General features: G+C 62.0%; 52 protein-coding genes (1 of these 52 running past the window's edge). 36 read left to right on the forward strand and 16 right to left on the reverse strand.

From position 1 onward, the window contains the following. The 3 genes from ACFWVD_RS26310 to ACFWVD_RS26320 all read left to right on the forward strand — a co-directional run. Positions 1–916 (forward strand): tetratricopeptide repeat protein (locus tag ACFWVD_RS26310; protein WP_379247209.1); only part of this gene is annotated, 916 nt, incomplete at its 5' end. Between the two features lie 559 nt (positions 917–1,475). After that, entirely contained in the window at positions 1,476–3,020 is a 1,545-nt protein-coding gene (locus ACFWVD_RS26315) for a DUF6119 family protein (RefSeq protein WP_379247211.1), read from the forward strand. Between the two features lie 460 nt (positions 3,021–3,480). Then, entirely contained in the window at positions 3,481–3,954 is a 474-nt protein-coding gene (locus ACFWVD_RS26320) for a DUF6083 domain-containing protein (RefSeq protein ID WP_379247307.1), read from the forward strand. Positions 3,955–4,003: 49 nt separating this feature from the next. On the opposite strand, the gene ACFWVD_RS26325 is transcribed toward ACFWVD_RS26320, so the two are convergent. From ACFWVD_RS26325 to ACFWVD_RS26370, 10 genes are all read right to left on the reverse strand, one after another. Then, entirely contained in the window at positions 4,004–4,648 is a 645-nt protein-coding gene (locus ACFWVD_RS26325; RefSeq protein WP_379247213.1) for an NUDIX hydrolase N-terminal domain-containing protein, read from the reverse strand. A 41-nt stretch (positions 4,649–4,689) separates the two neighbouring features. Continuing rightward, positions 4,690–5,136 (reverse strand): GNAT family N-acetyltransferase, encoded by a 447-nt coding sequence (locus ACFWVD_RS26330; protein ID WP_379247215.1) that lies wholly within the window; start codon positions 5,134–5,136, stop codon positions 4,690–4,692. A 208-nt stretch (positions 5,137–5,344) separates the two neighbouring features. Further along, positions 5,345–6,028 (reverse strand): ribulose-phosphate 3-epimerase, encoded by a 684-nt coding sequence (locus ACFWVD_RS26335; protein ID WP_379247217.1) that lies wholly within the window; start codon positions 6,026–6,028, stop codon positions 5,345–5,347. Then, a complete protein-coding gene (locus ACFWVD_RS26340; RefSeq protein ID WP_379247219.1) occupies positions 6,025–7,143 on the reverse strand; it encodes a DegT/DnrJ/EryC1/StrS family aminotransferase in 1,119 nt (372 codons plus the stop codon). The genes ACFWVD_RS26335 and ACFWVD_RS26340 overlap by 4 nt, the downstream gene beginning before the upstream one ends. Further along, on the reverse strand, positions 7,140–8,216 hold the full coding sequence (locus tag ACFWVD_RS26345) for a hypothetical protein (RefSeq protein WP_379247221.1): 1,077 nt from the start codon (positions 8,214–8,216) through the stop codon (positions 7,140–7,142). The genes ACFWVD_RS26340 and ACFWVD_RS26345 overlap by 4 nt, the downstream gene beginning before the upstream one ends. Next, entirely contained in the window at positions 8,213–9,319 is a 1,107-nt protein-coding gene (locus tag ACFWVD_RS26350) for a hypothetical protein (protein ID WP_379247223.1), read from the reverse strand. Before ACFWVD_RS26350 ends, ACFWVD_RS26345 begins: the two co-directional genes overlap by 4 nt. Then, positions 9,316–10,443 (reverse strand): sedoheptulose 7-phosphate cyclase, encoded by a 1,128-nt coding sequence (locus ACFWVD_RS26355; RefSeq protein WP_379247225.1) that lies wholly within the window; start codon positions 10,441–10,443, stop codon positions 9,316–9,318. The genes ACFWVD_RS26350 and ACFWVD_RS26355 overlap by 4 nt, the downstream gene beginning before the upstream one ends. A 1-nt stretch (position 10,444) precedes the next feature. Next, entirely contained in the window at positions 10,445–11,518 is a 1,074-nt protein-coding gene (locus ACFWVD_RS26360) for an ROK family protein (protein WP_379247227.1), read from the reverse strand. A gap of 1 nt (position 11,519) precedes the next feature. Further along, the gene (gene pgl, locus ACFWVD_RS26365; protein WP_379247229.1) at positions 11,520–12,218 is read right to left on the reverse strand and encodes a 6-phosphogluconolactonase; all 699 of its coding nucleotides are present in this window, start codon (positions 12,216–12,218) and stop codon (positions 11,520–11,522) included. Between the two features lie 18 nt (positions 12,219–12,236). Beyond that, positions 12,237–12,845 (reverse strand): DUF5753 domain-containing protein, encoded by a 609-nt coding sequence (locus ACFWVD_RS26370; RefSeq protein ID WP_379247231.1) that lies wholly within the window; start codon positions 12,843–12,845, stop codon positions 12,237–12,239. Between the two features lie 950 nt (positions 12,846–13,795). On the opposite strand from ACFWVD_RS26370, the gene ACFWVD_RS26375 reads away from it, so the two are divergent. Next, the gene (locus ACFWVD_RS26375; protein WP_379247233.1) at positions 13,796–14,791 is read left to right on the forward strand and encodes a hypothetical protein; all 996 of its coding nucleotides are present in this window, start codon (positions 13,796–13,798) and stop codon (positions 14,789–14,791) included. 39 nt (positions 14,792–14,830) lie between these two features. Continuing rightward, positions 14,831–15,340 carry a flavoprotein gene (locus ACFWVD_RS26380; protein ID WP_379247235.1) on the forward strand — a complete coding sequence of 170 codons (510 nt, stop codon included), beginning with the start codon at positions 14,831–14,833 and terminating at the stop codon, positions 15,338–15,340. Between the two features lie 34 nt (positions 15,341–15,374). Here ACFWVD_RS26380 and ACFWVD_RS26385 read toward each other — a convergent pair whose 3' ends face one another. Further along, on the reverse strand, positions 15,375–16,211 hold the full coding sequence (locus tag ACFWVD_RS26385) for a helix-turn-helix domain-containing protein (RefSeq protein WP_379247237.1): 837 nt from the start codon (positions 16,209–16,211) through the stop codon (positions 15,375–15,377). Further along, positions 16,208–16,630, reverse strand: a complete 423-nt coding sequence (locus ACFWVD_RS26390; protein ID WP_379247239.1) for a hypothetical protein — start codon at positions 16,628–16,630, stop codon at positions 16,208–16,210. Before ACFWVD_RS26390 ends, ACFWVD_RS26385 begins: the two co-directional genes overlap by 4 nt. A 150-nt stretch (positions 16,631–16,780) precedes the next feature. Here ACFWVD_RS26390 and ACFWVD_RS26395 point away from each other — a divergent pair, with 150 nt between their 5' ends. The 3 genes from ACFWVD_RS26395 (at position 16,781) to ACFWVD_RS26405 (ending at position 18,726) form a co-directional block, all read left to right on the forward strand. After that, entirely contained in the window at positions 16,781–17,176 is a 396-nt protein-coding gene (locus tag ACFWVD_RS26395) for a hypothetical protein (RefSeq protein ID WP_379247241.1), read from the forward strand. Between the two features lie 322 nt (positions 17,177–17,498). Continuing rightward, a complete protein-coding gene (locus ACFWVD_RS26400) occupies positions 17,499–17,837 on the forward strand; it encodes a hypothetical protein (protein WP_379247243.1) in 339 nt (112 codons plus the stop codon). A 43-nt stretch (positions 17,838–17,880) separates the two neighbouring features. Further along, complete coding sequence (locus ACFWVD_RS26405) at positions 17,881–18,726, forward strand: helix-turn-helix domain-containing protein (protein WP_379247245.1); 846 nt, start codon at positions 17,881–17,883, stop codon at positions 18,724–18,726. Between the two features lie 76 nt (positions 18,727–18,802). Here the strand turns inward: ACFWVD_RS26405 and ACFWVD_RS26410 are convergent, their stop codons facing one another. After that, positions 18,803–19,153: an Lsr2 family protein gene (locus ACFWVD_RS26410; RefSeq protein WP_379247246.1), complete on the reverse strand. Its 351-nt coding sequence runs from the start codon at positions 19,151–19,153 to the stop codon at positions 18,803–18,805. A 235-nt stretch (positions 19,154–19,388) separates the two neighbouring features. On the opposite strand from ACFWVD_RS26410, the gene ACFWVD_RS26415 reads away from it, so the two are divergent. Together ACFWVD_RS26415 and ACFWVD_RS26420 are read left to right on the forward strand one after the other, a co-directional pair. Then, complete coding sequence (locus ACFWVD_RS26415) at positions 19,389–20,033, forward strand: hypothetical protein (protein ID WP_379247248.1); 645 nt, start codon at positions 19,389–19,391, stop codon at positions 20,031–20,033. A 50-nt stretch (positions 20,034–20,083) separates the two neighbouring features. Then, entirely contained in the window at positions 20,084–20,731 is a 648-nt protein-coding gene (locus ACFWVD_RS26420) for an HAD family hydrolase (protein WP_379247250.1), read from the forward strand. On the opposite strand, the gene ACFWVD_RS26425 is transcribed toward ACFWVD_RS26420, so the two are convergent. Then, positions 20,728–21,783 carry a hypothetical protein gene (locus ACFWVD_RS26425; RefSeq protein WP_379247252.1) on the reverse strand — a complete coding sequence of 352 codons (1,056 nt, stop codon included), beginning with the start codon at positions 21,781–21,783 and terminating at the stop codon, positions 20,728–20,730. The two genes, ACFWVD_RS26420 and ACFWVD_RS26425, sit on opposite strands and share 4 nt — an antisense overlap. Positions 21,784–22,438: 655 nt before the next feature. Here ACFWVD_RS26425 and ACFWVD_RS26430 point away from each other — a divergent pair. Further along, positions 22,439–22,921: a DNA-directed RNA polymerase subunit beta gene (locus ACFWVD_RS26430; RefSeq protein ID WP_379247254.1), complete on the forward strand. Its 483-nt coding sequence runs from the start codon at positions 22,439–22,441 to the stop codon at positions 22,919–22,921. A gap of 3 nt (positions 22,922–22,924) precedes the next feature. Further along, the gene (locus tag ACFWVD_RS26435; RefSeq protein ID WP_379247255.1) at positions 22,925–24,850 is read left to right on the forward strand and encodes an AAA family ATPase; all 1,926 of its coding nucleotides are present in this window, start codon (positions 22,925–22,927) and stop codon (positions 24,848–24,850) included. A 30-nt stretch (positions 24,851–24,880) separates the two neighbouring features. Here the strand turns inward: ACFWVD_RS26435 and ACFWVD_RS26440 are convergent, their stop codons facing one another. After that, positions 24,881–34,894 (reverse strand): amino acid adenylation domain-containing protein, encoded by a 10,014-nt coding sequence (locus tag ACFWVD_RS26440; RefSeq protein WP_379247257.1) that lies wholly within the window; start codon positions 34,892–34,894, stop codon positions 24,881–24,883. Positions 34,895–35,147: 253 nt separating this feature from the next. Here ACFWVD_RS26440 and ACFWVD_RS26445 point away from each other — a divergent pair, with 253 nt between their 5' ends. Continuing rightward, positions 35,148–35,960, forward strand: a complete 813-nt coding sequence (locus ACFWVD_RS26445; protein WP_379247259.1) for a hypothetical protein — start codon at positions 35,148–35,150, stop codon at positions 35,958–35,960. Between the two features lie 237 nt (positions 35,961–36,197). Continuing rightward, complete coding sequence (locus ACFWVD_RS26450; protein WP_379247261.1) at positions 36,198–36,962, forward strand: helix-turn-helix domain-containing protein; 765 nt, start codon at positions 36,198–36,200, stop codon at positions 36,960–36,962. Positions 36,963–37,167: 205 nt separating this feature from the next. Here the strand turns inward: ACFWVD_RS26450 and ACFWVD_RS26455 are convergent, their stop codons facing one another. Beyond that, positions 37,168–37,428, reverse strand: coding sequence for a hypothetical protein (locus ACFWVD_RS26455; RefSeq protein WP_379247263.1), 261 nt, complete (start codon positions 37,426–37,428; stop codon positions 37,168–37,170). Positions 37,429–37,658: 230 nt separating this feature from the next. Between ACFWVD_RS26455 and ACFWVD_RS26460 the strand changes: the two genes are divergently transcribed. The 22 genes from ACFWVD_RS26460 to ACFWVD_RS26565 all read left to right on the forward strand — a co-directional run. Further along, entirely contained in the window at positions 37,659–38,408 is a 750-nt protein-coding gene (locus tag ACFWVD_RS26460) for a BTAD domain-containing putative transcriptional regulator (protein ID WP_379247308.1), read from the forward strand. Positions 38,409–38,496: 88 nt separating this feature from the next. Then, on the forward strand, positions 38,497–38,730 hold the full coding sequence (locus ACFWVD_RS26465; RefSeq protein ID WP_379247265.1) for an acyl carrier protein: 234 nt from the start codon (positions 38,497–38,499) through the stop codon (positions 38,728–38,730). Positions 38,731–38,763: 33 nt separating this feature from the next. After that, positions 38,764–40,386 (forward strand): fatty acyl-AMP ligase, encoded by a 1,623-nt coding sequence (locus ACFWVD_RS26470; protein WP_379247267.1) that lies wholly within the window; start codon positions 38,764–38,766, stop codon positions 40,384–40,386. A 406-nt stretch (positions 40,387–40,792) separates the two neighbouring features. After that, positions 40,793–41,053, forward strand: coding sequence for a hypothetical protein (locus ACFWVD_RS26475; RefSeq protein ID WP_379247269.1), 261 nt, complete (start codon positions 40,793–40,795; stop codon positions 41,051–41,053). Positions 41,054–41,153: 100 nt separating this feature from the next. Further along, positions 41,154–41,654 (forward strand): DUF6301 family protein, encoded by a 501-nt coding sequence (locus ACFWVD_RS26480; RefSeq protein WP_379247271.1) that lies wholly within the window; start codon positions 41,154–41,156, stop codon positions 41,652–41,654. An 855-nt stretch (positions 41,655–42,509) separates the two neighbouring features. Next, positions 42,510–42,632 carry a hypothetical protein gene (locus ACFWVD_RS26485; RefSeq protein ID WP_379247272.1) on the forward strand — a complete coding sequence of 41 codons (123 nt, stop codon included), beginning with the start codon at positions 42,510–42,512 and terminating at the stop codon, positions 42,630–42,632. 334 nt (positions 42,633–42,966) lie between these two features. Continuing rightward, positions 42,967–45,015, forward strand: a complete 2,049-nt coding sequence (locus ACFWVD_RS26490; RefSeq protein ID WP_379247274.1) for a hypothetical protein — start codon at positions 42,967–42,969, stop codon at positions 45,013–45,015. Positions 45,016–45,067: 52 nt separating this feature from the next. Beyond that, the gene (locus ACFWVD_RS26495; RefSeq protein WP_379247276.1) at positions 45,068–45,214 is read left to right on the forward strand and encodes a hypothetical protein; all 147 of its coding nucleotides are present in this window, start codon (positions 45,068–45,070) and stop codon (positions 45,212–45,214) included. 630 nt (positions 45,215–45,844) lie between these two features. Further along, positions 45,845–46,627, forward strand: a complete 783-nt coding sequence (locus tag ACFWVD_RS26500) for an N-acetylmuramoyl-L-alanine amidase (RefSeq protein WP_379247278.1) — start codon at positions 45,845–45,847, stop codon at positions 46,625–46,627. Positions 46,628–47,145: 518 nt separating this feature from the next. Further along, a complete protein-coding gene (locus tag ACFWVD_RS26505; protein WP_379247280.1) occupies positions 47,146–47,853 on the forward strand; it encodes a PE-PPE domain-containing protein in 708 nt (235 codons plus the stop codon). A gap of 34 nt (positions 47,854–47,887) precedes the next feature. Beyond that, the gene (locus ACFWVD_RS26510; protein ID WP_379247282.1) at positions 47,888–48,118 is read left to right on the forward strand and encodes a hypothetical protein; all 231 of its coding nucleotides are present in this window, start codon (positions 47,888–47,890) and stop codon (positions 48,116–48,118) included. After that, entirely contained in the window at positions 48,096–48,392 is a 297-nt protein-coding gene (locus ACFWVD_RS26515) for a hypothetical protein (RefSeq protein WP_379247284.1), read from the forward strand. Before ACFWVD_RS26510 ends, ACFWVD_RS26515 begins: the two co-directional genes overlap by 23 nt. 431 nt (positions 48,393–48,823) lie before the next feature. Continuing rightward, on the forward strand, positions 48,824–48,955 hold the full coding sequence (locus ACFWVD_RS26520) for a hypothetical protein (protein WP_379247286.1): 132 nt from the start codon (positions 48,824–48,826) through the stop codon (positions 48,953–48,955). 41 nt (positions 48,956–48,996) lie between these two features. After that, positions 48,997–49,392 (forward strand): hypothetical protein, encoded by a 396-nt coding sequence (locus ACFWVD_RS26525; RefSeq protein WP_379247287.1) that lies wholly within the window; start codon positions 48,997–48,999, stop codon positions 49,390–49,392. Positions 49,393–49,486: 94 nt separating this feature from the next. Then, positions 49,487–50,428 (forward strand): hypothetical protein, encoded by a 942-nt coding sequence (locus ACFWVD_RS26530; RefSeq protein WP_379247289.1) that lies wholly within the window; start codon positions 49,487–49,489, stop codon positions 50,426–50,428. A gap of 95 nt (positions 50,429–50,523) precedes the next feature. After that, on the forward strand, positions 50,524–50,682 hold the full coding sequence (locus ACFWVD_RS26535; RefSeq protein ID WP_379247291.1) for a hypothetical protein: 159 nt from the start codon (positions 50,524–50,526) through the stop codon (positions 50,680–50,682). Positions 50,683–50,717: 35 nt separating this feature from the next. Continuing rightward, a complete protein-coding gene (locus tag ACFWVD_RS26540) occupies positions 50,718–51,062 on the forward strand; it encodes a hypothetical protein (RefSeq protein WP_379232429.1) in 345 nt (114 codons plus the stop codon). A 161-nt stretch (positions 51,063–51,223) separates the two neighbouring features. Beyond that, positions 51,224–51,520, forward strand: coding sequence for a hypothetical protein (locus ACFWVD_RS26545; protein ID WP_379247293.1), 297 nt, complete (start codon positions 51,224–51,226; stop codon positions 51,518–51,520). Positions 51,521–51,611: 91 nt separating this feature from the next. Then, positions 51,612–52,691, forward strand: coding sequence for a DUF6301 family protein (locus ACFWVD_RS26550; protein WP_379247295.1), 1,080 nt, complete (start codon positions 51,612–51,614; stop codon positions 52,689–52,691). Positions 52,692–53,164: 473 nt separating this feature from the next. After that, a complete protein-coding gene (locus tag ACFWVD_RS26555; RefSeq protein ID WP_379247297.1) occupies positions 53,165–55,264 on the forward strand; it encodes a hypothetical protein in 2,100 nt (699 codons plus the stop codon). 623 nt (positions 55,265–55,887) lie between these two features. Then, the gene (locus tag ACFWVD_RS26560) at positions 55,888–56,820 is read left to right on the forward strand and encodes a hypothetical protein (protein WP_379247299.1); all 933 of its coding nucleotides are present in this window, start codon (positions 55,888–55,890) and stop codon (positions 56,818–56,820) included. A gap of 37 nt (positions 56,821–56,857) precedes the next feature. Continuing rightward, positions 56,858–57,671, forward strand: the 5' portion of a protein-coding gene (locus ACFWVD_RS26565) for a hypothetical protein (protein ID WP_379247301.1). 782 nt of this gene lie beyond the right edge of the window; only the first 814 of its 1,596 coding nucleotides appear in the window; it begins with the start codon at positions 56,858–56,860; the stop codon falls past the right edge of the window.

The following is a 57,671-nucleotide window of genomic DNA, read 5'->3' on the forward strand; positions in this document are numbered from 1 at the left end:
ACCACCTCCGTTGGGCAGCATCACCGGTCACCGGCCACGGATCAACCCGCCACCCCGAGCGGTTACCGCATCAACCTTTCCGGACGCGGCACTAGATGCAGCAGAATCCCTGTATCGCACCGCAGCCGCACAGGGATTTGTACAAGCGATGTCCGGGTTGGGGAACGTCATGTTCGAAAAAGGGCGGTTAGATGAAGCGAAACAATGGTACACAAAAGGTGCGACCGCCGGGGATTTCGCCGCTATGAACAACTTGGGATCCGTGCTCTCAAAACAGGGAGATCGGGCCACCGCCCAATCGTGGTATCGCAAGGCTGCGGAAGCTGGATATGTCCTCGCGCAGGAGAATCTCGCAAGCCAGCTCCAAAGCGAGGGAGAGCTGGCAGGAGCTAAGTACTGGTACTCGACCGCCGCTGAATCCGGCAGCCCTCACGCGATGAACAGCCTCGGTCGCCTGTCCTTGGAGGACTTCGATTCAACGTCCGCCGAATACTGGTTTCGCCGAGGCTCGGAGCGAGGAGACCAGCGCGCGATGTTCAATCTGGCTCGGCAACTGGACAGCCGTGGTGAATCAGATGAAGCAATGCGGTGGTTCGTCACCGCTGCAGACGCCGGGCACCCTGAATCGAACCTCGCGGTCGGAACGCGACTCCTTCAGTCCGGCCAGCATGCGAGCGCCGAGGCATACCTAATAGCGGCACTAAACGCGGGTATGACGTTGGCGACAAGACCGCTGACAGTGTGTTACATCTTTCAGCAAAAGCTCGACAGTGCTGAGAAGGTTCTGTTACCAGGTGCGTCGAAAGGGGATGCTGGTGCGATGTACGGCCTCGGGATCGTCCACGAGGTCCGCGGCCAACATGAGCTGGCCGCATTGTGGTACGGCAAAGCCGTCGCCGCAGGATACCCGGAATAGTCGTAGAGGCCGGTCAGGGGTCTATCGTATCGAATTATTCGAGTAGGATTATTCAAAAGTTTCCGACGGCTATTCAATCGGATGCAGTCAAGGATCTCCTGATTCCCTCCATCGACACAAGCCCATGCACTCCGGGATCGTGGTTGCGTAGGAACCTCGACTGTGACCGTGTCAATGCGACGATGGCGGTGGATGACAACGTGCCGCCGCAAACTCTACCGACAAGGTAGCAGCCGAGTTGTCCTGCTGCACTGCGGACCACATCGAGTGCAGTCAAGGCCGGTAACCATACGGGCAGCCCGAGGGCATGCGATCGGGGATTCGAAGGGGGTCGTTCATCATCGCCCCGAAAGCCGACTCGCGACATCCCGGCTCATGGCGTCGACCCGTCCCCTCGACCGACTGGCTCAGGCTGGACTGTGCCCGTCGCTGATTCCGTTGAGATGCGGTACCTTTCGAGGCGGGGTACCGCCCGGGTAGCGGATCGCGGTGGTGTGCACCGTGGCTTGCCGTGACGGCGCTCGACGTTCGACTACGAGCAACGGCCGGGAGCCACGGGATGGAACTGAACATCTTCAAGATTCCACGAAATTCGCTGGATGCACTTCGCGCGCTTCTCCAAGACAACGGCTATACGTTGATCCTCGCGTACACCGACATCGGCTGGCACTCGGAATTCTGGTTCGAAGAGGGCGAGGATGCCGTCGCGGGATGGGTGAAGCGGTACGCGTCGTTCTTCCAAAACCGGGAGGTTCCCACCAGGAAGGAGCATGCGGGCCTGCACATCTTCTACAACGAGTCCTCGTGCTACGCCGCGTCATATGGATCCGGCCACCACCAGGCCCGGTCGCTGTGTGACTACGAGTTCGGGCTCGACCTGGCCAAACGGATCGCCAACAAGGGCGATGTCAAGCAGACCGGGACGAAGCGGTCCCATAGCATCAGGAAGAGGGAGAGCCGGGTCTATCGGTCGCACACGCATCTTGACATCGAGGGCGGTGAGTCGATCGACCAGATCCGTGCGGCAATCATCGAATCGAAGCAAGAGATGTACGGATCGGCCGGTAGTTTCAGCACATCTGTCGCCCTGTCACCTCCTATCGACATATCAGGAATCCCCGCGTTTCTGTCGTCTATCGAGGCCGAGCTGAAAAGACCGGAACTGTTCCGTCTGCCCCGGGAGAAACCCGTAAAGGACAAGCAACTGCTCGCTGCGCTGGACAACCTCCTCCTCGATGCGATCCTCGGGACCGGCGACCAGGAGGAATTCACCACAAACAGCTTGGATCTGTATGACGCCGACTTCAACTCTCTGTTCGGAAAGCCCGGAAAATTTGACTTGAAAGCCCGCAATAAAAGGTCGATGCTGTTCCCGGAGAAAGGCTTCGACCACGACCTCACCATCGAAGACCTCCGCCTGTACATAAGTTCCCGGAAACTGGCACGTGACGAAATATTTGCCATAAAAATCACAAGGTTCACGGAAGACGGTGACTGGCACAAGCCGCACCTAACCTTGAAACAGGCGCTGGACTACACGGTCGATTTGCACAGGGCGACACTGTCCGGCGGAGTCTGGAAGCAATTTAATCAGGACTATCTGGCTTTCATCGATAAGTACGTGCGGGAAATCAAGGTCGAGCCGACCGAGGAGATGTTCGCCGTGCTCACCGGAACCGAACCGTCATTCAATGATTCCGATCAGGTTGGCGGGGCAGGCTATAAGAAGGCCGACAAGGATTTCAGTCTTGCGGTGATCGCGTCCGGAACGCCGGTCGAAGCATGGGACCTGAGCCTCGAAAAGACCGTGTTCGCCGTGAAGTTCGGCACGGCACAGAAACTCGGCTATGTCTGCGACCAGGCGACAACGGTCCTGGAACTCATCCGGAACAAAGCCACCGTCACCGACCTACCCAAACCTGAACGATACTGCCTGTGGCTCGGCTACCAGGCAAAGAGGCCGCCCGCCAACATTGCCGACACCAAATCGGTGATCCTGAAGCAGAAGATCGCCGACTGGGCAAAGCTGTGCCTCGACGTCGGAGTTGTCCCGGTCATCAAACTGAGCAGGCACGCCGGAAGTGACCCGACGCTAAGCTTCTAGAAATAGGCCGGTCCGGTACCCCGGACGCGGGAGGCGAGATGGAGACGCGCCAATTGTTGGCGATCGAGTTCGCTGGGCGCTGTGGGTACAGGCCGGTCTGGCGGTCCATGACGTCGCAGGTCGTGCTCATTTGCGTGTCGACGTCGTGGAGCTGAGTCATCATCAGGGGCTGGGGCAGGTCACACCGTCACCGGATCCTGCACCAGTCCCGCATCTCAGCGGTTGGCAGGGAGAACGCCTTGACCTGAGGCGGTTAACACCGATCGCGAAAGCGGGGGATTCGCATGGTTGATCGCACCTTCTCGCCGAGTCGCGTCAGGAGCGACGCCGCCCGCGACTGAGCGGGCTCCCTGCCATCGATAGTCCGATGCTCGGCCGTAGGATCGAGTCGGCGCAGAGGAAAGTCATTGGCGCGCAATGTAATCATGAGAGTATCTCCGTTGTGAGCATTCTGGCGTGCATGGTCTGTGGGGTAGGTGAGGGAGCGCAGGAACGACCCGTTCCTCTCCGGACCGTTGCCTGCGATAAGTGTTGGGACGAGGCGGTCAATTTCCCCGACCGCGAACCAGAGAAGATCGACGTCGAGCTAACAGCCGACCAGCTCCGTGTCGCACCAGCCGCCGATATCCGAGAAGGCACGCCAAGCACCTGCAAATACTGCGAGACCGAATGCTTATGGCATCGAACGCTGCATGGGCGCTGGCTTCTACTCGAACCCGGCGCCTACCCGACGTCGAAGATCCCACCGGGCAAACGCTGGCGCGTTGCTGGGGACGGCACAGCGGTTAACTTGGGCGGTGCCAACCCCACGGACGAGTGTCGGATCACCCATTTCGACGTCTGCCCTGCCAAACGAGCTCCGGAAGACGGCGCACTGTTACTCGCTATATGGCGAGGCAATCGCAGGGACTGGATGGTCAGACAGAACCTCTGACACTCCGCGTGGGTGGTCCGTTTGTCTGCCGGGCGGCAGTGTCGAGCGGTCAGTCGAACAGGGTTGGCAGGTCTGGTTTGTTCCAGTGCTCGTGGAGAAGCCGGATTTGGCTGTCGAGTACACGGGTGGTCGACAGTTCGGGCAGGTTGTCGATGTCGAACCAACCGATTTCCATGGTCTCGACGGGGCTGGGTTGGCCGTGGGAGAGGGTCTCGCACAGGAAGAACAGCTTGTACACGTGGTAAGGGAAGGCGGGCTGGTGGCCTTGTACGTCACGGTCGTGCAGGGCCACGAGCTTGCTGGCGCGCACGGTGATTCCGGATTCTTCTTCGACTTCGCGTTCGACGGCGAGTGAGGGTGGTTCGAGGACGTCGCACCAGCCGCCGGGCAGGGTCCATTTTTCGTCGCTGCGGTCGCGGATGAGCAGGATGCGGCCCTGGTCGTCGAAAACACCGCCTCGGACGTCGACTTTGGGTGTCATGTACCCCTTTTCGAGGAACACGTTCTGGGCCAGGTCCTGGGCGGTGCCGTTGCTGATCAGGGCGAGCAGGTCGACGGCGATCTGCTGGGCCTGCTCGTAGCGTTGCCGGTCGAAGACGTCGGTGGCGAAGACCAGGCCGTTGTGCGCGAGGGCGGCCAGGGCAATCGCGTGTTGCCGAATCTGGGCCTCGGCTGTGGGTTGAGCGGTGTCCATTCGGGGTCCTTCGGTCTGGTCGGCGTTGTCGCAGTGGGAGTTCAGGGGGTCATGCGGTAGGTCGTGGATTGGCGTGGGGCGAATCCGAGCCGCTGGTAGAGCTGGTTGGCTGCGGTTTTCGTCGGGGTCGACGTGAGGTCGACTGTGCGGGCTCCATGGTCTTTCGCGATGGCCAGCGCAGCGGTGGTCAGGGCTCGCCCGGCGCCGAGTCCGCGGGCGGCTTGGTCGACGACGACATCTTCGATGCGTGCTCGCAGCCCTGTCGGGATCGTGTACATGACCAGTGTGAGCGCGCCGACGATCTTGCCGTCGACACGCGCGGTGAGCAGCCGCGTCGACGGGCAATCGATGACCGACTCCAGGCGGTCGCGGGTCAAAGGTGCTGCGGTGGTGGACAGTTGGGGCAGCAGGGCTGTCATCGAGGCCAGAGTCTGGTCGTCTACCTGGGTCACGATGTCGATCACCACCACCTCGGGTATCTGCGACAAGGGGGCTCCTTCTGTGCTGGATCACGGAATCGACGTTTCGAACTGGCCGAAAAGTGCAGGGCTGGAACAGGTTTCGACACATCCGCCGGGATTTCTCCAATGCGGCAGCGGCGACGTCGGCACCAGAGTATCCGTGGAGTACCCGGTGGACCTGCACCGGACACGAGCTCGTTGGTCGGCTTGTTCGCGCAACTTCGCGGGTTTCCAGTCAGTGCTCCCGCACGGTGGCGGTGGTCTGGACAGGTCGGGCGAGGCGGTGGACCGCGGTGGTCAGGTCGGTGTCGGTGGAACTGAAGATCGCGCTGCCCGCGACGAGGGTGTCGGCTCCGGCTTCGATTGTCTGCGGTGCGGTGATGGTGGTGATGCCGCCGTCGGCGACGAGTTCCACGGTGTCGAGGTCCAGGTTGTGGAGGGTGGTGCGCAGGGTGCGGATTTTGTCGATGACCGTGGAGTCGAAGGTGCTGGTGCCGGGGCGGCTGGTCATGAGGACGACGAAGTCCAGTCGCGTGAGGTAGGGGTCGAGGAGTTCCAGACCGAGGTCGGGGTTGAGCACCAGCCCTGTGCGAATGTCGGCCTGCTGGAGGGTGTCTAGTGCGGTACCCACGTCGGTGACGGCATCGACGTGGAAGCAGACCCGGTCGGCGCCGATGGTGATGAGGTCGTCGATGTAGCGCTGGGGTTGCAGGGTTTGCAGGTGGACATCGAGGGGCAGAGTTGTGTGCCGGCGGATGGCGGCGACGGTGCGCATGCCGAAACTGATCGCGGGGGTGTAGTGGCCGTCCATGATGTCGAGGTGCAGGTACTTGGCGGTGCTGGCCGTGACACCGTCGATGGCCTCGCGCAAGGCCAGGGGGTCTGCGCCGATCAGTGCCGGTGCGATGGATACGTTCATGCGAGAGCCTTCTGGGGGTGGGTGATTGCGGTGGTCAGGCGGTCACAGACGAAGTCGACCTCTGCCGGTGACAAGTCCGGGCGAATCGGCAAGCACAAGGTGTTGGCTGCCTGGTGTTCGGCATGTGGGTACTGTCCGTCGAACCCGTAGCGTGCGAAGGCGGGTTGGTGGTGGATGGCCACGGGGTAGCGGACGACGGCGTCGATGCCGTGCGAGCGCAGTTGTGCGAGCACGGCATTGCGATGAGGCACGCGGACTTGATACAGGTGGTAGACGTGGTCGCCGGGGCTTTGCGATGGCGGTGGAACCGCGATGTCGGCGTGCGTCAGGGTTTGGGTGTAGCGATCGGCCACGGTGCGGCGTTGGGTGTTCCAGCTGTCGAGAAGGTCGAGTTTGACGTCGAGGACGATGGCTTGGATCGTGTCGAGTTTGGAGTTCGCCCCGAGCGTGACGTGGTTGTGCTGTCCGTCCTGTCCGAGGCCGCGCAGGATCCTGATCTTGTGGGCGATGTCGGGGTTGTCGGTGACGACGGCTCCGGCGTCGCCGGCCGCGGCGAGGTTCTTGCTCGGGTGGAAGCTGAAAGCTGCGGCAGCGCCGAAGGTGCCGACGCGTCGGCCGTTCCAGGTGGCTCCGACGGCTTGGGCGCAGTCCTCGATGAGGGGGATCTGGTGCAGAGCGGCGATGGCGGTGACCCGGTCCATGTCCAGGCTGCGCCCGAACAGGTGGACCGCGAGGATGGCTGTGGTGCGCGGCCCGCACGCTGCGTGGAGCGCGTCGAGATCCATCAGATAGGTATCGGGTTCGCAGTCAACGAGCACGACCTTGGCTCCGACGGCGGCGATGGACGCGGCGGTGGCGTGGAAGGTGTTCGCGACGGTGATGACCTCGCCGCCGGGTCCGACGCCGAGCGCGGTCAGGGCGAAAGTCAGTGCGTCGGTGCCGGTGTTGACACCGATCGCGTGGGCAGTGCCGAGGTAGTCGGCGAATCGTTGTTCGAAGCGGGCAACCGTTTCACCGAGGATGTAATCACCGGTAGCTAACGCGTGCCTGATCTTCTCGGTGGTGGCGGGCAGGTCGGCGAACTGGGCACGGTGGTTGTAGCGGGGGATCTTCATCGCTGCTCCGGGGGAATGGGTGGACGGATCTGCACGATCGTTTTGCCGATGCCGCCGTGGGTCGCGCTGGCGGTGAGATAGGCGGGGGCCGCGGCGAGTCCGAGGACTTGTGTGGTCAGTCGCTTGACACAGATCCATGGTGACCACCCGGCTTCGGGGGCCTGCTGCAACAGATTCAGAGCCGTATGGAAATCGGCACGGCCGGCTCCGTGAGTGCCCGCCAGGTGGTACCGGTCCCGCGAACCGCAGGACTGGGTGGCTTCGGTTCGGCGCAGGTAGTCGATGTCGACGGTGTCGAGCCGGTCACCGGGTTGTGTGCCCGCGAAAAGCAGGAGCAGTCCATCTTCGGCGAGCATGTCCACGCAGGTCGCCAGCACATGCGGTGTGGCGGCGGCAGTGGCCACGACGATGCGCTGAAACGGTGGACGGTGCCGGTGGGTGTCAAAGACCCGCGAGGGCAGGGCGCGTCGACGGCGCAGGAACCCGATACGCGCGTCGCTGGGATTGAGCAGGACACACCGGTGGCCGGTGGCGGTGAGGACAGCGCTGATCAGGATCCCGGCCATCCCCGCACCGAACACCGCGACGACAGTGTCTGGTTTCAGGCCGAGTTCGGCAGTCACGGTATGCATCCGGGTGGCACAGTGCACCGCGCACGCCAGCGGTTCTGCGAACACAGCGACCCGGTCGGTGAGCCCGTCAGGGACCGGGACCAGTGCGGCACGCAGTTGGTGGGGTTCACCGCGGAGTTCGACGAGTTCGCCGAATCCGGATGTCCGATGGGCCAGCGTGGGATGCGGATCGAACACCACCGTGCGCCCCCGCAGGTCGGCCACGGCTGGGCTGCAGTCGAAGACGCTGCCGACGATCTCGTGGCCGAAGTCGCGACGCCCGAACCGGACACCGCTGATCTCCCGCAGATCCGAGCGGCAGACACCGACCACACGAGGTGCCAGAACAACATTGGCGGAGCCGAGCCCGCAGGACGCATCGGCAACGGTGGCGGTGGTGAGAAAGGCAGTGTGATCGCGGTGCTCGATGCGCCGATAGGACTGCACGTCGAGTGCGGTCATCTGAGCGCCTTCAGTTGATCGGCCACGGTGGTCGAGGTGTCAGCGTCGCGCGCGGGCCCGGACATGGTCAGGTCGACGACGACCTTGACGTGCTCGCCGAAAGGTCGTTCGCCTCGGGCCATGCCGGGGATGGCCTCGGCGGCTTCGTCGAGGGAGATCACGTGGCTGATGAGCCGTCCGAATCTGCTGGGAGCGGCGAGGAGATGGCGTTGGGCCTGATCGAGGTGGGCTGGTGACGTTCCGCGGTGCCCGGTCACCCGTACCCGCTTGCCCGAGGTTGTGAACACCTGGACGTAGCGGGTACTGGGGGACTGCCCGCAGACGTTGGCGCGCCGAACCGCCGACAAATCGATGCCGGGCAGTGCCGGGTGCCGCAGTCCCGCGGCGACGCCGCCGAACAGGTCGAGCACGCCCTTGTCGCACAGGCTCGCGGCGGCCGCACCGATGGCGGTGAAGGTCGCCTCGCGGGGCAGGCACACGAATGCGCCTGCGACGCTGGCTGGTTGCACCCGATCGGTGAGCGTGCTCGCGCGCAGCACACCGAGTTCGTCGATGTAGCGCAGGCGCGCGCGGCGCCGGTGAACGAGCTGCATTCGGTACCCGAGGTGCTCGCCCAGCATCGACACCAGAAGCGCCGCGCAACCGCTACCGAAGACCGCGACCGTTGCCTCCGGGCGGAGGTGCTCGACCATCAGCTCCCACCCGTAGAGGGCGGTAGCGACGGGTTCGACCAGCGCCCCGAGATCGACCGGGAGGCCCTCGTGCGCGGGCACAACCCCGCACGGGAGCGCGGCGGGCACATAATCGCGCAGGATGCCGTCGTAGCTGTGGCCCAGGATCACGTCCTGGTTTCTCGGGTCGACAGGATTGAAGATCTCGCAACCTCGTTTGTCCGGGTTCAGGGCGAGACCTTCATGGCCCAGGATCGTCGCTTGGTCAGAGCGTGCACCACGTTGCATCTGCAGGTCGGTGCCACAGACACCGACCCGCAGGACGCGACGGAGTCTGGGTAGTTCGGATGCGCCGGGCACCAGGCTGCGCCGAAGGTGCAGTCGATCTCCGCGGCGGACAAGGACTCGGTTGACAGCGGCGGTGGTGCTCATGCGGCGCACAATTCGGCATGCAGCGGGCGCACCGCATCGGCTGCGACGGCCAGCTCGGTGGGTGTGATGTCCTGGGCGAAGATCGCGGTGCCAATTTTGGTGAGCAGCGGGATGTTCTGGTTGCCGTCGCGGTGCCGTATCGAGTCGGCCAAGCCCGCTCTCAGCATCTCGTCGGTGATGCAGGTATGGCTCAACGGCAGCCCGACGCGAGCCATCAGCGCCAAGATTCTGCCCAAGCAATCATCGTCGATCAGTTGGCGTTGTTGGGCGAGCACGCACGACAGCGCGATGTCGATCGCGACCGCTTCGCCGTGATACAGCTTCGGTCTCGCCGCGAGCTCGAACGAGGGGCTGAACGTGTGGCCGAAGTCGGGCAGTCGGGCGAGATTGTCTTCCCACAGGTTCGGTTCCAGCTCCTCGACGATCGCGGTGATCGCGGCATCGATGATGGGACCACTGATGGTGGTGTCGGCCCCGAAACCGGGCGCGGTGCTCCATTCCCGTTCGATACGTTCGAACAGCCCACTGTCTTTGACCAGCGCGATCTTGAGAATTTCGGCCATCCCGTTGGATATCTGACGGGCCGGCAACGTCGCGAGGAAGCACGGATCGACGAGTGTCTCGCTCGAGGCGTAATAGGTCCCGAGCCGGTTCTTACGGCCGTTGAAATTGATCCCGGTCTTGACTCCCACCGCAGCATCGACCATGCCCAACAGGGTGGTCGGCACCCGGACGTACGGCACTCCGCGGCGATAGATGCTCGAGGCGAACCCGACGACATCGGTCAGGACCCCACCGCCGACAGCAACGACAGCATCGCGACGCCGGCTGAGTCCGAACTTGTCGTACTCGCGCACGATCCGGTTCACGGTCTCGGAGTTCTTGGTGCGCTCGGTCGTTTCGATCGGCACCACGGTGCAGCGTGCGCTGTAGGTGTCGAAGTAGGCCAGGATCTGGTCACCGAAGAAGCTCATGACCGTCGAGTCGACGAAGACCAGGGTGCGGCGATTGCCGATGCCTACCGCGTCGGCCAGGTCGCTGTTGTCGGGGTCCAGGCAGTCTCGTGTTCGTCGGATTCGGTAGCAGATCGTTTGTGTCGCAGCGACACCCCAGACGCGGTCCATGTCAGTGATTCCTTTCCCCGGGCCCGGCGGTTGCCGGTAGCGATCGCGTGCGAGCGAAAAGCCCGGCACCGCGCAGTGGATCGAGCCCGTCGGATTCCAGCCGCGAAATCCGGTCGCGAAAGACAGTGGGCTGGTGAGTGGAGACGAGGTAGAGACCGTCAGCTTCCAGGCAGCGGTACATGCTGTTCATGTAGTGATCGGTGAGCGTGTCGACGACCCCGCCGGACATGAACACGTGATCGATGCGCGGATCGATGGTCAGCAGATACAGCAGTGCTTTCGCCAGTGGTGCGGTCACCGAGTCGAGAAACGTTGTGGCATACGCGTTATCGGCTTCCAAGGCGGTCCGCAGTCGAGCCAGCGGCGTCGGTTCGGTGTTCGCGTCCGCGCCCAGGATGCCGGCCAGCTGCGCCAGACGGCGGTCGATCGCCTTTCCCGCCGCGATTGCGGAGACGTGCCCGACAGCGCCGCAATCACACACTGGCGGATCGGTCGATAGCTGTGCGGTGACAACAGCTGGCAGATGCCCGATTTCGCCTTGAATCCCGTGTACGCGGTCCAAGACCACCGCACCGGATTCCACATCGATCGTGCGCGCGGCGATCCCGCTGCTGACTGTCACCGCCGCAACGGTTTTCACGCCCATCGCACGGACCGCTGGCCGGTGGGCGATGGCCAGCGCGAGACTGGTCACGTCGTTGACCACCCACCACCGGGTTCGTGGTTCGTTCTCCCGTAACGCCGCTCGCAGATCGAAGGGGTCGGCACTGTCGCCCCACAGCGGTGCACTGGCCAGGATCTGTCCGGTGTGTCCGTTGGTCGCGGCACCGATCGAGATCCCCACATCGGAGGCACCGGGATGAATTTCGAGCAGCCGACGGGTCTGAGCGAGAAGAAATTGCACCATCAGCTCGCGCAAAGAGTCGGTATTGCTCCCGGTGCCGGCCTTCGTCACGGCCGGGTGCCGGTCGTGATCGGTGAGCTCTCCGGCGGGGGACACGACCGCGCAACGCCACCACGTCCCGCCGAGATCGAACACGATCACCGGACGGTTCGCGTCAGTTACGTTTCCCATTTCACGCCTGGCCCGGGTGGGCTGCGGCATCGGCCAGGATGTACCCGTCCTGGCCGAGTACCACAGCCGCCGATGTCACCGCAGCCCCCGTTGCGGGCGTGAGGATTTGCGCCAGCGCCGCTCGCTTGCTGCCTCCGGTGGCGAGCAGGATGCGAGTCGGCACGGCCTGTAGATAGTTCAGGCCGAGGCTTACTCGCTGTTCGCCGTGATAGGTCGTGGCCACCACCCGCTGGTACGGGTCTTCGCGGAGAGTGTGATCGAAGATCGAGGCGGTGTGACCGTCGGTTCCCAAGCCGAGCACCGCGATATCGGGAACACCCTCGGCGCGCAGTAGCGACAGCTGTTCGTCATACGCCGCAGCAGTTTCGCGACCGTCGCCGCTCACTGGAATCGGGTGCCAGGTAGCGCGATGGCCCGGGTCGGTCAGGCCAAGGGCGCTCTCGATCAACCCATCCGATCGGTCGGCTAGCTGTGGCGTCACCCGCTCGTCGGTCTGAACGAAAACTACTTTGGCCCAGTCGATATCGCGCCTCGTCAGCTCGCGGTAGGTCGACACTGGTGTCGTTCCGCCGGCGACTGCGATGAGGCATTCGCCCCTGGCGCTGATCGCCGAATGAACGTGTGTGGCAATCAGATCAGCAGCCGCCGAGGCTAGATCGGCGGGTGTGTCGCGGAACATACATGTCAGCGGCATGAACATCTCCTGGCACTGGACGGATCAGATGCCGGTGGCGGTGTGGCTGGCCAGTGCCCGACTCAGGATGGCGTGAGCCTCCTCGCCGTAGACAGCCGTCGCCGCGAGCAGATCGAAGGTCCGCTCGACCAGTTCGATCTCGCCGCTCTCCGTGTACTCGATCGGCCCGGTGATCCCCTCGCTGTCGACAACGATCGTGTCCTTGATGACGAAATTGATCGCAGGCGCGACGAATTCGGCACCGAGGGCGATGATGCCGATCTTGACGTGGTCGCGGGCGGTCAGTATCTCTGTCAGGTGCTGGATCTGGGCGGCCATCACCTCAGGGGTGCCGACTGTGAGTCGCAGCGCGCTCTCGTCGATGAGCATGTGGAACTCGTGCTCGGGCAGGTCGAGTACGGCCTGGCGTTCCATGCGTGCGATCGCGGTTGCCTCGCTGTCGTCGGCCAGGTTCAGCACGGCCGAGCATTTGGTGAGGATGGCGCGAGCGTAGTCGTGGGTCTGCAGTAGCCCGGGGATGATTTTGGGGTTGTAGCTGCGATGATTCTTGGTGTTGGCCTCGATGGGAATCAGGCTGCGCTGCAACGTTTCCAGCCCGCCATCGGTGATGTCGTACCAGCTCTTCTTCGACATGGTCATAACCTTTCCTAGATATTTCGATGGTGATAGAAGATGGAGTGTCCACTGGGTGTGGTCAGGTGAGTCGGGGGCGTTGTCGGGTCGCTGTGCGCGGGTTAGGGCTGGAGGAACAGTCGCTCGTTGGGGAGTCGGGGCAATCCGGTGCAGTGCCCGGGGTAGATGGAAACGGTGCCGGGGCGGCTGCCGGCCACGTCGCAGACGAACACCAGAGCGGCCGTCAGACACGCGGCGAAATGCACTTGCATACCGGCTAATTCGACTGTGAGGCGAATGTCGGGCTCGTCAGGGCGCGGTGACCGACCGCCGTTGTTCATTGTCGGGTCTGCCTCACGATCGATCGCGTGCATTCGATCACCAAGGCCTCCCTGGTTATGCTTCCAAGCAATGAGGGGCACCTGCTGGCAGTTTGCCGCGGATTCCCCAGGACGGGTTCTGGTTTCAATCGTGGTCCGCCAGTAGCATAGGCGGGAACCGCGCAGCGGTGGCCTACCGTAGGCGTACCGTGGGCATTTCCCAGGTCAGGTCCTGAAAAGTAGGGGGCGGCGATGATACGAGGGCGGGAATGGACCGGCTTCGAAGCTGCTGCGCTTCAAGAGGCGATGCGTAAGTCGATCCGGCAGTTCGCCGCACTGCTGGGCGTCGAGACAACCACGGTCAACAATTGGCGCTCGGGGCTCAGTGCGGTCAAACCCCGCTCTGTGACGCAGTCGATCCTGGACACGACCTACGCCCAACGCACAACCTCGGAAGACCGGGCACGATTCGAGGAGATCGTGGCGGAAGGGGAGGTCGCGTGGAAGAACCGACGAGCAATGTCTTCGCGCCATGTCCCACCAACAGCCGCCGGTGCGCTACTGCCGCACGACGGTTTCATCCGTGACCGATTCGGTGTGCCTGACGCGGGCGCAGTGGGGGAAGGTTCGTCGAACGAGGACACGGTGTTGGTGGACGTAGACGACTTCCCCGCCCTGGTTACCGACATCGAGACCGCTTTCTGGGCGGCAGGCAATGTCGCCGATGCCGGGCCGTTGCGCCCGATCCCCGCGCTGATCGCCACAAGCCGAGCTGTCACACGACTCAATATGGCGGGCGAGTACACCGCTCTCGCGGCGATACTGGCGCCATTGATCACCGATCTGTACCGCCACGCCCTCGAAGGCCGCCCTGTCGAACAGCGCAGCGCGTGGGACACGTTGGTGCAGGTAGCTTTCGACACCTCAGTGGTGATGCGAGCCCGCGGTCATCTTGCGCTGGCTTGGTCGGCCGCGCGGGCAGCCCAGGACGCTGCGCGCACCATCGACAGCCTGCCCGGGTTCGCCGCTGCGACGTTCGTCAGCAGCCAAGTGCTGCTGGCTCGACCGGGCTCGATGAAAGCCGCCTTGGATTGTGCGGAAAGCACTGCGGCCATGGTGGGCCCGCGAGCACGGACCGCCAACGATATCCAAACGGTGGGGATGCTGCACCTGCAGGCATCGCTGGCGACGGCCGCTTTCGGCGGGGATCCACACGATCACTTGGATCACGCCGCCGAGTACGCCGCACGGCTGGACCGCCCCGTCGCGACAGATAGCTCATCGATCATCGGAAACACCACGTTTGGCTCGTCGAACGTAGCGCTGTGGAAAATGTCGGTGGCCATGGAGGCGCGCGAGCCAGACACCGTGCTGGCCCTCGCGCAGAACCTGGATCCTCAGACGTTGCCGACCGCGGGCCGGGCCGCGCAGTACTTCGTAGAGGTGGGGCGCGCGGCCGCGTCGCGTGGTGATTACACGGTCGCTCTCGATGCCCTGCTGCGAGCTGAACGCATAGCGCCAGAGCAGGTTCGGAACGTGGATACCGTGCAAGAGGTCGTCGGCTTCATGATGGGCAAAGCCAAGCACGGCCTCACAACTGGCGAGTTGGGCAAGCTTGCTCAGCGTGTAGGCGTAGTGATGGCCTAGGTCGGGCAAACCCTGTGCACGACTGCCATGATGGGGCTCATGAGAGAGCGCACTCGGGTGCTGTACGCGATCGTGACCGGTGCGTCACCGGCCGACACGGTGGGCGAGCTGGTGGCATTGGCGCAAGCCGACGGCTGGGACGTATGTGTCGTCGCCTCGCCCAATGGCGCCCGTTTCATCGACGCTGACGCGTTGGCGGCGCAGACCGGATATCCGGTGCGCTCGGAGTTCAAGAAACCCGGAACTGATGATCTGCTGCCCTCAGCCGATGCCATCATCGCGGCGCCCTTGACCTCGAGTTCGTTGGCGAAATGGGCCACAGGCATCGGTGACACGTTGCCGCTTGCGCTGCTGGTAGAGGCGGTCGGAGCTGGCTTGCCGGTGGTGGCGATCCCACACTCGAAGCGGGAGCAGATGAACTTCCCGGCCGTACGCGAGGCAAAAGCCCGTCTCGCGGAGTGGGGCGTGCGATTCGTGCGCATCAGCGACGATGCCGACACCGGCCCGCTGCCGTGGATGGCTGCGCTGAAGGCTCTCAGCTCGGACTGACACTCAGCTGATGGTCGTGCGGCCGAGTTGATTGTCAGCGGCGTTGGGGATCGATGACGCGGTCCAATGCCCGTTGGATCAGCTTCCGTGCATCAGAATCTGTGACAGCAGCATCGGAAAGTCGCTGAAAAGTCTTCTCGTACAGCGCGATTTCCCCAGGCTGAGTGACCGTGATCGCCGCGGTGGGAGTTTCCAGGTGAACCTCGTCCGCGTCGAGCAGTGTGAATGGCATTGTCGGGCACTGGAACTCGGCGGGCTGAGCAATGATGCCGAGCGTTATGCGGGGTTCGTCCATCGCGGTGAGAAGGAATTCAAGCTGTTCGAGCACTGTCGGGAGGTCGAATCCCCGGGTGTAGAGCGCGTCCTCGTAGACGACGAGTTCGAGTTGCTGTGAGCCGGCTTGCAGTCGGGCTTGCCGATCGAGGCGGGCTTGGACGGCGCTGTTCAAGTCGTCGAAACCACCGACGAACGCAATGCAGCGGTCCAGAACAGTCGTGGCGTATGCGCGCGTCTGTACCAAGCCGGGGACGAGTTGGTTGTCGTAGACGCGGATCTTCTTGGCGGTGGCTTCCCGCTCGGCGAGGTTGTTTTGCAGGCTTTGCGAGCTTCTCCTGCGCCACTCGGTGTAGGAGGTGTTGATGCGTTGAACAGTCGCCAGAAGGCCGGCGACGCTCAGATGGGCGTCGGTGGCTAGGCACCATGCCCTGATGTCGTTCTCGGTGGGGATGTTGGCCCCGTTCTCCAAGCGACTCACCTTGGAGTTCGACCAGTTCACACGGCGCGCCAATTCGCGGCCGGTGAGCTTCGCGTGCTCGCGGAGCTCACGCAGCCGTGCTCCTAGTTGTTCGAGGTCTTGTTGAGCAGTTGTCACGGCCTCAAACGATAGCCGTCACCGCTCGACTCCCGGTCGGTGGTGAACGTTCGACCCTGTGAGGAATCGCCGACGGGCCGGATTTGGGCGCGCATCGCAACCTCGATGCACTGTTCGTGCTCCGGTGGACTGATGATCGCCAGGGTTGCGAGGTCGGCAAGCGGTACCCCCGACAGCAGGAATGTTCCCGATCCGGTGTCTTCGAATTCGACGCTGAAGCAGGTTCCGTGCTCGAGATGCGCGAGCAGGGAATGGGGGATCTCGACGACCCGATCGCCTCGGCCCTCGACCTTCCAGCCTTGAACGATGTAGCTGTCGCGATCGGTGGCGTACAGCGTCGGTGATCCACCGTTGCGGGTGTCTCGTCCGAGGAATCGCAACGCAACCACTGCGTGTCGCACGCTCAAAAGTTCTGTCACAGAAGACAGTCTCGCAGAACAAGCAGGTAGAGGCAATAGGTATGAGTCTATTCAGAACGGCATGGAACGCCCTGAGGTATGGTGGGCCAAACTGATTCAGGCCCCGCGACATCGCAAGGGGCACTGAACAACTCAGCGAGATGGGGCAAAATGGCTGGATACAACACCGATCTCGTAGCCGACATCGCCCTGCATCAGGCGGTGGCCAGACCTCACGCCCATCGGAACGCGCTGGGCTACCTACGGATCGACCTACTCGAAGAACGTGTGTCCGCGGCGACAGACATCATCACCAGATCCGCCGAGGCGCACGGATGCCGATTGCTGCGGATGGTGCACGGCGAACCGCGGGACGACCCGATCGGCCAACTCATTCGACTTGTCCACCAGTACGACGTCGACGTGGTCTTCGCGCCTAGCGCAGCCCATTTCGAGGGGGCGATACCCCCGAACCTTGCCCTGTTGTGTGACGTCGTGCTCGTCCGTTCGCGACGGAGATACCCGCGGTGGCTTCGGGCCATCATCGGCGGCTGCGAGACGGCCTGATTGCTGCTACCCGCTCACAGCACCCGATGGAGGTTGAACATGTATCGAATTCCGCGCGAAGGGATCCAAGCGTTGCGTGCCCTCTTCTGGCCGGACGCGCCAGCTGGCCAGGCACCTACCGAGAACGCCTCGCTTCCAGAGGTTCCATCGTCCGAACAGCCTGCGCGAGACTCACTCGCGCCCAACAGTGAAGCGCGGCGCGACTTTTCGCGACCTGGGCAATTACCAGAAATTGACAGCGAAACACGAAATCTTTGACGTGATGCTGGCCGCTACCTCAAAATCATCGCTGCCACAACGACTTACACAAAGGACTGATGGTATGCGGACTCGATTTCTCGGCAAGAGCACTCGGAACAACGGATCGCCGACGCTCTACGCGACCGAACGTGGAACCTACATCGTTCAGGGCTGGCGGGTTCCGGGCAAGGATCAGCACGTCGAGATTCCATATGAATTGCTGACCTTTCTCGAACGGGGGACCTGCTTCAATGTCAAGCTCGACGACACCGGCAAGGGGACGTTCTTGCTGACGGGTACTCCTGTCGTCGACGCGGAGGTGCTCAACAAATTCGACGTGCCTGACCACGAGCTGTGCATCGAGGTTCCGATGGGGGTTGAAGTCCGGCCGGACGAGCCGTCGGCTGTGCTCGGGTCGTGACCTGCCGGTCACCGGATCAATTGGGGGACTATTGGTTTCAGACGTGAGCAAGGATCAATTCGCTCGGCAGGCATTCGGTGCGCGGCTGCGAGAGTTGCGGATGTCCGCGGATCTCAGCGGTGTCGCTCTCGCGGTTCTCGCCGGATGGAGTGGCGCCAGGGTCACTCGGTATGAACTCGGTCAGCGTTTGCCGTCGCGGTCTGATCTTCATATCTGGTGCCGATTGACAGATTCGGAGGATGATTTCTCGGATCTCCTCGCGTACTCGCAAAATATTGATACTGCCTACATGGAATGGCGGCGGATGAAATCGCGAAATGTCCAGGAACGGACGGGTCAGATCGAAGCGGCAGCCGAGATGATCCGGGGCTACGACCCCACGCTGATTCCCGGGTTACTACAAACGACGGAGTACGCGACAGCAGTACTTCGGACCTGTCTCGAGTTTGTGGAATCCGGCGAGTCGGTTGAGGCGGCAGTCGAGGCGCGGATGAACCGCCAGAATGCGGTGCGCCAGGGGCGTGCACGCATGCACTTCATCATCGCCGAGCAAACTCTCTACACGGCAGTCGGCGGAAACGCCGTGCTGGAGGGTCAACTCGAACATCTGCTCACCTGCACCAACTCGACCCGTGTCACGATCGGTCTCATACCCAAGGACGCGGTATTTCCCGGCCCTGCGCCCGACTTCCTCATGTTCGATCAAGTCGAGGTTGCACTGGAGACGGCTTCGGCGGGGTTGGCGATCAGGCAACCTGGCGAGATCTCGCTGTATGAAAGGATATTCGAGCGTCTCGCTGCTCAGTCCGTGGTCGGGGATCCGGCGCGTGCCCTCATCTGGAATGCGATGGTTCACGTCCGGAAGAAGGGTACTGAACAAGCGGTGTAATGGCCCCGATCGGGGCCTTTTGGCTCACGACGGTCGCGCCGAGGTCAGGTGGGAAGACCTCGGCGCGACTGTTCGCCTATACGGATGCGGCGTCGTACGCGGCGATGACATCGCCGGAGATCCGACCGCGGCTGGAGACGGTGTGGCCGTTGTCGCCGGCCCAAGCGCGAATGGCGGTGAGGTCGTCGCGGCGGGCGGTGACGCCAGCCGGTGACTTCGCTGCGTGGCGACCTGCGGACGTCTTGGCGCGGCCAATTCTGCGGGCGTACGGGAGCCACTGGTCGAACGCTTCGCGCAGCTTGGCTGCGTTCGCGTCGGACAGGTCGATTTCGTACGCGACCCCGTCCACCCCGAACGTAACGGTCTCGTCGGCCTCGGAAGTGCCGTCGAAATCATCGACGAGGCTGACAACGACTTTGCGGGCCATAGGAATCCTTTTCTTTGGGGTACAGGGTGTGACACAGATCGTAGTAGAGCGGGTCGTGCCGAGCACGCCTAGTGTCAGGACCGAGGCGGCGGGTCACTCCCGGAAGGCACTCCAGGAGTGTATCGGATCGACTGCTGCAGAACGGGATTCGGCCACGGGCTAGGATATGTGCTGTTGGCGGGGGCGATGCTGTGCATCTATTAACGGTATTGCCGACAGTCACGATGAATAAACTGTGAGTGCAGCCATCGGTGTCGTGGAGGGAAATATTTTGGGGAACAAGCAGACTCGACAGCTCGCTCACGATCCAGGTTTCGGGGCCCGACGCGCACGTCGCTACACCGCAGCATTCGATTGGGTGATGGAATCGATTGAGACCGGCCACTACCTCGAAGCAGTAGCGGTTCTGGATTCGCTTCTCAGCGATCGTTTGGCGAGCCGATACTGGCGAATTCGCAAGGTGCAACCCACCGGCAGGGATACGGCAAAACGCCTTTGTGGGAAGCTGCTGAACGGTTTTGAGAAGACCGACAACCCGGCGGTCGAAACCGACCCTTCGTTTATCGCGGTCATCGAGGCCATCAGTGACTGGGCGGATGTCCGCAACGACGCGATACACGCGACGGCCAAGATCTTCGGCATCGAGGATCCCATCATCGGGTTCCATCGTGTACTGGCCATCCATCAGTCGACGGCGGTCGAAGGGGTGCGTCTGCTGCAGGCGTTCGATGAACTCGACACTGCGTCCCGGGAACTCGCTGGCCAGATGTCGGGCACATACCCGAATGCCTTCTTCCCTGACCGTCGGCCCCGATTGTCCAGTGAAAGGCGTCCTGTATCAGAACCTCTCGGAGCTGACAGCCCTGCGCCCCTAGACTGATGCTGGCACGTTGGCACCGCATTCTCAGGTGTGTGGAGTAGGAGCTTTTGGTGATCAAGGCAGTGGTGTTCGACGTCGGTGAGACCCTGGTGGACGAGACGCGGGAGTATGGCACTTGGGCCGATTGGTTGGGCGTGCCCCGTCATACGTTCGCTTCGGTGTTCGGGGCGGTGATCGCCCAAGGGCTGGACTATCGGCAAGCGTTCCAGGTGTTCAAGCCTGGGTTCGATCTCGAGAGCGAGCGTGAAGCGCGTGCTGCGGCAGGCAAGCCGGAGTGGTTCGGGGAGGGTGACCTCTATCCCGATGTGCGCCCGGCCCTGGCGAACCTCCGCGAGATGGGGATCTGGGTGGGCATCGTCGGCAACCAAACGGCCCGCGCCGGCGGCATACTGCGCGGGCTCGATCTGCCGACTGATTCCATCGCGACTTCCGATGACTGGGGAGTTCAGAAGCCTGACGTCGCGTTCTTCGAGAAGGTTGTCGAGGTCGCCGGATGCCCCGCGTCGCAGATCATCTACGTCGGCGATCGCATCGACAACGACATCACGCCAGCCGTGAAGGTTGGGATGCGAACCGCCTATATTCAGCGCGGGCCGTGGGGCTGGATCCACCGGGATAGGGACGACGTTCACGACCTGTCGGACTGGAGGATCAACAGCCTTTCCGAACTGCCGGGCATTGTAGAAGCCGAGCGCTAACCGGAAATCGAGTTGACGGTTGTGTGCCAGTCGTAGAGCCGCTCGTCCAGTGCGCGTACCTCGGGGAGCGAGTCCCATTTGCGCAGCCCCTGGCGAACGGCCTTGATGCGGTCGAGAGTCGTTGCGTACCAGTACTCTCCGATCGCGTCCAGTGCATCCTCGAGGTAGCCGCATGCCTGCTCGGGCAGCTTCTCCAACACGCATGCCGCTGCAGCGTCGGCAAGATAGACCGACCGCTGTTTCACCGATTCCGCAGGAAGTTCGTCGAGAACTCGACGCAGGGTGTCCAGCGCTTGGCGACCGTCTCCCGCCGATATCAAGGTGTTCGCTTTGAAGCCGGCGAGCCGAATTGGAGTGAACCAGTCCAACCACTCCGGTGACGGCGATTGCTGCGGATCGTGCAGCGCGTACGACTGTTCGGCGTGATGGATGAGGCTCAGCGCTTGCCGGGTGTTGCCGAAGCGTGTTTCCACTTCGGCCTCGACCGCATCGATCCACGCCGTCAGCTCGTGGTTCCCGTTGGCGCGGCGGGCGAATGCCCGTGCCGCGCGAACGCGCTCCCTTGCTTCCTCAGCTCGTTTCGCTTCTCCAGAGAACGCGGGAATGAACGCCATGTGCGCCAGCACTACGCATCCGAGGAGTGCGTCAGCTGCTTCGTGCGCGGCTTGGAGCGCGAGAACGAAACTGCGCTGCGCGGCCTCGGGCTGCTGAAGGTCGAAGAACTCGAGACGTCCTGCGAGCAGTGCCGATTCGGAAACAGCCTTGGCGAGCGACACTGCCGCCCTGACATCGATCTGCGGGAGGAGGTCGGCCCCCATCCGGGCGTGATCCGCGACGGATCGTTGCAGTTGGTTCGCGGGTAGTGACCAGTACATCCCGCGATGGGCGACCGTGATCGCCGCATAGTTCTTCGCGACAGACGCTGGCAGTTCTGTTCCACCCGCGACCCGGCGATACTGGGACAACTTTCGAGGCCCGGTGGCACCACTTTGTCCTCGAAGTGCTTGCCCCTCTGCATCATTCGGCCACGGTGGGATGAATCCCAGTTCCACCACGGGACGTTTGAACAGCGCCTCCAGCGCGGCTGCGTGCTCTGGATGCGGCCACGGTGGGGATTCGGACTCCCAACGCCGCACTGTGCGGGCCGCGACCTCGATTCGAAGGCCGATCGTGCGTGCGACTTCGGTCAGTGCATCAGCCAGGGCCGCCTGAGATCGGTACCCCAGCCCCTGGCGCGCCGCACGTAGCGCCGCGTTCCCACTGTTTCCCATGCACACGAGAATAGTCCGCTATCAGGACGTTGGCGAGGTCAGTGTTTCCCATCGGACTTCAAATGTCCCCATATTTGTCCTTCTTTCGACCGCCCGATGGGATCAGTCTTGAGCTGCTGGTTACCGAGGTTCCGTGCAGGTGCCAGCTCGAATCACGATTGTCGGCCGAGACGGAGTAAACGATGAACGAGCCCACCCCTTCACTTTCCGAAATGCTCGAGAATCTCGAGCGACTTGGGCTCGTTCGCTGGGGTGCGCTGCCTCGGCGCACCCCAGGCCGATACGCAGCGGCATTCGGGCCGGCGCCGGCCGACTACATCGGTGTCCTGCCCTCGCTCCCGGTCGCCGTCGCTTTGCATCGGTGGGCATCAGGAGAGACCTGGTGTCGGACCGCGAACTTCACTGGCATCGCGACGTCCACGGTTGAAGGGTTGCGATGAACCAGGCCGATGACCCCTTTGCCGTTGCTGATTCGCCACGCTCGCGCAGTCATTACTACCGGCACGTGTGCGGTCTGCCGACTCTTGTCGACCAGGCAACGGGGAGGATCACGATGCGTGCCGGCTCGACCGGGGCTGTGATGATGCCCGCCGATCTGGCGCAGCGAGTGAAGATCGAACTCGATCGCCGCAACGAGGGGCCGTGCCCGATCATCGGCCAGCCTCGCGCTGGAGTGTGGATTTACCTGGTGCGTTCTGATCTACGCCCGATTCTCGATCCCGCCGTGCTGGCACGGCTGTGGCAGGCGCGAGTGGTGGTCATCCGCGACGGAGATATCGCTTTGCCGTCGCCCGCGCCGGACCAGAGAGTTTCCAGGACCTGGATCGCTCCTGCCTCAACCCCTTTTCGGCCCTCCGGGACTACCGTTCTCGACTGCGTGCGCGAGTGCCTGGCAGTGTCGAAGCTTCGACCATCCTGAATCGTGCCCACGCCGCCACCTGGCGCAGGCTCGGCGAGCATTGACAAGCTATGTCCGCCAACGACTCCGGTGGACCTCACGTTTCTCGGAACGCTAGCCTGGTTTTCGCGGGTGGCGGAGATTGACCGAGCTGAGGCCATAAGGGGAGTGGATGTGATGCGGTCGCACAGGCGGACGCCGTCGAGGGAACTGAGTCCCGTGGAGGCATGGTGGCTCGACGGGGTCAACCATCTCGATCATGGTGACCTGGCCCGCGCGGAGGCATCATTCGCGACCGCGGTCCAGCACGATCCCACCGCTGCGGATGTGTGGCTCGGGATGCACGCCGTCGGTCTACGTCGCGACGAGGCGATCAAGGCCATGGCCAGCCATAGCGGTTCCTTCGGAGCCCTCCGGTCGAAGTTCGGCCGTAACCTCTCGTCGCGGTTCGACCTTGGCTTCTACGTCACGTACGGCTTGGAAACGCAAGCGCATCTGTGGTTGGCCGTTGTCGCCAAGCTGCTCCGCGACGGGAAGCTCGACTCGGCAGCGCAGTTCCTCGCGGCGACGACGGTCGACGACGACCCGGTTCGCCTCCTGAGAACTCGGCACGCGTTCATGAGCCAGGACTGGACCGTCGTGCTGACGTCCTCGCACGGTGTCACCGATGAGTTCATTCGCGATGAAGTCGAGTTGTACGCTGCGATGGCGCTGCTGGCCCAACAAATCTTCGACGAGGCGCTCGATGTTCTGAGCAAACTGCCACGGGCGATGCACGCCGAACGCGTATTTCAGGCTGAAATCCGTGTCATACGAGGTCTGTCCAATGAAGCTCTCGGTCGGAAGGAGTTGGCGCAACGCGACTTCCAGGCCGCTTACCGATACGCCCCGGAATTTCCGGGCCTGCTCGACAAGATCGTGCCGACGAACCTGGTTGCGGTGCCTACCCTGAGCCCAGTTCCCGTGACATCGCCAGTGCCCGTCGGTCCAGCACAGGTGCCGTCGATCGCCGCCGAGCCTCACGTACGTGACCGGGAGAAGCTGCTCGCCGACGCGCTGGCACGGCTCGACGCGATGATCGGGTTGGAACCGGTCAAGCAGCAGATCCAGTCGTTGGTCGCGCAAGTGCGTATGGCCCAGGTTCGCCGAAGTCGCGGCATCGCCGCAGATCCCGCACTGCAACACTTCGTCTTCGTCGGCCCTCCAGGCACCGGGAAAACCACCGTCGCGCGGATCCTCGGAGACATCTTCGCGGGCCTGGGACTGCTCGAACGAGGCCATCTGATCGAAGCGCAGCGCCTCGATCTGGTCGGACAGGTGCTCGGTGCCACGGCCGTCAAAGCCACCGCGGTAATCGACTCCGCTCTCGACGGGGTCCTGTTCATCGACGAGGCCTACGCGCTGAACAACAAGGGCTATCTCGGCGGCGACGCGTTCGGGAACGAAGCACTGCAAGTACTGCTGAAACGCGCCGAAGACGACCGCCACCGCCTGGTCGTCATCCTCGCGGGCTACCCGCGTGAAATCGCCGAAATGCTGGCCAGCAACCCCGGACTCGCATCGCGATTCACCACCAAGGTCGACTTCCCCTCGTACTCGCCGACCGATCTCACCGCGATCGCCCAAGCGGTCTTGCACAGCCATGGGAACGTCGCAGGCGATGAGGCGACCAAAGCGCTGCACCGGTGTTTCAAACATGTTGTCGCAGCGGGAGTTGTCGACGATCTCGGCAACGGACGCCTCGCCCGCGAGCTCTGCGCGAAAGCAGCCGCTGTGCGCGACCTTCGACTTTCGCGGTCGTTGGATGGTGGCGAACCTTCGAACGAAGAGATTGTCGCGATCGAGGCGCCCGACATTGAGGCCGCCTACAACGAACTCGTCAGAACCCATGTCGAGACAGGTCCGCCGGACGGCAGCGACCCTTCCCCAATGCCTCCATTCGCTAGCTAGCCTCGATCCTGCGAACTGCTCTGACGCAGGTCAGACCGTCAGTGCGGCGTGTAGTTCGGCGGCGAGGTGGTCCAGATGAGGATCGGTCATCACGGTGAGGTGGTTGCCGGGGACTTCGATTGTGTGGACGGATGGAGTGAAGGCGCGCCAACCGTTGGTAGGGCTGTCGGAGTGGCTACCCAGTGTTCGGTGCACGGCCGCGAGGGTCGCCGGGAGTGGATCGGTGGCTTTGACCAGGACTATCGGGATCGGGGTCGGTTGGATGGTGTAGCGGGCCGCGGCGAGCACATGGGCGCGGAACACCGCATACATGCGCTGAACGATGCGTTCGGCGTCGCGGTCGGGGAGCAGTCCCGCGGTGGTGGCCTCAGCGACGATCGCCGTGAACAGTGCGTCGGGATCGGTGGTCGCGGAGAGATCTTCGCTGTTGAGGAAGTCGCTGGTGGTGGGGTTGGCTCCCCACATGAGGTCCATGAAGAACCAGCGGATGAGTTCGGGCTCGGTGACCGGCAGGTCCGCGGTGGCATCGGCGACGATCGTGTCGATCATGATCAGCTGGCTGACCTCGGGCGCACCCAGCTGGCGTGCCATCTCGTAGACGATGTATCCACCGAACGACCAGCCGCCAAGCAGATAGGGTCCGGACGGCTGCACGGAGCGGATGGCGCGCACATAGTTTTCAGCGAGTGCTTCGACAGTGTCGAGTGGTTGGCTGTCTGGAGTGAAACCAGGCGCTTGGAGGCCATAGACGGGACGCTCGCCGGGCAGTCGTTGTGCCAGGGCAACGTAGGGCATGATGCTTCCGCCGATGGGGTGGACCAGGAACAGAGGATGGCCGGTACCCTCGCGTAACAACGTCGCGCTGACCGAATCAGGTTGCACACCACTGTGTTTGGCGCTGATCAAGGCGGCGATGTGCGCCGGAGTCGGTGCGACCAGGAATTGGTCGAGCCCGATCTCCACGCCGAACTGGCGTTGAACGGAGAGCGCGATATGCAGTGCTGCAATGGAATTGCCGCCGCCGGCGAAGAAGTCGGTGTCGGGCCCGAACTCGCCCACGCCCACCGCGGCGGTGAACGCTTCGGCAACCCGCTTGGTCAGACTGTCGGGCTGGGTGGGCGCTTCGGCGGGAGCAATGTCGGCGGCGGCCAGTTCACGCAGCCGCCGGTCGTCGCGTTTACCGCTTGCGGTGCGTGGCAAAGCGTCGATGACATGGATTCGAGCGGGGACCATGTAGTGCGGCAACTGTGCGCGAAGCGAGGCCTGAATGCTGACGAGGTCGGTCCCGGCTACGGTGCCGGCCAGAAAGGCTTCGAGGATGGTCTGCCCGTCAGGGACGGCTCGCGTCACGACAGCGTGATGTGTAGCGGTGGGCGCGCTGACTGCCAGTGCTGCTTCTACCTCGGCGGTCTCGACGCGGAACCCGCGAATCTTGACTTGGCCATCGACACGGCCGACCATACGGACGTCCCCCTCGGGCGAACGAACCGCGAGGTCACCGGTGCGATACATCACGGTGCCGCGCGGGGCGGCGAGAAACCGCTGCGCGGTCAGGCCGGGCCGGTTGAGGTATCCCCGTGCGACACCTAGTCCGGTCAGATAGATCTCGCCGGTAGCGTTCGCGTGCACGGGCCTGAGCTGATCGTCGAGAATGTGGACATCCAGTCCGGCGATCGGCTGGCCGATAGCCGGTTGTGTGGGGTACTCCGCAGCACATCCGTGGAGCAGATTGCTCAGTGCGACATGGGTTTCCGTCGGGCCGTACTGGTTGTCGAGAGTGACCGCGGGGTTGGCGGCGCATAACTCGCGGATTTCGTCGGTGATCCTGAGCTGTTCGCCTGAGGACACGATCGTCATCAGGCCAACGGGGTAGGTCTGGGTAGCCTTGGCGGCGGCAGCCAGGGACTGCAGCGCCACAAAGGGCAGGAAAACGCGGTCGACCTGTTCGCTCGTCAATACCCGCAGTAGCTGGCGAGGGTCGGTGCGCTGCTGGGTCGACATGAGTCGTAATGTCGCGCCACTGCACAAGGTGGAGAAGATCTCCTGGAACGACACGTCGAACGTCAGCGGCGCGAGTTGCGCTGTGCAGCGGCCAACGCCAGTGGAATTGCGTTGGGTTGATTCAAGATTCGCCAGTCCGTGGTGGTGCATCGCTACGCCCTTGGGCTCGCCCGTTGACCCGGAGGTGAACAGAACGTAGGCCAGGTCGCTGGGCGACAGTGCCGGTGGAAGTGATGAGTCGTGGTGGTCCGTCGTTGGTGTGATGAGGGCGTGGCCGTCGTGGTCGTCGATGATGAACTCGGGTCCGGCGATGGCGAGCATCGCCGTGCTCCGCGACTGCGGGGAATCGGGGTCGATCGGGACTGCGGCCGCGCCCGCTCGAAGTGTGGCTAGCAAGACCGCGATCTGTTCCCGGGAACGACTCATCCTCAGTGCGATGCGGTGCCCGCGCTGCACACCGCGTCGGTGTAGCTGTAGGCGCGCTTGGTCAACGTGTGCGGCCAGGTCCGCATACGTCCAGTTCCCGTGGTCATCAGCCAATGCGACGGCGTCAGGGAAGAGCGCGCACGCATGGTCGAAACGCTCCATCACGTTGGTAGTCGCGAAATTGGTTGGTGCGCAACCTGGTTCCCGCAGAATGGTCCCTAATGCGTGAGTGAAGGCGCGGACGTAGTCGTGGCGTTGCCGCTCGGTCACCCCATTAGGCGCCGCGCCGAGATTGAGCTGAAGTTGGTGACTGGCGGGGTGGACCGCGGCGGTCACCATCAGCGCGAAGCTGGTCTCCTCGTAGGCAGTGAACGCGTCCAACGTGATCGCGTCAGTGTCAAGTAGTTCGCTGACTTGCCGGTAGTTGACGTAGTTGAAGGCAGTGTCGAATAGGTCGCCGTGCTGATCGAGGATCGCCTGCAGCGGGTATCGCCGATGTGGCCGAGCGGTGGCCTCCGCAGTGCGAACCTGGTGGACTGCCTGGTCCCACGTGGTCACCGACCGCGTGAACCGGACGGGAACGGTGTTGAGGAACATTCCCGCGACGGACTCGATCCCCGGCATGGCCGGGCGCGCGTGGGTCACCATGCCGGTGACCAGTTCGTCGGTGCCCGTGAGGTGACCCATGGCCCAGCAGTGCGCGGTCAGCAGCACGCTCTTCGCTGGAATGCCGCGTTGCGCGGTGACTGCGAACAGGCCGTCGGCGAACCAGCGCGGCAAGGTCGCTGTCGTGGTGGTTGTCCCGGTAGCCCGAACGGGCTCATGCGCCAGCGCCGACTCGAGCCTCGACGGGACGGCGCCGGTGAGGTACGAGCGCCAATACCGTTGCGCCGCGCCGTCGGCGATGCAGTCCTGCTGAGCGCGAACGAATTCCGAGAGGGGTGTCGTGGGAGAGGGTGTCAGGTCGGAAGGCGCGGGGACTTGGCCGATTTCGTACAGGTAGGTCTGGAGGAGCTCGGAGATCACGGTGGCCGCGCTCCACCCATCGAGGATCGCGTGGTGGAAGCTGAACGTGATGGATACGGCGTCGCCAGCGCCGGGGCATACACGGAGTCGCCACAGCGGAGCTGCGGTGATGTCGTAGGGGTAGGTCCGCATTGTCTCGGCGTGATCGTCGACGAGCTCATCGACAATCACTAACGGCGTCGGGACTTGTCGACGCACGATCTGCACGGGCTGGCTATAGCTGACCAGATCAAAACTCGATCGCAGCGCCGGATGGCGCGCAGTGATGCTTTCGGTGGCCTCGGCGAAGGCTTCCGGCTTCCATGGCATCGTCAGCTGGTAGCGGAAGACGTCCTTGTACTTGCTCGAATGGCGTTCTTGCAGAGCGTGATACAGCATTCCCAGTTGCATCGACGATGCTGGGAACGCGTCCTCGGAGTGGGCGAGGATCGCGCGATCAGTGATCGGAACGAGGCCAAGTCGCGTCGGCAACGCAGCTGCCGGAGCGGTGACAGTCTGGTGTTCGACGAGACGGGCCCAGTGCCGAATCGTTGGTTGATCAGCGAGTTGCTCGAGATCGATGGACAAGTGACGGCTTTCGATCGCGGCGCGCAGTCGCAAGATCTGAAGTGAATCTCCGCCGGCACCGAAGAAGTCAGTGTCGAGGTCGGAAGGTCGCGCACCCATCACCTCGTGCCAGGCGTCGGCCAGCAGGACCTCGGTCTCGGTGGTGGGCGCGGTCATTTGACGCAGCGGAGGCAGGTCGCGTCGGAGCCGCGATAGTGCTGCACGGTCAGCTTTGCCGTTGTGGGTGACGGGGATAGACGTCACGGGCACCAGAACCGGGATAGCGAACGCGGGAAGACGGTCGCGCAAGAACTGTTCGACCGCAGCAGTATTTGCTGAGCCTCGGTAGTAGCCGACCAGGCCGTTGTCCCCGTTGGCATTCGGTTCGTTGAACACGGCCGCAGCGCTCACGTCTGGCGCTGCGGCGAGTACGGCGCGGACCTCACCCAGGGCGATGCGATTGCCACGAATCTTGACTTGGTCGTCGAACCGGCCGAGATACTCGAGATTTCCGTCAGCGCGCCAGCGAACCCAGTCGCCGGTCCGGTATCGGCGGCCGCCGGCAACGGTGTCGTCGTCAACGAAGGCAGCAGCGGATTCGATGGGGCGCTCGTGGTAGCCGCGCGCCAGACCGACGCCGACGATGTTGAGCTCTCCCGGTGCGCCGAGCGGGGCTCGTCGTCCGGTCCGATCCAGGACGAGGAGTTCGATGTTGTCGATCGGCGTGCCGATCGGAACGACGTCGATCGATGTCGCCATGTCAGCGGTGACCTCGAAGGAGGACACGTCGACGGTGGCCTCGGTAGGTCCGTACAGGTTAGCGAGCAGTGTCTTTCCTAGCCCTAACTGGCTGAACAGCTCACCGAATCTGCGGACTGAGGCAGCTTGCAGCGCCTCGCCGCTGCACACGATCAGGCGTAGCGAACGCAGTATGGGGGTTCGGTGACGTGCTACTTCATCGAGGAAGGCATCGAACATCGATGGCACGAAATGGAGGACGGTGACCCCGTCGCGAGCAATGGTGTCGACAATTTTGCGCGGGTCAGTGTGGGCGTTGTCGGGCAGAATAGACATTTGCGCTCCGGCGTGCAGCGGCCATATCAGCTCCCATACCGACACGTCAAAGGTGAATGGAGTCTTGTGCAAGACAACATCATCGCGGGTCAGCTGGTATCGGCGTTGCATCCACTGCAGCCGGTTGACGGCGGCTCGGTGTTCGACCATGACGCCTTTGGGGCGTCCGGTCGTTCCCGAGGTGTAGATCATGTAGGCGAGGTCGTCGGGTTCGACCGCAACTGATGGGAGATGCGCCCGGTCTCGGGTGGGCGAGGGTGAGACCACCTCAGCTATTTCATTCACGTCGGTGACGAGGGCAGCGTCGGTGATGACGAATCGTGCACCGCTGTCAGTGATCAATTGCTTGATTCGTGCGACGGGATAGTCGGGTGAGATCGGCACGTAGGCACAGCCCGCGGCCTGTACCGCGTGGACGGCGACGACGAGCTCCGCAGTTCGACGCAGCACGACCACAACGAATTCTCCTGCTGCTACACCTTTTTCCTGCAGAGTGGCGGCGAGGTTGTGTACTCGACGCCCGAACTCGGCGTAACTGCACTGCTCAGGTTCTCCCGCGGCCGACATCGTGCGAAGCGCGGTGCGTTCGGAATAGGTACGCACTGCCTGATCGGTCAGGCTTGCGAGAGTGTCGTTGGGGGCGAGTCCGACTACCGTTCCTTGTTCGAACATGTTGAGCGCATGGGTATCCCGGCGGTTCGGTGCGCCCAGTACGGTGACAGGAGCGTGGGGAGTGCTGATAGTGGTGGCGATGGTGGACAGGACCGCGCCGACGGCGTCTGTGATCGACAGGTGGGTGTCGAAAACGTCGCCGGCGTAAAATACGTCGACGTCGACGGTGCCGTCGTATGCGTACTCGTTGACGATGATGTTTACCGCGTCCATCGCGTAGCCTGCGGTCACCGTGGTGACGTCGTCACGGATGGCCGCGAAGTGCTGGTCGGTGGGGAATTTGTTATAGGTCAGTCGCACATCGAACAGCGCTGTCGTCTCGGGCGAGGCGGTCCGCACTGCGCGAGCGAGGTCTCCATAGGGAAGCCGTTGTCGATCTTGCAGATCGTGTAATTGGTGAGCGACATCGTCAACGAGGTCGCCGACCGTCGCGAATGAGGCAAGTGCGATGTGAACGGGCAGAATATTGGCGAATTCGCCAACCGTTGTCAGCGTTGCGGCGGAGTCACGGTTGAGCAGGGTGACACCCACGATGCTGTCGCCGACCGGATGCACGCGGTTGAGGTAGACCCCGATCGCGGTGACAACGCGTGCGACGAGTGACCCGGCCCGCAGCGTCGGTGCCACGTCATTCGCGCTCAAACGCAGATTGTGTCGACCGATCGCAGACCGGGGCGCCAGGGTCTTGCGCGTGAACAGCGCGGGGGAGAGGGCAGCGAACCGAGTGGTCAAAGCTTCGAGATCGCTGTGATAGGCGGCAGATTCACGGTAGGCCTGCCAGTCATCGATGGCTGCCAGATAGCTTGTTGTGGGTGTGAGTCCGTGCGTGGTGCCGAAGTAGCCGCCGATCAACTCGCTAACCACTAGGGAAACTGACCATCCGTCGAGTGCCGCATGGTGGAACCGGAGCACCACGACGAGTGAGTCGCTACGGTCCCGCGCGATGGCGAATTCGGTGAGCGGTCCATCGGCTGGCAACGCAGCTTCGGCGAGGTCGCCGATCCAGGCTGCGAATGCCGCTCGAGGATGTGGGTGGTCGGTGAAGTCGACGAACTCGATGTGTTCAGGAACCGTCCGCAAGCGTTGCCTCGGTGCGACGGTGTCGGTGAGTTCGATTCGGAGCGCGTCGTGGCGGCGATAGAGGTCGCGGATTCCCGACGCGAGGCGATCGACGTCGGTCGCGCCGATGATGCGTAGGTGCTGCAACGACTGCACAACCGGACGGTCAGGAAGCAGCGCACCGGCAGCCACCAGGTCTGTTTGGTAGGGCATCAGCGGCCAGTCCTGTGGCGTCGGCGCCGCATTTGCCTTTCCGACGTGGTGTACCGGGTTGGCATTCGCCGAATCGAGGTAGGTCGCCAGCGCAGTGGGCGTGGGGTACTCGCTCATGTCGCGAACGCGCACCTCGACACCGAGTGCGGCGCGCAGCCGCGTCCGGATATTGACTGCCGCTAGGGAATCGACACCGAGGGACTTGAAGGAACGGTCGACATCGAGTGTCGCCGCCGGGGTATAACCCAGAATCTGCGCGACCACCGAACGCACCTGGTTCAGGGTCGTGTGATCCGACGGCCGCTCCACGACGGTGTACTCGGCTGCCGGTACATGCCGAGAGCTACCGTCCCAGGAGCGGACATTGAGCCTGGCGACACCGTCATCGGGCATCATCCAAAAGCGTTTGCGATCAAAGGGATACGTCGGAAGTATGACAGCCGAGCCACCGCAGTGGGTCAGGTAGTCGGCCCAGTCGATGTCCACGCCTGCGCGGTAGAGCTCGGCGGCGCTGAGGAGCATTTTGTCGATGCCGCCGTGATCGCGTTTGAGCGTGCCGATGGCGAGCACTGGCTCGGCGTCGGCGTCGGCGTTGATGATCTCGTTGATCCCTGCGGCCAGGACGGGGTGGGGGCTCACTTCTATGAACACGCGATGTCCGGCGCGGTACGCGGCGGCGACCGCGAGGTCGAAGCGCACCGTCTGCCGCGCGTTGGCGAACCAGTAATCGGCGACCAGGTCACTGCCGGCGACAGCATTTCCGGTCACAGGCGAGAAATAGGTGATAGTCGAGTCGCGCGGTGAGAGCGAGGCGAGTGCAGCGCGGATCGGGTCAATGAGTTCGTCGACGTGTGTTGAATGCGACGGCATCGGCACCGGCACAACCCGTGCGTCGATGTGTTTGTCCGCGCATTCGGCCAGCAAGGCCTCGATAGCGGCGCTTGACCCTGAGACAACGGTGGACTCTGGCCCATTCACGCACGCGATGCCCAAGCCATAGGGTGTCACCAAAGCTGTCGCCGCAGTGAGTGACAAAGGCAGCGAGACCATCGCACCGCGGCCGGTGATCGCCGACATCACCGCACCGCGGCGCGCGATCGTCATTGTGGCGTCGCGTAGATCGAGAATTCCCGCGATATGCGCTGCGGCGACTTCGCCCTGGGAATGTCCGATCACCGCACTCGGCGTGACGCCCAGTGACTCCCACACCCGAGCCAGCCCGACCATGACCGTGAACAGCACCGGTTGGGTGACCTCGACCCGGTCGAGGTCTGCCGCGTCCGGCTGTTCACGTAGAACGTCCAGCACCGACCAGTCAAGGAATTCAGCGAAAGCGTTCGAGCACTCCTTGACCGCATCGTAGAAGATCGGCGAGGTTGCGAGCAGCTCTTGCGCCATGGACGCCCACTGCGATCCCTGGCCGGGAAAGACAAGGACGGCGCCGGATGTCCTGGGCATCGTGGCCTGTTGGCCGAGTACGTCGTCGGCGATGAGATCGAGGCGTTGGGCGAGTTGAACAGTGTCGCGGCCGACCACGACAGCTCGATGCTGGAATTGCGAGCGGCCGAACGTCATCGTGTGCGCGACGTCCGTCGGCGCCACATCAGGCTTGGCACGCAAGTGGGCCGCCAGACGGGCCGCGTTCGCGCGCATTGCGGCATCGGTTTTGCCGGTGACGACGATCGGCACCGGACGACCGATCCCAGGTGAAGGGAGTGCGGAGGGCGCCTGCTCGAGGATGAGATGGCAGTTCACCCCAGAGATCCCGTTGGCCGACACACCGCCCCTGCGCGGGTTCGCACCACTTGGCCATGGGGTGACGGTGTCGAGGACCCGCAGACTGTCTGGATGCGTGATCGCGCTGCCCTGGCGGAAATGTGCCGTCGGTGGGAGCATGCCGCGACGGATGGACTCGACCATCTTGATCACCCCAGCGACCCCGGACGCGGCCTGGGTATGGCCGAAGTTGCCCTTCAGTGACCCGATCAACAGCGGGTGTCCGGGCTCGCGGTGGACTCCGTATGCCCGCGCGAGTGCGGCGATCTCGATCGGGTCGCCGGTCACAGTTCCGGTGCCGTGCGCTTCCACAGCATCGATGTCGGCGGCGGTCAGCCCGGCGCCGCGCAGGGCGCGGGCGATGGCGGTTTCCTGTGCAGCCTGGCTGGGCATCGTCAGCGTTGCCGACGCCCCGTCGGAGACAACGGCACTGCCGCGCAGGACAGCGAGGACAGGGCGGCGATCGCGGATCGCGTCCGACAGTCGCGCCATGAGAACAACACCGGCGCCCTCGCCGAGCCCGAACCCGGCCGCACCCGCGGAGAACGGGCGAGTGCGGCCGTCATCGGCAAGCACGCGCATCAGCGAGAACCCGACCATGATGCTGGGGGAGGCGTGCACGGTCGCGCCTCCGGCTAGAGCCAAGTTGCACTCGCCCGCGCGCAGCGCTTGGGCGGCTGTATGAATCGCGACCAGCGAGGAGGAGCAGGCCGTGTCAATGCTGAGAGCAGGTCCGCGCAGCCCGAGTGCGTAGGCGACCCGACCACTCGCGACACTGGCAGTCGTGCCGGTGTCGAGATAGCCGCGACAGAGTTCGAGATCGGCCAGGCGCGGACCGTATTCCTGCTGAATGACCCCGAAGTAGACGCCGGTGTCAGATCCCACCAGCGCGTCCGCGGAGACTCCGGCCCCCTCGATCGCTTCCCATGACGTCTCCAGCAGCAGGCGTTGCTGGGGGTCCATCGCGAGCGCTTCGCGCGGACTGATGCCGAAGAAGTCGGCGTCAAAGGCATCAGCATCGGCCAGGAAGCTGCCGAACTCGGTAGCGACCGTGCCCCGTCGGCGTGCGTCGCCGATCAGCCGAGCGATATCCCAACCTCGATTGGTTGGTAGCGCGACGGTGGCATCGGCACCGTCGACCATGAAACGCCACATCGCGTCGATGGTGTTCACGCCACCTCCGTAGCGACAACCCGTTCCGATAATGGCGATGGGCTCTGCCGCGTATGCAGCCTGATTGGGGGTAGACACCGGCCGTGCTCCTAGATGCGTGGAGACCGGCAGGGTGGCCGATCAGCCGCACGCTAGCGACAGCCAGTCATCACTGGGTTAGCCGGTGGTTAATGGCCAGTTATCACTAGTTTGTGGTGCTGTCAAGTCGAAAACTGCCACTCTTTGTGGGCAGCTCGGCGCTTGCTTTACGGTTTGATGAAGATATTTACTTCACGGGGAGCACGGCTCCACCTAAGATCTCCGGTCTGCGTCAATAAGGACCCACTTGAACATGCATCATCCCGCAGGTTTGTCGGGAAGAATTCTCACCGAGACTCCGGCGGCATCCACGTCGCCGCATAGTCGTCCTTCAGGGGACGAAAGCGATCCCGCACCCATACTCCGTCAGGAGCTCGTTGCCGCCGCTGTTCGCGGCCTCGACTCGGTTCCCGCGCTGCTCACCGAACTCGACACAACGCTGTCGCGGTCAGATTCTTTCGGCGCGCGCTACGGAGTTCGTATCCGGGCAGGCGCCAACGAAAACTCATTGCCTTTCAATGTGTTGGCGTCGGACGCGACCCGCGATCTTTGCGACATCTTGAACCAATGTGCGTCTGCGGTCGAAACTGCGTCTGCAGACCTCGCCCCTCGTGGGCCAGCTGCCCAGGCCATCTACATACGTGGGCGACTGCTCGCGGTACCCGACTGTCCCGAAATCCCCACGGAAATGCTAACTCTGGCGGTCGAGGCGATCTTGGCGGCGACGGCGGCCATCGACAGTCCAGGCGACCAGCGCCGCGTCGGCACCTGTCCGTGCGGTGAGCCTCTTGCCATCGATATCCGCACGTCAACAGTCATTTGCGCGCGCTGTGGTCGATCTCGTCCGTACGACAACGGCCGGTCGACGTTGGCGACGACAGTGGCGGAGGTCGTAGCTTCGATCCCTGAGATCGTTGAGCTACTTCCTCGCTTCGTCGGTGCCACGGTGAAGCCTGCCACGTTGCGGCAGTGGGTGGCTCGGGGCAAACTCGAACCGATCTCAGCCCCGTCGCCGGGACCCGCGCGCTATCGCCTCCGCGACGTACTGACTCTTCTCGGGGTCTAGTCGGCGCTCGACTCGGGCCATGATTCCGCTGCCGCATACAACATTTTGGTAATTGCTTGGAAAGTTTCGGGTGGCTAAGATAACCAAGGTCTACCTGCGACTTGCCATGCTGGCGAAAATTGGTTGTCACCAGCACTTGTGAGCATCTGTGGCGTGGAAGTGATTGGCGCGGGCGCAGAGCCCCTTCCGGGCGTATCAAATCAGAACCCATTCAACTTGTCTCACCTGGGAGATCGAATGTCGAAAAAAGATATCGGACTGTACGCGCCCACGCTGGCCAACCATCTGACCTGGGCGCGGGAGCGTGCAGGCCTGACCGCCCCAGCGCTCGATTTGCGAGCCAATGTCAGCGTGAGCCTAATTCGCAAGCTTGAAAGCGGCGAAAAGAAGAATACGAGCGAGCAGACGCTGCGATCGCTCGCGAGCGGACTCGCCCTGACGGGAGCTACTCAGTGGCGCTACCTCAGCGACCTCAACCGCATGCACATCCCCAAGCCGTGGTCGAAGAGCGAAGTCGCCGCGTCCCTGACCGCCGCCGAGCAGGAACAACTTCGGGAGCTGAGCGGCATCGCGGCAGCGTTTTTGAACGAGCGATGGGACATCCTTGGGTCGACCCCGCGCTACGAGGAGCTTTTCCCTGGCATCGGCACCGTAGGTAACGTCGCGCGCTGGCTGTTCAGCGATGCCGGCCGTCGCACCGTGGTCGACTGGGAAGACGAAGCGGCGCAGGTCGCCGCTCTCATGCGCGGTCTGATGGCGCATTTCGACAACCCCGAGTGGGGCAGGGTCTTGATCTCCGAGCTCGGTGACGACGCAGACTTCGATCGGTTGTGGCGCGAGCGAGGTGTGGCCTACGACCGCACCGCTGAGTCTCCGATCTATGTTCGGACGGCCTCGGGACCGATGAAGGTCGTGATGCAGTTCCGGCCGGTGACCGAGCGACCCGACATGGTTCATCTCGCGCTCGCGTTCCCGCAGCCTCCGGTGACCACTGCCGCATAATCGCCATTCTCGTTGCTTGGCTCAGTACCTCATGTAGGGCTGAGTGCGCTCGACTTCTCACTGGAGTACGCAATTGAATACATCAGAAATCTTCGCGCCCACGGCCCCACCCTGCGTAGGCCGACCGGGATTTATCCAAGTCGGAGAACTCCGGCAGTGGTACCAATATCCCGACGCAGTCGCCGCGCGGATGGTCTGTAATGACCTATGCCCGCGCCAAACACTCCTGGCCTGTGCGCGCGCGGCACTGCATGCCGGGGCGTCGCACGGGAATGAAGATCAGGGTGCCGTAGCGGACGGCGTGATTATGGCCGGAGTCGTCTGTCGCGGCGATGCCGCGACGATCGAGGAACTGCGCGACGTGATCGCGGCCGGCGCCGCCAAACCGATCGGTGCGCGCGCCTGCGTGGGGTGTTCTCGTCCCCTCTGCACGCGTCGCCGCCGTAAGGATGGTCACGTTGTGCACGAGTCGAATGGCCGATGTACTGCGTGTCATCGTTCGTGGCGGCGCTCAGCGTGACCGGTGACACCGCTGGTGTGCTGGTTGGTAGCTACCATTGGCCCGGCGGCTCTCCGCCCGCACGCCACTACAGTCAGTCGTCGTGCGATTTCTGACGAAAAAGGGACCAATCCATGCACGCGGCTTCAGTTTCGGACGCAGTATCTGTCGAACTCTTGGGGAAATATCAGTTCCGAATGCCGAGTGGTCATGGAATTTCGTGGACATCGACGCAGTCTGCCTCACTTTTAGCGCTCCTCTTGACTAATGAAGGAAAACACATTTCGAAAACTCAACTCGAGGAAATGTTGTGGCTGAGCGTCGGAAAATCGGTTGGTCCCTCATCGGTAAAAGTCGCGGTCCATACGTTGCGCAAGTACCTCACGCGCGATTTCGGTGCGAATCGGACGGTCTTTCTTATTGAAGGCGGCGCTCGGGGGTACGTTCTGCGCAACGACGGCGATGTCAGGGTCGATTCCTCAGAGTTCGAACGCACTTGGCGCAAGGGAAGCGATGCGGCGTGGCGGGGATCACGCGACGACGCGCTGGCAATGTTTCGCCACGCGATGTCCACCTACCAGGGCGATTTCATCCCAGGTCGGTCGGAAGCATGGGCGGAGGAACATCGGGAGTGGTTGCGCTCCAAAGCAATGCACGCTCTCGAGGTCCTACTCGGCGACGCCTGCCGCCTCCATGACGCAGCCGATGTCATGTATTACGGCCGCAGGATGCTCGAGCTCGATCCCACCGATGAGCGTGCCTTCGTCGCGATGATGGTTACCCATGCGCGCAGACGTGAGCTGGACCAGGTCAAATACTGGTACGAACTCTGCAGGTCCCGGCTGTGGGAAAAATTTGAGGTACCACCCAGCGCCACGACAACCGAAGTATTTATGGATGCGGTAGCAGGGTCGCAGGTGGAATTCGAGAGCGTACTGCCCATGTAGGCCCATGCGCCAGTGCGCATGAATACATTGTCATCACGGTTAATAATGTTTCAGTCTGGCTTAACCGACTCATGATAGAACCATTGACGTGCAGATCGAAGAACAGATGATCCTTGTCCTTGTCGAAGACCTTCGAATCCCGCGCGACCAGTTCACGCGAGACTCGCATCTGGTAGCGGACCTGGGATTCGATTCACTGGCCTACCGCATCGTGCAGTCCGCATTCGAGGCGAGACTTGGTACGCGACTACCTGATGAGCAGGTACGCGCGTGCGAAACCTTGGGCAGCCTGATCGAGTTCGCGCAAACCACGCTTCGCTGACGCCGAGCTCGATAGAGGACTACACCCAAGACCGTGAGTAGGTTCACCGAAGCTCTTGCCCATTCTGCCTCGACCGACACGGGAATGGTTACGGGCGAACCGAATTCGCCCACGCGTAGGTCGTGGGCCGAGATCCGGCACCGGGCGTGCGCTATTGCCGGTGCCCTCGCTCTCGAAGGTGTGGGTCCGGGGTCGCGCGTGGCAATCCTGGTCAGCTCGCCCGTCGACGTGGCACCCCTGATTCAAGCGGTGTGGATGCGACGAGCCGCCTTCACCATGCTGCAACCGCCGACTAGTCGCGCGAACGAGGCGCAGTGGGCAGAGCAGACCGGGGCAACGTTGTCGATGCTGGATGCCCAATGCGTTGTCGTCGACGACTCCAATCAGGATCCGTTCGACGGCGTTCGCGTCCTGCGTGTCGGCGATCTCTCGAGTGGCACCGCGGTTGACCCGTTGGACCCCGACGACGCCGCCCCCGCGTTGCTCCAGCTCTCTTCAGGGTCGACTGGCACCCCTAAAGCGATAGTTATCACCCACCAAAACCTGCACGCGAATATCAAGGCCATGGTCGCGCGATTCGACCTCGACCAGCCCGACCAGGTAGCTGTCTCCTGGCTGCCGCTCTACCACGACATGGGAATGGTCGCGTTCCTGGCACTGCCGATGATGACGGGGATGGACCTGATCAGCGTCACTCCCACCGACTTTCTTGTTCGCCCGTTGTTGTGGGCCGAGCTCATCAGCCGCCATCGCGGAACCTTCACCGCCGCACCGAACTTCGCCTATTCCCTGCTCGGCCAACGACTATCGCGGGTGGAAGACTCCGCCTACGACCTCTCGTCCATGCGCTACGCGGTCAACGGCGCCGAGCCCGTGGATTGTGTGGCGATGGACTGTTTCCAAGCCGAAGCCGACCGATTTGGCTGGCCCGACACGGCCCTCGTCGGCGCGTATGGCATGGCCGAAGCGACCCTGACCATCTCGGCGCCACCGCGGCACGTTGGCCTCACCTCTGAGACAGTCGATCCTGACACGCTCGAACGCAACGCTGTCGCCGTACCCGATCCCAGCGGGCGGCGTCTTGCGCTGCTCAGCGGGCCAGTCGACGGAACCGAAGTCCGCGTCGTTGGCACCGTGGCTGCCATCGAACTCGACTGTAGACAACTGGGCGAGTTCCAGATCCGCGGGGAATCCGTTGCCGCACAGTACATAACGATCGACGGTCTAGTGCACGCCCAGGACGCGCAGGGCTGGTTGTCCACCGGCGACCTCGGCTACCTCACTGAGCACGGCGAAGTAGTGATCTGCGGCCGCCGCAAAGACGTCATCATCGTCTCCGGACGAAACATCTTTCCCACCGACATCGAACGCGCCGTCGAAACTGTCGAGGGCGTTCGCCGCGGAAACGTGGCTGCTGTGTCGCTCAACGCCGGAACTGCGAACGAACGTTTCGCGGTCATGGCCGAAACGACCACTGCTGTAAGTGACCACGATGCGGAACAACTCCGTCGCGCGATCGCCACCGCGGTTCTGCGAACCCTTGGCGTGGCACCCGCACGTATTCTGGTCGCCCCGGCTGGTTCAGTGCCGAAGACAACGTCGGGCAAGCTGCAGCGTGGTCGAGTCAGGGACCTCCTGGCGGGCCCACGCTCGTAGCGCGAAGCTGGCTGTTGGACATCCTCCCTGGACTGTCACACCGCAGTCGATAGTATTAGTGCAGCGGCGGCGTGAAAATGCCGTTATACAACCAGATGTGTGCTCGACTGGGCCGACAACAACGAGGCCGCCCGAATCTGACTGATCGTGGCCGAGTTGGCTGCTGTTAGTTGAATTGTGTTGGCCGCGAGGGATTTCGGGGTGTCGCTGCAGTCAGCCTCTTCATCCTGCCGCTGAACCACGTTTCCCGCAGGCTGATTTGCGCTCCCTCGGCTGCGCAGTGTCGGTGGTGTTCCTGTACTCCAGAGGCCCGTCCGCTTCAGCTCACCCCTTCGCCAGAGTCAGTAACATCATGACCCGCAACACCTGGCCAACGATCACTTCACTCAGGCAGTAGTATCCGAGCATGCACGCAGACATCGACGGGGCACTTCGAATTGGCCAACTGGCAGCGGATTTCGACTGGCAGTGGACCAACGAGAATTCTGATGCCTTCTGTCGCGTTGCACAATTACAGGTCGATCATGAAGTGCCTGATCGGGTGATACTCAAATCGATGTTGACGGTGGACCCGTCGGCCGGGTTCGTACTGTCTTCGAAAGGACTGGTTTCAAGAAAGGGCTATTCTCCGCACAGCGTCATGCAACTCTATGTAAACGTAACATGAATTGATGGTGGACAGGGCGATTATAGTGCTTTGCCATCACTTCGGGTTAAGTGACCCCGCAGGACTCCGTGTTAATGCTTTGACGATGAAAGGATAAAATATGCAGGGGGATATCGAAGGTGCAGTTCGTGTCGCGAAGATAGCGCGCTCTTTCGAATGGACTTGGGCGCAGCGCGACCTCGAGCGGTTTTGTGCAGAGAATAGTTGGGTGTACCCCGATCAGGGAGCCGATGGCGCTTCGTTCTTGGTAACGAACCTGCGGGTCAATATTAAAAAAGCCAATGTCTTCTGCAATAGGCAATATATCAGAGGTCCTAGTGGGCGCGACGAATCGCTAGAGCGGATAACTGTGTATGTCACCGACATTTCTCGTGTTAAGAATAAGACAGTCGCAGCGTCTCTTTCGGAGTGTATGAACTCGATGGTGGCAGAGCTGACTATAGAATTCGGCGAGCCTACTATCGTCGACCTGGAGCCCAAGCGGATTCGCTGGATCGACCATGACTGCGTCATTAGTCTGCTGCAGCGTGGAACATATATCCTACTAGAGATCCTAAACCCTCGATACTGGATGGAAGTCCAGGATCTTGATGCAGAGTAGTATGGAAAAATTCTACATGGAGTTGTAAAAATATAGAGCGTCGGAAGATTCGCCTGGGAATCGGTGGGGGACGGATTGTTAGTCGTTGCTTAATATTCACGTAGGGCATCCTGATTGTAATCGCCCGTATATTCGGATGGATCGGGTTATTCGTCGCTGACCGTGTTGCGCAAACGCGATGGTATGCCTGGGTGCTGTTGTGTATAGTCCGGCACCACTCGCCGACAGGTCGTGGACCTGCCGGAGATCAAAGCCAGCGCCACCGAACAGCGACTCCGCGCCCACCCGCTGCCCGTGCGGCGCGGACACCCAGCCGGGGGTCGCGGTGTCGGTGCAATACGGCCCGGCACCCACCGCAGCCGCGGTGTTTCTGTACTCCGGGCAGTTCCTGTCGAAACAGCGTGCTGCCACACCCTGCCGAAAGTTCGGGCTCGCGATGTCGCAGGCCACGATCTCAGCGATCAGCCGCCGCGCCGTCGAAGACCTCGACGGATTCCTCGCCCGTGTGGCAGACCAGATCGCCGCAGTCCCCGTGGCGGGTTCGAGGAGACCGGGTTCCGGGTCGACACCAACTGTCGGTGTGCTCACCTGGGCCGCCCGCTGCCGGTGCCGAGATCGACGCGGGCGATCTCGCCGAGCGCGTCGGTCGGTTCCGGTTCGCAGCAGTGCTCGAGGGGCGCGGCAATCTCCGGTCGTGGCGACCAACTCGCTCGCAAACATAACGCGCCTGGCTCGCCGGTTATGAGGCCGCCATGATGACTACCTGCGGTTCACTACGAATCCGCTGGTCCCGGCGGATAACAATGGAGCCGAACATGATATCCGGATGGTCAAACTCCGGCAGAAGGTGTCGGGGTGCCTACGGTCGATGACGGTGCGCAACATTTCGCCGCGTTACGCAGTTACATGTCGACCGCGGCGAAACAGAGCACCCGGAATATCGACGCCCTCATCCAACTGGTTGTGGGCCGTCCTTGACTGCCCGCATAACCTGACCAGTTCCATCTAAATCATGTGGGAATTGACAGTTATGCGTACCCCTCTGGGCGCAATCAAGGGCTTTGAAGATTTATGGGTGCTCGCAGCATTACGGAATGTTCTCTCGTTCACTGAAATGTAGAAACTCTTAGCTCTGACAGCCGCCGACTCGTGAGTATTCGCCGCTGCCTCGGTGACTTATCCGATGGCACGAATGTTCGCCAAATGCTAACCGGTCCTAGTCGGTCCCATTGGCGTGGACGAGGCGCGTGTCTATTTGCATGAACCGATTTGCAGGACAATAATCACGCTCCGCTAATTATGTAGGTGTTAAATGTCAGTAAATGAATTTTCTGTGACCCCAGTGGACCCGTCGACGATTTCGGTTGACGATGCTACTCGGCTGGAGGTGGATCCACTTATACGCCGCCGAAAGATCTCGCTGTTCCGACGAGCTGTTAGGAATGTGAAATATGAAAACGAGGTCTCGCGGTATGGTGTCGATGTATCGAAAATTCCGAGGCATCGGCAAGATCGCGAGGAACACTTTGATGATCTAGCAGCGCAGGCGGAGTTAGATGACGAACTTGCTGGTGGCGATTCGAATCAGGCTCGAGTTAGTCGGTTCCAAAAGCTCTTTGAGCATACAAGGAGGATTCGAGCCGCGCCGAATCAATTAACTGAGGACATCGGACTCAAAGTTGCCGAGCGTGATCTAGAGCAACAGATTCGCGATGCTGGGAACAAACCAGGAGATGGCATACTGGTGACTGGGCGACGAGGTGGGGACACTCTCGATATCGTCGCGATCGTGAATGGGAAGTTGGTTGTAGTCGAAGCGAAGGGGGGTGAGTCGAAATGGCCGAAGCTGGGGACGCGCCTGGTCAAAGACGAGCATGGTAAGTGGCACATTGTTCGTCAAGGGTCGCGGATGTATCTTCGTGACCTATTGCGGGTGGATGAAGAGCTACGGTATCAGTTGACGCTGCACAAGATGACCTTTGGGCATTTGAGCGACGAACTGCATATTCTGGACCAGCTACAGTCTGGTAGTGCCGATATTACTTACTCGGTGGTTCAGGCTCGGGTTCAACGGGGCTTGAAAATCAAGAGGGGGTTACCGCAGCGAGGTCCCGATCGACTTACCGTCACCGGCTATCGCTTCGATATTGGAGAAGCGGGAATTGGTCCGCTTGAGCCGATGACTGGCGGCGACCCCAGGCCCGACAAGGCAACTCGCGATGCTATGCGGGCGCAGGTAAAGCGGGAGCAGATCGCCTGGCCTGGCAAAACTAGTCGTGCGCCACGAGGTCGAGCGGCCGGCGTCGTTGGGGCCGCTGCTGTGGTTGCCGCAGGTGTGTCAGTCGCAAGTGCTGGGAATGCCAGTGGTGAATCAGCGTCGCCAGGTTTAGAGGCATATAGCGGCATGAACTTGAGTGGTTCAGTCCGGACATCCACTGATGACGGTGTCTTGTCCGGATTGAAGGCGACTATCGCCGAGTTTTCGCGAATGGCGACTTCATTTACTAGCTACGTTCAGAATGGTCTGAATGATTTGGCGGTAATGGTTGGAGGTGCTGTCGCGGCGGCGTCGGGGTTTGTGACCGATGTTATTGATTCAGCGGGGGCGCAGGCGATTATCGATAAAGTCTCGGATGACTGGGCTTTTGCGCAGGAGTTGCTGAATATTGCGATGTTGTTTTCGCCGGTGGGGACGGTAGCTGCGGCTATTTCTGCGGCTGTGCCGATTGTTCAGTTGATTGTTGAGCATTGGGACGAGGTTCGGGCTGCGTTTGATTGGGTGTTGAAGAATGTTTTGACGCCGGTGGCTGAGTTCTTTATGACGGCGTTCAAGGTTTATGTTACGCCGTATCGTTTGGCTTTTGATGCGGTGATGGCTGGGTTCAATGGGATGGGTGGGGTTGTTGGTGGTGCGGTTGGTGCGGTGCGGTCGACGGTCGCGGGGATTGTGAAGGCGATTGGTGAGATTTTCCAGCGGCTCGAGATCAATATCGGATTCCCGGTCAACAAGTCGTTCGGGTTGAGGAGTGTCGGTGATGCGATGGTGGCTTGGGCTTCTGAGCGGTTGGCTGACGGTGGTTTGGTGGGTGGGCAAGGCCGGCCCGCGCCGCGTAGGGGGTCCGGCATCGAGGTGATGGCTGTGATCGATCGGTCGGTGTTGCGTGCCGCCCAGGCTGAGGAACGCAAGATCGGGTACGCGTATCGGCCGCCGTTCCTGCACGACGGTGCGTTGCCTCGTACGGATAACGGGCCTGGTCCGCGCACATTTGATGTGCGGGTCGCTGATGTCGACGCGGCGTTCGCGCAGATCCGGATGTTGCAGGCCGTGCAGGATGCGCGGTTCAGCCCGGTTGGCGTGTAGCCAGCAGAGGTAGACAGCGGAAATTCACAAGAGATCGGAAAGGTTGGAAACGATGAGTGATTCGAAACCGCAGGGTGATCCGGATCCGTTGGCTGGCTTCAACATCGAGATCCATCCGGCCTCTTTGGACGGGCTCGGCGATGTACCGGATCAGAAGCTGAAAAGGTTGCGGCGCAAGATAAGAAAGAGCCCCGCATGAGTCCTTCGCGCCGGTCGTCTGCATCCAAACCCACACTGCAACAGGCGAATCCGCCCAGGGCTGACGATCATCCCAGGGGGTACACGGCCACGGCTCGGACACCGAAGAAGCCGATTCGGTCGCGTAAGACCGACGAGCCGAAGCATGGTGCTCCGCCGAAGCCGCCGGCGCACGGTGGGTAACGATGAAGTTCTCACACCCTCGTGATCGGTCCGGGCTGTGCTAGCCGATGGGCATGTTCCTCGCGACACCGTCCTCGCGACAGCCGTCGGGATTCGTCGGCTACACCAGCTGGGCCCGGATCGTATCGGCCCACGTGATGGCCAGCCTGGGGTTACACAAGCCCTACCGGGCCTGGCTCTGCCGGGCCTGAATCGTGACGAAGTAGAAGCAACTGCCGGTGCGAGAATTCAATGACAGGCCTTCGCTGGTAACGCGACGGCGCCTGTTGGTCACTTTGGCTGGACTGTCACACCGGTCCCGATAGTATTAGTGCAGCGGTGGTATGAACAACGCGCTAGACAAACGAATCGGCGCTCATTCGGGCCTAGCCGCAGTCGCTGGAGAACCGGCGCATTCTCATCATCAATCCTCTTGCGACGGCCAATTAATGGCCGTGGAAGGACAACTATGTCTCTCAGCGGCGACCCCCTTTGGTTGGCCGATATCCTGCGCGACGCTGGTCTCACGGTCATTGAGCATGATGGTTGGCGAGACCGCGGACACGGCGATTTCGGCGAGATTCTCGGCGTTCTCTGTCACCACACCGCCGGCGGCGGTACCAATGACTGGCGAATTGTGCAATACGGCCGACCGGATTTGGAAGGTCCGCTGGCACAACTGGTCCTAGAACGCGATGGCAGCTTCCGAGTCATCGCCGCGGGCGTGTGCTGGCATGCTGGCCGAGGCAGCTGGCACGGATGGCCCACTGACAACGCCAACTTTCACACGATCGGTATCGAAGCAGTGTCGCGGGGCGACGGGTCGGACTGGACCGATGTGCAGATCGATGCTTATAAGCGCGGGTGTGCCGCGATCCTGAAACACATCGGCCGAGATGCTGATGACTGTGTCGCGCACCGCGAATACAGCCGCGAAGGAAAAATCGACCCTGCTGGCATTGACATGGACGAATTCCGTGCCGATGTCCAGGCCATCATCAACCAGAAGGACGCGCCAGTGGCTATGACTGACATCAAGCAGATCCAAGACTTCATCGCTGGCTTCTGCGGCCCGATTGGCAGTGATGTCAAAGATATTCGCGAGCAACTGTGCGGCGAGCGTCAGCGTGACGTTGGTGAGTACGGGGGTTGGGCGCAGCTTGGGGGCCGTACAGCAGTCGATGCGCTCGCCGAGATCCTGGTTCGACTCGACCGGATCGAACAACAGCAGCACACAGCTGTCAAACCGTGAGTCTGTGCGTGTGACTCGAATATGTTGGTCACTTCCGCTCGACCTGTCACACGCAGTGCGATACGATAAATCCAGACACAACATGCCACTTCGGCACTGAATGTCTTTAGGCTGAGGGCGGTTTCGCTGCCTTCGCTATTCTTTGCGGCAGACCTCCGATCAAGTGTTTCTATCGCGAATTTCGAGCTTCGCCGCATTCCGCAATCCGGGTATATCTCCTGACAGTCCCAGTCGGAGTGTTGGTGAAGTACTGGCCGGATAATCGTGTCGAACCCGCACCGTGGGCGTGGGTTCGACACGTCCAACCAAAGCGTTCTCAGTCACGCCCTGCCCGGCATGTCTCCCGCAGCTCGATAGCGCGGTGTAGCTGGCTGGACGACGGGGCGCCGGCGGCCTCGTCCGCACCCAAATTGTGTGTGTGGACGAGGCTGCCATCTCCCAAGTTTCTGAAAGGCCTGTCATTGATTACAGTCTTGACCTGTCGAGGCACAGGCGAACCTTACGGATCGAGCAACAATATGTTGGCTCAGGTCACGCGGCATCTTGATCAGTCGCGCTATGAAATCGGTGCCGATGTGGACTATCCCGCCAGTATCGGACCGATGAATCCTCAAAAGAGGATCGATGGGTGCTCGGAAGACTTCTCAGTCGCGGCTGGCGTCGATGCTCTCGCGACTGCGGTGCGGGCGGCCAAGTATCCGGTTGGTTTACTCGGCTACAGCCTCGGCGCCATCGTTGTCTCGCGGTTTCTCGAAGCCAAGGCGCGAGGGGAATTTCCTGAGTGCGACGTGCTGTGGGCAGCCAACATCGCGAACCCGCTACGCAGGTGCGGTGATTCGCTGCTCGGCGACCCGGGCGGTTTCGGGATCAACGGCGAGCACGGGCCGTGGCCCAGCGATGTTCGTACCTGGGAGGTAGCGCACGCGGCCGATGGGATCACCTGTTGTCCAGCGGATTCGCCGTTACGTGCGCTTGCCGATGGAGTCTCGGCGTTCAGTTTCGCTGAGTTGGGTGGCTGGACGAGTGGGCTGGCCGAACGGTTCCGAGCGAATCGGTGGCAGTTGACCCTGCACGCGTGGTCGCGGGGTCCGCTGCGGGAGTGGCGGCAGTGGAGTACGGCCGCGACTTTGATCGATGGTTATGTTCGCGGCGGGCAGCATAACGCCGTGTATCGCGAAGCCGGATATTGCTATCGCTTGGCCGCGGTAATCAATGCGTTTGAATAATTCGAATCTCTGAAATTGCAGAAAGGAATCGAATATGCGAAGTGGTAAAGTCCCCGAGCCAGCACTTGTTCGATCGGTTCTCGTAGCTGTCACCGGCGTGATCGGCTATGCCCTTGGCTGTCAGGTCGATGTGGCGTGGATCGAAACGCTGCTCACGCTGTACGGACTGGCCACACCTGTCATCGCGGGTGTGTTGATCAGGCCGGCGGTTATCCCTTTGGCCGGATCGGCGGGTGAGGTTGGTGTCGAGTTGGCTCAGCCCTGAATTTGTTCAGGCAGTCGGCATTGCCGTCGCGACCGTAATTGGCGCGATCACGGCTTGGCAAGCCCGTGAAGTTGCCAAGTTGCGGGAGCGGGTCGTCGCGCTGGAGAACCAAGCAGTCGATGATCAGCGGCGCTTCCGCGACGCGATCCGCCTGATCCGAGAGTTGCAGCGTCACATCGACGAGTTGCTCGCATTCTTACGCCAACATGTCCCCGGCGAGGAACCTCCGTCGGCCCGATACAAGATCCCCGCGAATCTTCAAGAAGAACTCTGACGCCCACCGACTCGGTGAGGCGTTCCCGAACTGCATGCGGTCGGCCCCCGGAGAACACTCGATACGGTGCGGGTTTCGAGTCTGCCGCATGCTGCGCCCCTTGAGATGCGCCCGTTTCCCGCAGGTGGTCTGCGGTTGAGATGTCGTCGCTGTGTCCAAGGGTCGTAGGTCCCGCCCCCGGCGTCGCCCCTCGCTCGCTGGGGGCGGGACTACCAGCTTCCTCACTTGGGGAGTTTTCGCCTATGACTGAGAGGAGGTGAACTCCATGCTCCCTGTCCTGATTGAGCTGCTTCAGCTGGCCATCGCGCTCGCGCCCGTTGTCCTGCCCTTGCTCGGCCTCTGAAGCTGATGCCGGGGCACTGTTCGCCCGCGGTCCTGGTTGGCGAATGTGGTTATGGCACAGCACTACTTGTTCCCCAACTGGAGTCCCTATGACTGATTCGACGATGTCCATCACCACTACCGACGCCGACCTCGTTTCGCCTGAACCGCCGGAGTCGGCATTTGGCGAACTACGCGTGCAGGTTGAGGTCAGCTACGCACATGACGGTGACGCGGCATGACAAGTCCATATGCGGGTGCTTTCCCGGATTTCGAGCAGTTCATGATCGGGCTGCTCACACCGATCGCGCCGACCGTGAGCTTTTTGCCTGCGCAGGCGAGCCAGCTCGCGTTGCCGCTGATCTGGGTTCGCACCACGGGCGGCACGCTCGATGTCAACGCGATCACCTACCAGGCGAAGGTGCAGGCGGTCGTTTTTCACAGCAGCAGGCAACAGGCGCAGACCATGGCGATTCAGGTGCGCGATGCCTTTCTGAACGCCCCGGCCGCACGCTTCAACGGCGTGCTGGTCGATTACGTAGAGGAAATCGCAGCTGCTGAACCGCGCTTCAGCGCCCCGAATCTGCGTCGCAGCCGCGGGACGAGCGAGTTCCCAGACCTCGACCCGCTGCACCAGATGGTCGAGCTCGCCTTCACCATCGACGCCCGCCGTCAGTAGACGGCATATCACCGGCACTCCCGCATCGTCCCGATCGCGTGCGTGCCTATTCCTTGTCCAGCCCGGTACACCGGGCACATGAATGGAGATTGTCTTGCCTCCCATCTCGTCCACCCCGTTGACCACCCTGAAGGCCGCCCAGCGTCAGCTGCTGCTCAAGCCGCTGGACGCCGCGGTGTTCCTGGCCCCGTGGCCGAACTCGACCCCGGTGACCCCCGGCAGCATGACCGACGCCACCGGCAATCTGCTGCCGCTGCCCGCGTCGTACCACTCCGTCGGCCTGATCGACAAGAAGGCCGGCATCAACTTCGCCCGCGCTGTGACGGCTTCGCCGATCGAGGCCTACGGCGAGATGCAGCCGGTGCGCGATGACATCACCAGCGACATCACCACCATCGAGTTCGAGCCGCAGCAGACCAACCTGCTGAACCTGGCCCTGACCAGCAATGCCAACCTGGCCTCGACCCAGGCCGCGGCCAACGGCGAGGTCGGCTTCTGGCAGCCCGCGACCCCGCAGATCAACTACTACTCCGCGGTCGTGATCGGCAAGGACGGCTCCGACGCCAACCCGATCTACATCTTCAAGATCATGCCGAAGGTCGCCGTCACCAAGTGGGGCGGCGAGCAGTGGACCCCCACCAATCTGATGGGCGAGAAGCTGACCCTGACCGCGTTCAAGGACGACCACCTCGGTTACGCCGTCGCCCACGGCTTCGGTGGCACCGGCTGGCAGAAGATGCTGTCCACGACCGGCTTCAAGTACGCCGTCTCCTCGGTGGTGCCTGCGCCGATCAGCGTGACTCGCGGCTCCACTACCTCCGCACCGATCGTGGTGACCGACCAGTTCGGTGGCGTGCTGCCCAACGCCAACTGTGCCTTCACTCCGGTGGCGGGTACCAACGTGACCGTGTCGGCGGCCGGCTTCGTTACCGCGGCCGCGAACGCCACCTTGGGCAACACCACCATCGGTGTGGTGTACACCCCCACCGGTGGCACCGCGATGGCCTCGGTCAACTGCGTCGTCACTGTTTCCTAGTCGACGGCCCTACAACGTGGTCGCGTGCCGTGCTTCTCCGGTCACGGCACGCGACCACTTCCTGTCAGCTTCCGGAGAGAAAGCGGGGCAAACCCGTGTCCTTTATCCCCACCCAGTTCCCGGTCACCATGACCGACGGCACTCACGACTACCAGGTGTTCGACGCCTCGGCGTTCGGTGACGCCAAGTTCGGTCTCGGCCACCGCGTCAAGGAAGACGTCAAGCAGGCCGTCGCGACCAAGCCCGCCAAGTAACTACGTTCCACCACAACGAAACCGGAGATCCCCTGATGGCAGCACCCCGCAAAACGTCGACGTCTACAAAGGTGGCCGGCGGTGACGAAGGCCGCTTCTACGAGATCCAGCGCGAGCTGGCAGCCAAGCGACGCGGCCCCTACCACCTGACCGCCGACATCGCGATCCAGCCACTGACCCGCCGTCAGGCACGTCAGCTGGCCGAGACCGACGACGAAGAAGACCAGCTGCGGATTCTGCTGGGCGATGTCTACGAGGCGGTCGACGACCTGTTCGCCGACCGCCCCATCGACGAATGGGTCGCCTTCCAGAACGATCTGTACGCCCACTTCTACGGCGAAGGTGCCATGGAGCTGCCGGGGGGATCCGAGGGCTCGTAGAGTTCTGGGACAAGTTCGGTGCCGCGCTCGAATACGACCTACTCGAGCGCGGCATCGACATCCGAGACTGCTTCGGGCCCATCGAGTTCCGCACCCGCGACTGGCGCACCATCTGGCGGTTCAAGGACCGCCTGCCGCGCGGGTCGCACTACAAGACGGCCTTGGCGTTGGACCGTGAGCTCGCCGAGTACTGGCTCGACATGGAGGAATCCGATCCCGATCCAGATGCCGAAGAGCCGCCGACCCCAGAGGGCTACACCCTCGACACGTATCTGCTGCTGTCGATCATCGACGGGCTACAAGGCGTCCAAGCTGCTGTGATCGCGGCAGCCGGCGCGGATCCACCCCAGGTGAAGCCGATGCCCCGTCCGCAGACCGCGATGGACGCAGTCCGCGAGGAACGCCGCCTGTCGACAATGAACAGCATCGTCGACATCTTCAAACCCGCAATCAGTTGAGACCTGCTGTGCAGTGCTCACCGACGCTCGCTCGGGTTCGGGAAACTGATCTGACCAACGCCACTCACGTCGTAGGAAGTAGTATCCGAACATGCATACCGACATTGACGGAGCCGTCCACATCGCGCGCCTCGCAGTGGGTTTCGACTGGTCTTGGACGATCGAAAGTGTCGGACGATTCTGTCACGAAGCCGGTTGGACACTCGCGTCAAGTGTGGATACCGGGCGTGGTCCTCAATTCGCGAAGATTCGGACAAGTCTCAGTATCACGCATCCCGTTGGACATGCGGTCTATGACCCCGCGTTCTTTGATCGTATGGGGATTAGAGGCGAAGAAGCCAAGGAATTACTCGTGTACTTGGCTGACACGGTGGACGAGTCCAAGCCGGAAGGCCGGATACATCTGACTAACAGTTTTGCCGAGCTCGCCGGCCGACTTTCGATAGAATTCGGGTCACCACACCATCGTGTCAACGACATGAATCTGAAGGTCGTCTGGAGCCTTCCTGGGATTGTGATCTTTCTGTCGACTGATCGGCAGGACGGTTCGGTCCAGCTGAGCCTCGTTAACCCGGTATATCAAGATCATCTGAATCGGATCGCTAAAGATCACGTCGACCTTGAGGATGACGATGACTTTGAGGATGACGACGACTTTGATGATGATGGCGACTTTGATGATGATGATCGCGACGACGACAACATTGAAGTTTCAAGTCAACAAGACGGGTTCCCTCGCACGTGGCGCGAGTTCACTTCCGCATTGGCGTTGACTCTGTCGCGATTGCCGGTAAACGGTGAGCTTGCACTCGCAACCAGTGAAGGTAGTGGTGTGCGGTTCGAGATGGGGTGGCACGAGCTATTATGTCTGATCCCGAGCGCCGATAGGTGCCTCGGCTTGGATAAAATGGCTCAGGAAGATCGAGCAAAATGGGTCGGGCTCGGCTGGACAGACGCTCCCGCGATGCACAATGCTGATTGGGAACGGTCGATGGTGTGGCCTGGCCGCTACCATGAGTATGAAGCAATTGCCGAAGCCGCTGTCATGATCCTGTGTGATGTCTTGAGTGTTAATGGACCCGCGGACGTCCAACTGATTATCTGGAACGATCAATCTGCGCTTATTCCGGATATTGTTGCGTTTAAAAGCGCCGATAGTCGCTTGCGGTGAATTATCATAAGTAGCACTTTAGTCATTGATATTTCGGCGACATGCGATACCGCGAGTCGCGTAGATAGTCCCAACTCCGCTAGCTGACTGAGCTACGTGCACATCTAGGTTATTCTGCGGCGGCTCACGTCATGATGGTGAAGTTGCAGCCTTGAGTTGCCATCGAAAAACCTTGCCTCGCCCGACTCGTCGTTGTGTAGGCCCACGTTAGAAACGTGTTGGCTCCATCGATTGCCGCGAGAATTCTGTGGCCACCAGCAGCGTTCAGTCACTTGCTGCGTCGCAGGGCTGCGGCGTTGGTGCATGCAAAGAGTCCTATTCTGGCTGCATCTATATCCACCTGCCATGGTCAATTCCCTCCTACGACGCGTGATCCTTAATGAGGTCAAAGCCTCATGCCCAAACGCTGAGGTACCGATCTGACCGACTAGGTGGGGATTGAGGCTCAGCCATACCCTTGGTGAATTGCGAAAATGCACAAGAATAATACACCTATTTCCGACGGTGCGAAAGTTGAACAAGGAGAACCCAAAAGCTTCGAGTTATCGGAGGATGATAAGAATAGGGTTAATGACCTAATTCAGAAGTCGCAAGCGGATTTCTCTTCGACGAGACCGGATGTCGACTTGGAAGTCGAAGCGAATTCATTACGGGCAGATGGATTGTCGTGGAGTGAGCTCACCAAGAAGATCGGCCAGAAGAGTAACTATCGGAAGCATCTTTCGGATGTCCTCGCTCGCCATGGCTATGTCTTCCAGAGCATCAAGGTGCCCGGTAGCGCTATTCCGCAAGATGTGCAAGAGGTCGACGCGATGCTCTCGCCGCGCCCCACCGACTCTCCGGCGGTAGAGCGGATAAAGTCCTATGGTCGTGGATTCGTCGAAAATAGGCGGAATAAGTCTTCTCGTCAAACCGGTGGCAATACTGTCGGCGAAATGGTTTCAATTGCGTATCTCAGGCACCTAATACGTGAGCACGGCGGCGAGGTTCTGCTTCCGCTTGATGGTGACGAACAATTGCGTAGAGGGGCGCACACCGTCGATGTCGTGGCTATTGTCGGCGACAAGATTGTTGTAATTGAAGCAAAGGCCAACACTAGTGGCCTAAGCAAAGCGAATGTACGAGACGACCATGGCCGGCAGTGGCGAGTTCTGCAAGGAACGCGTCTGTATATCCGGTACAAACTTCGTCAAGATAAACTCTTCCTAAAGCGACTAAAAGACTATGACGCGAGAAACAACACTACCTTCTATGAGACCCTGGCGGGCCATGGAAAGGTCAAGCTCGATTATCTTAAGGTGCATGCTCCGTATGTAGACGAGATGAGCCCCGATGGTAAACCGACTGGTCGACAGGTCATTGGCACGCCAACGTGGTCGAGATTTACTATCGGTAGTGAGATGGTCGATCTTGTGCGTTCGCCGAAATTCAGGAAACTGGTTCGCAATCCGAAAGCTCAGAAGGTTGGCGTAGCGGGTGGCCTACTTGCGGTAAGTTTGGTGACGTCACAGGGGGTCGCGGGCGCTGCAGCCGATCCGCCGTCGATAGTCGAGAACTTCGACGCTATCGGGCAAGGGCTGCCGATGTCGACGGAAAATTCGACACGGCCCGGCCAAGTTGTCGAAGGTGCAGGAGGTGACGCTCAGTCTGATGGTGGAACACTAGCGGTACTAAAGGCGAAGGCTGTCGAGTTTGGCAGGATGTTGTCGTCGTTCAAGGATCATGTTCAGAATGGTTTGAACAGGTTGGCGACGATGGCTGGAGATGCGGCGGCGAAGATGTCGGCGTTTGTTTCTGACGTCGTTGATTCTGCTAAGGCTCAGGAGTTGATCGAGAAGGTTTCGAATGACTGGGCTTTTGCGCAGGAGTTGCTGAATATTGCGATGTTGTTTTCGCCGGTGGGGACGGTAGCGGCGGCTATTTCGGCGGCGGTGCCGATTATTCAGTTGATTGTGGAGCATTGGGATGAGATTCGGGCTGCGTTTGATTGGGTGTTGAAGAACGTTTTGACGCCGGTGGCTGAGTTCTTCATGACGGCGTTCAAGGTTTATGTGACGCCGTATCGTTTGGTTTTTGATGCGGTGATGGCCGGGTTCAATGGGATGGGTGGGGTTGTCGGTGGTGCGGTTGGTGCGGTGCGGTCGACGGTCGCGGGGATTGTGAAGGCGATCGGTGAGATTTTCCAGCGGCTCGAGATAAATATCGGATTCCCGGTCAACAAGTCGTTCGGGTTGAAGAGTGTCGGTGATGCGATGGTGGCTTGGGCTTCTGAGCGGTTGGCTGACGGTGGTTTGGTGGGTGGGCAAGGCCGGCCCGCGCCGCGTAGGGGGTCCGGCATCGAGGTGATGGCTGTGATCGATCGGTCGGTGTTGCGTGCCGCCCAGGCTGAGGAGCGCAAGATCGGGTATGTGTATCGGCCGCCGTTCCTGCACGACGGTGCGTTGCCTCGTACGGATAACGGGCCTGGTCCGCGCACATTTGATGTGCGGGTTGCTGATGTCGACGCGGCGTTCGCGCAGATCCGGATGTTGCAGGCCGTGCAGGATGCGCGGTTCAGCCCGGTTGGCGTGTAGCCAGGTGACCGCTACTCGGTTGACTCGGTCTTGACAAGTAGACGGCGGAAATTCTCAAGAGATCGGAAAGGTTGGAAACGATGAGTGATTCGAAACCGCAGGGTGATCCGGGTCCGTTGGCTGGCTTTCACATCGAGATCCATCCGGTCTCTTTGGACGGGCTCAACGACACAACGGACCAGAATCCGAAAAACGATGCGGCACAAGATAAGAAGAAGCCCAGCAGGAGCCCTTCGCCTCGGCCTTCTACATCCAAACCCGCACCGCGACAGGCGAATCCGCCCAAGGCCGACGATCATCCCAGGGGCACACGCCCCACGGCTGGGGCACCGAGGAAGCCGATTCGGCCGAGTAAGGCCGACAAGCCGAAGCGTGGCGCTGCGCCGAAGCCGCCGGCGCGCGGTGGTCGTGCGGGCGCGAAGCCGCCCGGTGTCGACTGGAAGCAGGCGGCCACAGGGCAGAAGCTGGCAGCGGCTGGTCCGAAAAAGACTGCGGCACCCCCGAATAGGGGCAAGCCGGTAGACCTGGCGAAACGTCCCCCTGCGAAATCCCCGGCGGCTGGCAAACCTGGAGGACCGAAGGGGAGCAAACCCAAGGGTGGCAAGGTCGACACCAAAGGGCTCATGGATGAGGCGAATGCCTTCAAGAACCTGGGCGGTGCGTTCAAGGAAAACGTCGCGGCCATCAAGGATCACGCGGGTGCCGGCAAGAAGATGGTCGGCAAGATCGGCGGTGTCGCCAAGAACCTCAAGAAGCTGACCAAGGCGATTCGCACCGCGTCAACCGTGCAGAAGATCATCGGTGGCGCGTCCAAGTTGTGGACGGTGGCGCAGACCGCGTTGAACCTGGTGTGGAACGCGTCGCCGCTGGGCTGGTTCACCCTCGCCCTGGGTGCCGCGATTCTCGCGATCACGCTCATCATCGAGCACTGGGACGAGATCAAGGCGGCGTTCAGTGTCGTCAAGGAGAAGGTGCTCGATCCGGTCGGCAAGTTCTTCCAGGAGCAGTTCGGCGAGGTCCTGAAGCCTTTCACCCACATCAGTACGGCTGTCTCCGGCGCATTCAACGCGCTGTGTTCGACCGTGGGTGGGGTGTTCCAGAAGATGGTTCATTACGTCGCGGTGGTCGTCGATAGGGTCGCCAGTCTCCTCGGCGAGTTTCGGTGGTTCCCAGGCGTGGGCGGCGTTGCGGATGCCATGACGCAGTGGGCGCAGGCGCATATGGCCGACGGTGGTCTTGTCGGCGCGAGCCGCGCCAAGGCACCGGCCGGCTCGACCGACGAGATCGTCGTTGACGCCGGGGGCCCGAAGCGAGCGGTGATGGCTGCGGTCGGCAGTGATCACCTGCGGGTGGCCGGTGCCGACACGGGCCGGTCGGCGCTGACCAAGAGTCCGCATATCGCCCCACCGCGTGGCGTGCGGCGGACCGGCGCGACAGTTCGCGCGATCGACCGTTCGACCACCATCGCGCTCGACCGCGGGACCGACACCAGTTTCGCGCGGTCGCGCGCCGTGCACGCGCAACGCGCGCTCACCTACGCGGGTGGGTCGCGCTAGCCCAACCTTTCGGACACCTCAGGGAGTGGTTACAACGATGAGCAGTAAAGGCGACGCGCAGTTCGACGCCGCATTGCGCGCGGCGCTGTCCGCGAGCGATCCACTCGACGCCGGCGACAAAGGTAAGGGCGGCGCGGGCAAGTCCGATGTGAAGAGTTCGGGGGAGTCGTCGAAAGCCGACGTTGCTGACTCCGATCACTCGAGGGGCGGCCAGCCCAACGTCGAAAGACGAGAAACACCAATACAATACGAGAAGCAGAACCGACCGGCTCCGGTCAAACCACCTAGGGGCGCGCGACCAACGGCCACACCGCCAAGACAGTCGGTGAAGCCACGCAAGCCCTCGAAGCCGCAGGGTCGGCCCCGGGGCGGGCTCGGCGCGAAGGTGCGCGGCGGCGCTGGTCTGGCCGGCGGTCTGGCGATGGGCGCGATGACGTCAGGAGTTGACTGGCGCCAGGCCGTCGCTGATCCCAAGGCCGCGCTGAGCGGGCTCGGTGGAGCCGCCCTTGCGCAGGGCAAGGACTATCTCGCCGCAATGGCTGATCCGGCGAGCCTGTCGAATGCCGTCTCGCAGGTCAAAGACACGGCGAGTGCGGCGAAGGATAAAGCGTCGCAGGGTAAGTCGAATGCGGGCGGTACCAAACCGATCACCGATGAGACCAAGGCGCTCAAGGATCGAACCTCGGTGCTGCGCGGCGACGTCAAGAACCTTGGCGCGCACGCGACGACCAGCCAGAAGATGACCGAGAACGTCGACAAATCGTCGAAGGGTTTCGACGATCTGGCGAAGGCGCACAAGGAATCAGCGGGTGCTCAGAAGAGCGTCGAGGCCGCGTCGAACAAGTGGGACA

Source organism: Nocardia sp. NPDC058666 (assembly GCF_042714895.1).
Taxonomy (GTDB): domain Bacteria; phylum Actinomycetota; class Actinomycetes; order Mycobacteriales; family Mycobacteriaceae; genus Nocardia.

Excerpts from the sequence above, each read along its gene's own strand:
- ACFWVD_RS26315 (WP_379247211.1), top strand. The coding sequence starts at position 1,476 with ATGGAACTGAACATCTTCAAGATTCCACGAAATTCGCTGGATGCACTT.
- ACFWVD_RS26320 (WP_379247307.1), top strand. The coding sequence starts at position 3,481 with ATGGTCTGTGGGGTAGGTGAGGGAGCGCAGGAACGACCCGTTCCTCTC.
- ACFWVD_RS26325 (WP_379247213.1), bottom strand. The coding sequence starts at position 4,648 with ATGGACACCGCTCAACCCACAGCCGAGGCCCAGATTCGGCAACACGCG.
- ACFWVD_RS26335 (WP_379247217.1), bottom strand. The coding sequence starts at position 6,028 with ATGAACGTATCCATCGCACCGGCACTGATCGGCGCAGACCCCCTGGCC.
- ACFWVD_RS26340 (WP_379247219.1), bottom strand. The coding sequence starts at position 7,143 with ATGAAGATCCCCCGCTACAACCACCGTGCCCAGTTCGCCGACCTGCCC.
- ACFWVD_RS26345 (WP_379247221.1), bottom strand. The coding sequence starts at position 8,216 with ATGACCGCACTCGACGTGCAGTCCTATCGGCGCATCGAGCACCGCGAT.
- ACFWVD_RS26350 (WP_379247223.1), bottom strand. The coding sequence starts at position 9,319 with ATGAGCACCACCGCCGCTGTCAACCGAGTCCTTGTCCGCCGCGGAGAT.
- ACFWVD_RS26355 (WP_379247225.1), bottom strand. The coding sequence starts at position 10,443 with ATGGACCGCGTCTGGGGTGTCGCTGCGACACAAACGATCTGCTACCGA.
- ACFWVD_RS26360 (WP_379247227.1), bottom strand. The coding sequence starts at position 11,518 with ATGGGAAACGTAACTGACGCGAACCGTCCGGTGATCGTGTTCGATCTC.
- pgl (WP_379247229.1), bottom strand. The coding sequence starts at position 12,218 with ATGTTCATGCCGCTGACATGTATGTTCCGCGACACACCCGCCGATCTA.
- ACFWVD_RS26370 (WP_379247231.1), bottom strand. The coding sequence starts at position 12,845 with ATGTCGAAGAAGAGCTGGTACGACATCACCGATGGCGGGCTGGAAACG.
- ACFWVD_RS26380 (WP_379247235.1), top strand. The coding sequence starts at position 14,831 with ATGAGAGAGCGCACTCGGGTGCTGTACGCGATCGTGACCGGTGCGTCA.
- ACFWVD_RS26395 (WP_379247241.1), top strand. The coding sequence starts at position 16,781 with ATGGCTGGATACAACACCGATCTCGTAGCCGACATCGCCCTGCATCAG.
- ACFWVD_RS26400 (WP_379247243.1), top strand. The coding sequence starts at position 17,499 with ATGCGGACTCGATTTCTCGGCAAGAGCACTCGGAACAACGGATCGCCG.
- ACFWVD_RS26410 (WP_379247246.1), bottom strand. The coding sequence starts at position 19,153 with ATGGCCCGCAAAGTCGTTGTCAGCCTCGTCGATGATTTCGACGGCACT.
- ACFWVD_RS26430 (WP_379247254.1), top strand. The coding sequence starts at position 22,439 with ATGAACCAGGCCGATGACCCCTTTGCCGTTGCTGATTCGCCACGCTCG.
- ACFWVD_RS26445 (WP_379247259.1), top strand. The coding sequence starts at position 35,148 with ATGCATCATCCCGCAGGTTTGTCGGGAAGAATTCTCACCGAGACTCCG.
- ACFWVD_RS26450 (WP_379247261.1), top strand. The coding sequence starts at position 36,198 with ATGTCGAAAAAAGATATCGGACTGTACGCGCCCACGCTGGCCAACCAT.
- ACFWVD_RS26460 (WP_379247308.1), top strand. The coding sequence starts at position 37,659 with ATGCCGAGTGGTCATGGAATTTCGTGGACATCGACGCAGTCTGCCTCA.
- ACFWVD_RS26475 (WP_379247269.1), top strand. The coding sequence starts at position 40,793 with ATGCACGCAGACATCGACGGGGCACTTCGAATTGGCCAACTGGCAGCG.
- ACFWVD_RS26480 (WP_379247271.1), top strand. The coding sequence starts at position 41,154 with ATGCAGGGGGATATCGAAGGTGCAGTTCGTGTCGCGAAGATAGCGCGC.
- ACFWVD_RS26490 (WP_379247274.1), top strand. The coding sequence starts at position 42,967 with ATGTCAGTAAATGAATTTTCTGTGACCCCAGTGGACCCGTCGACGATT.
- ACFWVD_RS26495 (WP_379247276.1), top strand. The coding sequence starts at position 45,068 with ATGAGTGATTCGAAACCGCAGGGTGATCCGGATCCGTTGGCTGGCTTC.
- ACFWVD_RS26500 (WP_379247278.1), top strand. The coding sequence starts at position 45,845 with ATGTCTCTCAGCGGCGACCCCCTTTGGTTGGCCGATATCCTGCGCGAC.
- ACFWVD_RS26505 (WP_379247280.1), top strand. The coding sequence starts at position 47,146 with ATGTTGGCTCAGGTCACGCGGCATCTTGATCAGTCGCGCTATGAAATC.
- ACFWVD_RS26510 (WP_379247282.1), top strand. The coding sequence starts at position 47,888 with ATGCGAAGTGGTAAAGTCCCCGAGCCAGCACTTGTTCGATCGGTTCTC.
- ACFWVD_RS26520 (WP_379247286.1), top strand. The coding sequence starts at position 48,824 with ATGACTGATTCGACGATGTCCATCACCACTACCGACGCCGACCTCGTT.
- ACFWVD_RS26525 (WP_379247287.1), top strand. The coding sequence starts at position 48,997 with ATGATCGGGCTGCTCACACCGATCGCGCCGACCGTGAGCTTTTTGCCT.
- ACFWVD_RS26540 (WP_379232429.1), top strand. The coding sequence starts at position 50,718 with ATGGCAGCACCCCGCAAAACGTCGACGTCTACAAAGGTGGCCGGCGGT.
- ACFWVD_RS26550 (WP_379247295.1), top strand. The coding sequence starts at position 51,612 with ATGCATACCGACATTGACGGAGCCGTCCACATCGCGCGCCTCGCAGTG.
- ACFWVD_RS26555 (WP_379247297.1), top strand. The coding sequence starts at position 53,165 with ATGCACAAGAATAATACACCTATTTCCGACGGTGCGAAAGTTGAACAA.
- ACFWVD_RS26560 (WP_379247299.1), top strand. The coding sequence starts at position 55,888 with ATGGATGAGGCGAATGCCTTCAAGAACCTGGGCGGTGCGTTCAAGGAA.